Origin of the sequence: Lentzea roselyniae (assembly GCF_039537795.1) — a bacterium.
GTDB classification, from domain to species: Bacteria; Actinomycetota; Actinomycetes; order Mycobacteriales; family Pseudonocardiaceae; genus Lentzea; species Lentzea atacamensis.
On the sequence record NZ_BAABBE010000006.1, the window covers coordinates 54,154 to 110,583 of the forward strand.

General features: G+C 68.6%; 57 protein-coding genes and 1 pseudogene (2 of these 58 cut by a window edge). 41 read left to right on the forward strand and 17 right to left on the reverse strand.

Translation table 11 applies throughout. The annotated features are described in order from the left end of the window. Positions 1-516: the 5' portion of a hypothetical protein gene (locus ABFX45_RS12160; protein WP_109629448.1), read on the reverse strand. The gene continues 288 nt to the left of window position 1, outside the view; only the first 516 of its 804 coding nucleotides appear in the window; its start codon is at positions 514-516; its stop codon lies beyond the left edge, outside the window. Then, on the reverse strand, positions 513-1,391 hold the full coding sequence (locus ABFX45_RS12165) for an ABC transporter ATP-binding protein (protein ID WP_346129711.1): 879 nt from the start codon (positions 1,389-1,391) through the stop codon (positions 513-515). The genes ABFX45_RS12160 and ABFX45_RS12165 overlap by 4 nt, the downstream gene beginning before the upstream one ends. A 178-nt stretch (positions 1,392-1,569) precedes the next feature. Between ABFX45_RS12165 and ABFX45_RS12170 the strand changes: the two genes are divergently transcribed. The 9 genes from ABFX45_RS12170 (at position 1,570) to ABFX45_RS12210 (ending at position 8,363) form a co-directional block, all read left to right on the forward strand. Continuing rightward, positions 1,570-2,028, forward strand: a complete 459-nt coding sequence (locus tag ABFX45_RS12170; RefSeq protein ID WP_346129713.1) for a hypothetical protein — start codon at positions 1,570-1,572, stop codon at positions 2,026-2,028. After that, on the forward strand, positions 2,025-2,624 hold the full coding sequence (locus tag ABFX45_RS12175; RefSeq protein WP_346129715.1) for a DUF3558 domain-containing protein: 600 nt from the start codon (positions 2,025-2,027) through the stop codon (positions 2,622-2,624). Before ABFX45_RS12170 ends, ABFX45_RS12175 begins: the two co-directional genes overlap by 4 nt. A gap of 9 nt (positions 2,625-2,633) precedes the next feature. Next, positions 2,634-3,935, forward strand: a complete 1,302-nt coding sequence (locus ABFX45_RS12180) for a hypothetical protein (protein WP_346129717.1) — start codon at positions 2,634-2,636, stop codon at positions 3,933-3,935. A gap of 22 nt (positions 3,936-3,957) precedes the next feature. Next, positions 3,958-4,695, forward strand: coding sequence for an ESX secretion-associated protein EspG (locus tag ABFX45_RS12185; RefSeq protein ID WP_233439108.1), 738 nt, complete (start codon positions 3,958-3,960; stop codon positions 4,693-4,695). 104 nt (positions 4,696-4,799) lie between these two features. Next, the gene (locus ABFX45_RS12190; protein ID WP_346129720.1) at positions 4,800-5,099 is read left to right on the forward strand and encodes a hypothetical protein; all 300 of its coding nucleotides are present in this window, start codon (positions 4,800-4,802) and stop codon (positions 5,097-5,099) included. Positions 5,100-5,109: 10 nt separating this feature from the next. Beyond that, positions 5,110-6,246, forward strand: a complete 1,137-nt coding sequence (locus ABFX45_RS12195; protein ID WP_346130129.1) for a WXG100 family type VII secretion target — start codon at positions 5,110-5,112, stop codon at positions 6,244-6,246. Between the two features lie 16 nt (positions 6,247-6,262). Then, positions 6,263-7,393 carry a pyridoxal phosphate-dependent aminotransferase gene (locus tag ABFX45_RS12200; protein WP_346129722.1) on the forward strand — a complete coding sequence of 377 codons (1,131 nt, stop codon included), beginning with the start codon at positions 6,263-6,265 and terminating at the stop codon, positions 7,391-7,393. A gap of 55 nt (positions 7,394-7,448) precedes the next feature. Then, positions 7,449-7,598, forward strand: a complete 150-nt coding sequence (locus tag ABFX45_RS12205; protein WP_170154687.1) for a hypothetical protein — start codon at positions 7,449-7,451, stop codon at positions 7,596-7,598. A 39-nt stretch (positions 7,599-7,637) separates the two neighbouring features. Next, a complete protein-coding gene (locus ABFX45_RS12210; protein WP_346129725.1) occupies positions 7,638-8,363 on the forward strand; it encodes a potassium channel family protein in 726 nt (241 codons plus the stop codon). On the opposite strand, the gene ABFX45_RS12215 is transcribed toward ABFX45_RS12210, so the two are convergent. Further along, complete coding sequence (locus ABFX45_RS12215) at positions 8,307-8,903, reverse strand: HAD-IA family hydrolase (protein ID WP_109629423.1); 597 nt, start codon at positions 8,901-8,903, stop codon at positions 8,307-8,309. The two genes, ABFX45_RS12210 and ABFX45_RS12215, sit on opposite strands and share 57 nt — an antisense overlap. A 1-nt stretch (position 8,904) precedes the next feature. Beyond that, positions 8,905-9,906 carry a threonine aldolase family protein gene (locus tag ABFX45_RS12220; RefSeq protein WP_346130134.1) on the reverse strand — a complete coding sequence of 334 codons (1,002 nt, stop codon included), beginning with the start codon at positions 9,904-9,906 and terminating at the stop codon, positions 8,905-8,907. Positions 9,907-10,029: 123 nt separating this feature from the next. Here ABFX45_RS12220 and ABFX45_RS12225 point away from each other — a divergent pair, with 123 nt between their 5' ends. From ABFX45_RS12225 to ABFX45_RS12255, 7 genes are read left to right on the forward strand one after another with little or no spacing between them, the layout of a single operon-like run. Beyond that, positions 10,030-10,548: a SigE family RNA polymerase sigma factor gene (locus tag ABFX45_RS12225; protein ID WP_346129728.1), complete on the forward strand. Its 519-nt coding sequence runs from the start codon at positions 10,030-10,032 to the stop codon at positions 10,546-10,548. A gap of 20 nt (positions 10,549-10,568) precedes the next feature. Continuing rightward, positions 10,569-11,258, forward strand: coding sequence for a hypothetical protein (locus tag ABFX45_RS12230; protein ID WP_109629416.1), 690 nt, complete (start codon positions 10,569-10,571; stop codon positions 11,256-11,258). Positions 11,259-11,285: 27 nt separating this feature from the next. After that, positions 11,286-11,870, forward strand: a complete 585-nt coding sequence (locus tag ABFX45_RS12235; protein ID WP_109629412.1) for a TetR/AcrR family transcriptional regulator — start codon at positions 11,286-11,288, stop codon at positions 11,868-11,870. 57 nt (positions 11,871-11,927) lie between these two features. After that, the gene (locus ABFX45_RS12240) at positions 11,928-12,461 is read left to right on the forward strand and encodes a SigE family RNA polymerase sigma factor (RefSeq protein WP_109629410.1); all 534 of its coding nucleotides are present in this window, start codon (positions 11,928-11,930) and stop codon (positions 12,459-12,461) included. Beyond that, positions 12,458-13,210: a hypothetical protein gene (locus tag ABFX45_RS12245; RefSeq protein ID WP_346129731.1), complete on the forward strand. Its 753-nt coding sequence runs from the start codon at positions 12,458-12,460 to the stop codon at positions 13,208-13,210. The genes ABFX45_RS12240 and ABFX45_RS12245 overlap by 4 nt, the downstream gene beginning before the upstream one ends. Positions 13,211-13,235: 25 nt before the next feature. After that, entirely contained in the window at positions 13,236-14,654 is a 1,419-nt protein-coding gene (purB, locus tag ABFX45_RS12250; RefSeq protein WP_112226556.1) for an adenylosuccinate lyase, read from the forward strand. Continuing rightward, on the forward strand, positions 14,651-15,445 hold the full coding sequence (locus ABFX45_RS12255) for an MOSC domain-containing protein (RefSeq protein WP_109629401.1): 795 nt from the start codon (positions 14,651-14,653) through the stop codon (positions 15,443-15,445). The genes purB and ABFX45_RS12255 overlap by 4 nt, the downstream gene beginning before the upstream one ends. On the opposite strand, the gene ABFX45_RS12260 is transcribed toward ABFX45_RS12255, so the two are convergent. Continuing rightward, positions 15,442-15,879, reverse strand: coding sequence for a hypothetical protein (locus ABFX45_RS12260; RefSeq protein ID WP_346129734.1), 438 nt, complete (start codon positions 15,877-15,879; stop codon positions 15,442-15,444). The genes ABFX45_RS12255 and ABFX45_RS12260 overlap by 4 nt on opposite strands. 90 nt (positions 15,880-15,969) lie before the next feature. Between ABFX45_RS12260 and ABFX45_RS12265 the strand changes: the two genes are divergently transcribed. After that, positions 15,970-16,845, forward strand: coding sequence for a phosphoribosylaminoimidazolesuccinocarboxamide synthase (locus ABFX45_RS12265; RefSeq protein ID WP_109629396.1), 876 nt, complete (start codon positions 15,970-15,972; stop codon positions 16,843-16,845). A gap of 50 nt (positions 16,846-16,895) precedes the next feature. Further along, on the forward strand, positions 16,896-17,546 hold the full coding sequence (locus tag ABFX45_RS12270; RefSeq protein ID WP_346129736.1) for a DUF2334 domain-containing protein: 651 nt from the start codon (positions 16,896-16,898) through the stop codon (positions 17,544-17,546). Here the strand turns inward: ABFX45_RS12270 and ABFX45_RS12275 are convergent. Beyond that, positions 17,509-18,132 (reverse strand): MBL fold metallo-hydrolase, encoded by a 624-nt coding sequence (locus ABFX45_RS12275; protein ID WP_346129738.1) that lies wholly within the window; start codon positions 18,130-18,132, stop codon positions 17,509-17,511. The genes ABFX45_RS12270 and ABFX45_RS12275 overlap by 38 nt on opposite strands. Before the next feature lie 252 nt (positions 18,133-18,384). On the opposite strand from ABFX45_RS12275, the gene ABFX45_RS12280 reads away from it, so the two are divergent. Then, positions 18,385-19,338, forward strand: coding sequence for a trypsin-like serine peptidase (locus ABFX45_RS12280; RefSeq protein WP_346129740.1), 954 nt, complete (start codon positions 18,385-18,387; stop codon positions 19,336-19,338). Here the strand turns inward: ABFX45_RS12280 and ABFX45_RS12285 are convergent. Continuing rightward, the gene (locus ABFX45_RS12285; RefSeq protein WP_109632894.1) at positions 19,322-20,302 is read right to left on the reverse strand and encodes an NAD-dependent epimerase/dehydratase family protein; all 981 of its coding nucleotides are present in this window, start codon (positions 20,300-20,302) and stop codon (positions 19,322-19,324) included. The two genes, ABFX45_RS12280 and ABFX45_RS12285, sit on opposite strands and share 17 nt — an antisense overlap. A 170-nt stretch (positions 20,303-20,472) precedes the next feature. On the opposite strand from ABFX45_RS12285, the gene purS reads away from it, so the two are divergent. The 3 genes from purS to purL are packed head-to-tail and all read left to right on the forward strand — an operon-like array spanning position 20,473 to position 23,632. Beyond that, positions 20,473-20,712 (forward strand): phosphoribosylformylglycinamidine synthase subunit PurS, encoded by a 240-nt coding sequence (gene purS / locus ABFX45_RS12290; protein WP_030465889.1) that lies wholly within the window; start codon positions 20,473-20,475, stop codon positions 20,710-20,712. Then, positions 20,709-21,380, forward strand: a complete 672-nt coding sequence (purQ, locus tag ABFX45_RS12295) for a phosphoribosylformylglycinamidine synthase subunit PurQ (RefSeq protein ID WP_346129744.1) — start codon at positions 20,709-20,711, stop codon at positions 21,378-21,380. The genes purS and purQ overlap by 4 nt, the downstream gene beginning before the upstream one ends. Next, the gene (gene purL, locus ABFX45_RS12300; RefSeq protein WP_109629388.1) at positions 21,380-23,632 is read left to right on the forward strand and encodes a phosphoribosylformylglycinamidine synthase subunit PurL; all 2,253 of its coding nucleotides are present in this window, start codon (positions 21,380-21,382) and stop codon (positions 23,630-23,632) included. The genes purQ and purL overlap by 1 nt, the downstream gene beginning before the upstream one ends. A 57-nt stretch (positions 23,633-23,689) precedes the next feature. Here purL and ABFX45_RS12305 read toward each other — a convergent pair whose 3' ends face one another. Both ABFX45_RS12305 and ABFX45_RS12310 read right to left on the reverse strand, forming a co-directional pair. Next, positions 23,690-24,481, reverse strand: coding sequence for a lysozyme (locus ABFX45_RS12305; RefSeq protein WP_112226562.1), 792 nt, complete (start codon positions 24,479-24,481; stop codon positions 23,690-23,692). A gap of 42 nt (positions 24,482-24,523) precedes the next feature. Then, positions 24,524-25,363: an aldo/keto reductase gene (locus tag ABFX45_RS12310; RefSeq protein WP_109632891.1), complete on the reverse strand. Its 840-nt coding sequence runs from the start codon at positions 25,361-25,363 to the stop codon at positions 24,524-24,526. 78 nt (positions 25,364-25,441) lie between these two features. On the opposite strand from ABFX45_RS12310, the gene ABFX45_RS12315 reads away from it, so the two are divergent. After that, positions 25,442-26,335: a LysR family transcriptional regulator gene (locus tag ABFX45_RS12315; RefSeq protein WP_109629384.1), complete on the forward strand. Its 894-nt coding sequence runs from the start codon at positions 25,442-25,444 to the stop codon at positions 26,333-26,335. Positions 26,336-27,255: 920 nt separating this feature from the next. On the opposite strand, the gene ABFX45_RS12325 is transcribed toward ABFX45_RS12315, so the two are convergent. Then, a complete protein-coding gene (locus ABFX45_RS12325; protein ID WP_346129749.1) occupies positions 27,256-28,182 on the reverse strand; it encodes a pentapeptide repeat-containing protein in 927 nt (308 codons plus the stop codon). Positions 28,183-28,255: 73 nt separating this feature from the next. On the opposite strand from ABFX45_RS12325, the gene ABFX45_RS12330 reads away from it, so the two are divergent. The 3 genes from ABFX45_RS12330 to ABFX45_RS12340 are packed head-to-tail and all read left to right on the forward strand — an operon-like array spanning position 28,256 to position 33,114. Beyond that, positions 28,256-29,068 carry an SAM-dependent methyltransferase gene (locus ABFX45_RS12330; protein ID WP_109629382.1) on the forward strand — a complete coding sequence of 271 codons (813 nt, stop codon included), beginning with the start codon at positions 28,256-28,258 and terminating at the stop codon, positions 29,066-29,068. Between the two features lie 60 nt (positions 29,069-29,128). Continuing rightward, the gene (locus tag ABFX45_RS12335; RefSeq protein WP_211337108.1) at positions 29,129-31,294 is read left to right on the forward strand and encodes a putative bifunctional diguanylate cyclase/phosphodiesterase; all 2,166 of its coding nucleotides are present in this window, start codon (positions 29,129-29,131) and stop codon (positions 31,292-31,294) included. Between the two features lie 20 nt (positions 31,295-31,314). Further along, positions 31,315-33,114, forward strand: a complete 1,800-nt coding sequence (locus ABFX45_RS12340) for a glycoside hydrolase family 15 protein (protein WP_346129752.1) — start codon at positions 31,315-31,317, stop codon at positions 33,112-33,114. Here the strand turns inward: ABFX45_RS12340 and ABFX45_RS12345 are convergent. Continuing rightward, positions 33,107-35,752, reverse strand: a complete 2,646-nt coding sequence (locus tag ABFX45_RS12345) for a glycoside hydrolase family 2 protein (RefSeq protein WP_346129754.1) — start codon at positions 35,750-35,752, stop codon at positions 33,107-33,109. The two genes, ABFX45_RS12340 and ABFX45_RS12345, sit on opposite strands and share 8 nt — an antisense overlap. 150 nt (positions 35,753-35,902) lie before the next feature. Here ABFX45_RS12345 and ABFX45_RS12350 point away from each other — a divergent pair, with 150 nt between their 5' ends. The 5 genes from ABFX45_RS12350 to ABFX45_RS12370 all read left to right on the forward strand — a co-directional run bounded on the left by ABFX45_RS12350 (position 35,903) and on the right by ABFX45_RS12370 (position 40,747). Next, entirely contained in the window at positions 35,903-36,496 is a 594-nt protein-coding gene (locus tag ABFX45_RS12350) for a DUF3558 family protein (protein ID WP_109629375.1), read from the forward strand. Positions 36,497-36,619: 123 nt separating this feature from the next. Further along, positions 36,620-36,991 (forward strand): transcriptional regulator, encoded by a 372-nt coding sequence (locus ABFX45_RS12355; RefSeq protein ID WP_109629373.1) that lies wholly within the window; start codon positions 36,620-36,622, stop codon positions 36,989-36,991. 14 nt (positions 36,992-37,005) lie between these two features. Continuing rightward, on the forward strand, positions 37,006-38,241 hold the full coding sequence (locus ABFX45_RS12360; RefSeq protein ID WP_346129757.1) for a PPE domain-containing protein: 1,236 nt from the start codon (positions 37,006-37,008) through the stop codon (positions 38,239-38,241). Next, a complete protein-coding gene (locus ABFX45_RS12365) occupies positions 38,238-39,044 on the forward strand; it encodes an ESX secretion-associated protein EspG (protein ID WP_346129759.1) in 807 nt (268 codons plus the stop codon). The genes ABFX45_RS12360 and ABFX45_RS12365 overlap by 4 nt, the downstream gene beginning before the upstream one ends. Positions 39,045-39,163: 119 nt before the next feature. Further along, positions 39,164-40,747 carry a glycosyl hydrolase family 28-related protein gene (locus tag ABFX45_RS12370; protein WP_346129762.1) on the forward strand — a complete coding sequence of 528 codons (1,584 nt, stop codon included), beginning with the start codon at positions 39,164-39,166 and terminating at the stop codon, positions 40,745-40,747. Here the strand turns inward: ABFX45_RS12370 and ABFX45_RS12375 are convergent. After that, entirely contained in the window at positions 40,742-42,514 is a 1,773-nt protein-coding gene (locus ABFX45_RS12375; protein WP_346129764.1) for an FtsK/SpoIIIE domain-containing protein, read from the reverse strand. The two genes, ABFX45_RS12370 and ABFX45_RS12375, sit on opposite strands and share 6 nt — an antisense overlap. Further along, on the reverse strand, positions 42,511-44,070 hold the full coding sequence (locus tag ABFX45_RS12380) for a type VII secretion protein EccC (RefSeq protein WP_346129766.1): 1,560 nt from the start codon (positions 44,068-44,070) through the stop codon (positions 42,511-42,513). Before ABFX45_RS12380 ends, ABFX45_RS12375 begins: the two co-directional genes overlap by 4 nt. 88 nt (positions 44,071-44,158) lie before the next feature. Here ABFX45_RS12380 and ABFX45_RS12385 point away from each other — a divergent pair, with 88 nt between their 5' ends. Next, complete coding sequence (locus ABFX45_RS12385; protein ID WP_215732304.1) at positions 44,159-44,506, forward strand: sterol carrier family protein; 348 nt, start codon at positions 44,159-44,161, stop codon at positions 44,504-44,506. On the opposite strand, the gene ABFX45_RS12390 is transcribed toward ABFX45_RS12385, so the two are convergent. Continuing rightward, positions 44,503-46,506 (reverse strand): alpha/beta hydrolase, encoded by a 2,004-nt coding sequence (locus tag ABFX45_RS12390; protein WP_346129769.1) that lies wholly within the window; start codon positions 46,504-46,506, stop codon positions 44,503-44,505. The two genes, ABFX45_RS12385 and ABFX45_RS12390, sit on opposite strands and share 4 nt — an antisense overlap. Next, positions 46,503-46,826, reverse strand: coding sequence for a type VII secretion target (locus ABFX45_RS12395; protein ID WP_109632882.1), 324 nt, complete (start codon positions 46,824-46,826; stop codon positions 46,503-46,505). The genes ABFX45_RS12390 and ABFX45_RS12395 overlap by 4 nt, the downstream gene beginning before the upstream one ends. 96 nt (positions 46,827-46,922) lie before the next feature. Between ABFX45_RS12395 and ABFX45_RS12400 the strand changes: the two genes are divergently transcribed. From ABFX45_RS12400 to arfB, 6 genes and pseudogenes are all read left to right on the forward strand, one after another. Beyond that, complete coding sequence (locus ABFX45_RS12400; protein ID WP_346129771.1) at positions 46,923-47,669, forward strand: maleylpyruvate isomerase N-terminal domain-containing protein; 747 nt, start codon at positions 46,923-46,925, stop codon at positions 47,667-47,669. Further along, positions 47,669-48,010: a putative periplasmic lipoprotein gene (locus ABFX45_RS12405; RefSeq protein ID WP_346129773.1), complete on the forward strand. Its 342-nt coding sequence runs from the start codon at positions 47,669-47,671 to the stop codon at positions 48,008-48,010. The genes ABFX45_RS12400 and ABFX45_RS12405 overlap by 1 nt, the downstream gene beginning before the upstream one ends. A 147-nt stretch (positions 48,011-48,157) precedes the next feature. Continuing rightward, the gene (gene purF, locus ABFX45_RS12410; protein ID WP_346129775.1) at positions 48,158-49,663 is read left to right on the forward strand and encodes an amidophosphoribosyltransferase; all 1,506 of its coding nucleotides are present in this window, start codon (positions 48,158-48,160) and stop codon (positions 49,661-49,663) included. Positions 49,664-49,692: 29 nt separating this feature from the next. Further along, positions 49,693-50,754 carry a phosphoribosylformylglycinamidine cyclo-ligase gene (gene purM / locus ABFX45_RS12415; RefSeq protein WP_346129777.1) on the forward strand — a complete coding sequence of 354 codons (1,062 nt, stop codon included), beginning with the start codon at positions 49,693-49,695 and terminating at the stop codon, positions 50,752-50,754. 54 nt (positions 50,755-50,808) lie between these two features. Beyond that, positions 50,809-51,267 (forward strand): annotated as a pseudogene (locus tag ABFX45_RS46420) (SigE family RNA polymerase sigma factor); the annotation flags it as partial. A gap of 699 nt (positions 51,268-51,966) precedes the next feature. Then, positions 51,967-52,389, forward strand: a complete 423-nt coding sequence (gene arfB, locus ABFX45_RS12425) for an alternative ribosome rescue aminoacyl-tRNA hydrolase ArfB (protein WP_109629351.1) — start codon at positions 51,967-51,969, stop codon at positions 52,387-52,389. Here the strand turns inward: arfB and ABFX45_RS12430 are convergent. Both ABFX45_RS12430 and ABFX45_RS12435 read right to left on the reverse strand, forming a co-directional pair. Next, complete coding sequence (locus ABFX45_RS12430; protein WP_346129782.1) at positions 52,372-53,043, reverse strand: response regulator; 672 nt, start codon at positions 53,041-53,043, stop codon at positions 52,372-52,374. The genes arfB and ABFX45_RS12430 overlap by 18 nt on opposite strands. Next, the gene (locus ABFX45_RS12435; protein ID WP_109629349.1) at positions 53,040-54,575 is read right to left on the reverse strand and encodes a sensor histidine kinase; all 1,536 of its coding nucleotides are present in this window, start codon (positions 54,573-54,575) and stop codon (positions 53,040-53,042) included. The genes ABFX45_RS12430 and ABFX45_RS12435 overlap by 4 nt, the downstream gene beginning before the upstream one ends. Positions 54,576-54,705: 130 nt before the next feature. On the opposite strand from ABFX45_RS12435, the gene ABFX45_RS12440 reads away from it, so the two are divergent. The 3 genes in view from ABFX45_RS12440 to ABFX45_RS12450 are tightly spaced (each overlapping or abutting the next) and all read left to right on the forward strand, a layout consistent with a single transcriptional unit that may run on beyond the window. Next, on the forward strand, positions 54,706-55,674 hold the full coding sequence (locus tag ABFX45_RS12440) for a Bug family tripartite tricarboxylate transporter substrate binding protein (protein WP_233439236.1): 969 nt from the start codon (positions 54,706-54,708) through the stop codon (positions 55,672-55,674). Further along, a complete protein-coding gene (locus ABFX45_RS12445) occupies positions 55,671-56,174 on the forward strand; it encodes a tripartite tricarboxylate transporter TctB family protein (protein WP_109629345.1) in 504 nt (167 codons plus the stop codon). Before ABFX45_RS12440 ends, ABFX45_RS12445 begins: the two co-directional genes overlap by 4 nt. Continuing rightward, a protein-coding gene (locus tag ABFX45_RS12450) for a tripartite tricarboxylate transporter permease (protein ID WP_112226575.1) crosses the window boundary here: on the forward strand, positions 56,175-56,430 show its beginning. The gene runs 1,262 nt beyond the window's last position; 256 of the gene's 1,518 nt are visible here — the first part of the coding sequence; it begins with the start codon at positions 56,175-56,177; the stop codon falls past the right edge of the window.

Genomic DNA, 56,430 nt, shown 5'->3' on the forward strand with positions numbered 1-56,430 from the left:
GAGCACCCAGCCCGGCCGGTGACCGAGCAGGTAGTCGTGGTTGATCCCGTCCGCGGCCATCTCGATCAGAACCGGGTACAGGACGAACGTGAACAGCGTGCACACCAGCCACACGCCGAGGAGCACCGTGGCCTGCGCCACCAGATAGCGCATCCGGGAGGGCTGCACCAGCAGCGTCGGCTGCACGCTCTTGTACTGCCACTCGCCGGCGACGAGCTTGATCACGGTCGCGAAGACCAGCAGAAGACCCAGCTGGACCACGACGAGCATCGGCTGGAGCTGCCTCCCCGCGCTGGCCAGGTTCGACTGCGGAAGCGTGAAGAGCAGCATCACGCCGATCAGGAAGAGCGGGGCGAAGGCCATCACGATCTTGTCCGACCGCGAGCCGACGAGCTTGCGCGCCTCGACCGCGACCAGCCGCCAGAACGACGACGCCCGGCTCGCGCGGACGGCCCACGGAACGTTCGCCTGCGGCGCCTGGACGGCGGGATGTGCTGGCGGGTGTCCGATGGTCATACCCGGCCTCCACCGGTGAGGCGGAAGAAGAGGTCTTCCAGGCTCATCTGCTCCTCACGCAGCCCCAGCAGCGGAATGCCCGCGGAGAAGGTGACGCTGGAAACCTGCTCGACCGGCGCGTGCGCGGCGATGAAGCCGTCCGGCGCCGGCTGGATGGCGATGCCGCCCCGCTGCAGGGCCTCGGCCAGCCGGTTCATGTCCTTGGCACGCACCAGCGACCGGGACGACGTGGTCAGGCTGGCGAGCGGCCCATCGGCCACCACCCGGCCGTTGCCGATCACCAGCACCCTGTCGGCGGTCTGGTCCACTTCGGACAGCACGTGGCTGGACAGCAGCACGGTGCCACCTCTGGCGGCATGCCCCCGCAACAGGTTGCGCACGGCGCGGATTCCCTCCGGATCGAGCCCGTTGATGGGCTCGTCGAGCACCAGCAGCGGCGGATTGGTGAGCAACGCGTGTGCGATGCCCAATCGCTGACGCATGCCGAGGCTGTACTTGCCGATCTTGCGCGTGGCGGCGTCGGCCAGCCCCAGCATCTCCAGCACCTCGTCCGCGCGGCGGCCGGGCACGCCGGCCAGCGTCGCGGCCATGCGCAGGTGCCCGCGGCCGCTGCGTCCGGGATGGACAGCGGCCGCATCCAGGAGCACCCCGGCCACGTGCGAAGGGTTGGGCCACGCGGAGAACGGACGGCCCGCGATCGTCGCCTGCCCGCGGTCCGGCCGAGTCAGCCCAGTGATCATCCGCAGCGTCGTCGACTTGCCCGCGCCGTTGGGGCCGAGAAAGGCCGTCACGGTGCCGGGCTGGAGCTCGAAGCCCACCTGATCGACGACCGTGCGGCCTTCGTAGGCCTTGGTCAGCCCCCACACTGTCAGCACCAACTCACCGTAGCGATGGTCACCGTGCGTCGCGGGCTGAATCGCCCCACGTGTCGGATGAAAGGCGGCGGAACCAACGAGGGGTGGTCTTCGTCCAACCACAGGTACGTCTTACGCAGGCGTTGGTAGCCTGCGAAGGGGGACCGAACCGTTACCAACCGTACGGGGGTAGGACGTCGTGACACAGGAGAGCGCGGGGGCGGATGCCGCTCTCAGTGCCGTCGCGGGTGTGGCCGGTGGCGTGATCGGGGCCGCGGTCAGCGCGTTCCACACGGCATCGGCCTTTCTGGACGGCCTGACGTCAGGCCCGTCGACACAGAGCTTTCACGTCAACGAGGACAACGTCCTCAAGGCCGGCGCGGTCATCCAGGACCAGGCGGAAGTGCTGAAGCGGGCGCTGCTCTCGGCGCAGCGCAGACTCGAAGTGCACGTCAACGCTGCCACGGCTGGCGAGGTGAGCGCGAACATCGCAGGTTTGTGGAATCGCCGTCTCACGACCGATGAAGATTCATATGTGGGTCGAATCGCGCAGTACGTTGAAACTCTGGAAAACTTGGCGACGCAGCTGAAGGAGTCGGCCAAGCAGTACGGCTTCAGTGACGAAGAGATCGCTACTGTGTTCGGAAAGACGACGTGAGCAAAACCGTCTTCAAGATCATTGCCGCGGCGTCCGTGCTGGTGGCTGCCACTGCGTGTACGAGCAGCGGTGAGAAGGGCAAGCCAAGTCCTACATCGGGCGGCAGTCCCACTTCTGGCACGTCGGGTTCTGCCAAGGAACTGCCGAAACGGCCAACCGAGTTGAAGCTTGACGGCGTTGACGCGTGCAAGCTCCTCACCCAGGCGCAGATGGACCAGATCAAGGTCACGGAGGCGGTGCCGCAACAGATCGAGGTGTCCAACTTCGGAAAGGCGCCCGGCTGCTTCTACGAGAACGGGCTCAAGTACTCCTATACCGTTGTTTTGGTGACGAACAAGGGTGTGCCGTTCTGGCTCAGCGGTTCCGGAAATCTGGACGTGAAGGTTGTGGATGTGGCTGGATATGGCGCCGCGCAACTCACGCTCACCGGCACGAACAGTGTTAATTGCAATGTTACGGTCGACGTCGCCGAAGGTCAGCAGCTGCACATGTCTTATGACCCGGTGACGGAAAAGGGCGACTCGCAGGACCAGATGTGCAGCAAGGCGAACAAAGCCGCCGCGCTCGCGGTCGAGACTCTCAAGACCTTGAAGTGAGGGGGAGCTATGTCGGGTGGACAGCTCACTGACTGGTACTTCGAAGGCTGGTCCAACGAGAAGCTGGCAGACGAGGTTCAGAAGCTCACTACCGGTAGTGGTGAACTCGCCCGGCAGTTCGCATCGGCCTCTGATGTCCTCCGGGATCTCGCCGGCAGCTTGCAGGACGTCGACAAGGTGCTCCGGGAGCAGCTGAAGGCGTTGGGCATCGAATGGGGCGGCGCGGCCGGCGAGAAGGGTCAGGAGACGACCAAGGTCACCGCGGAGGGCTTCGACGACGCGGGCCAGGCAACCGTCGGGAACTCGGACGCGATGGCTCGGCAGGGCGAGAGCACCACCACAGCGCGGCACAACTCGCCCAACTCCGAGACTCTCCGCGGCGACACCGAGAAGAACCTTTTCGACAAGGGCGTGGGTCTGGTCGGTATCGAGACCGATCACGCGGCAGAGGTCGAGGCCACGAACCGGGCTCGCCAGCAGGCGATCGACAGCCTCAACGGCTACAAGGAGAACAGCCAGAGCGCGATCGACTCGTTCCGCACGCCGAACCAGCCGCCGGACATCGTCGTTGCCAGCGCCGCCGCGCCCACCGCGGTCGGCCCGGCAGTTCCAGGCACGGGCGGCGGCACCCCGGGCATCCACGGCGGACCCGGCTTCACCGGCACGGGCAGCCCGGGCTCCCCTGGTGTCCCGGTCGGCCCCACCCCGAGCATCCCCGGCAACACCACGGGCGTCATGCCCGGCACCACGACCAACCCCATCGCAGCCGGCACCGGCCTCCCCAAGCCGTTCCCGTCCGCCCTCCCGATCGGCATCGCCGCGGCAGGCGCAGCCGCAACAGGCCTGGCAGGCGCAGCCACGACGGCGCGCGGCGCCCAGGTGGTCGGCGGCGGACGCGGCCCCAGCCAGGCTCCGAAGACCTCGATCGCCCCCACGGGCCCGAAGGGTGCCCCGAGCACGATCGGCGCGGGCAAGGGCGGCCCCGGCGGCGGTCCTGGCGGTCCCGGCGGCCCTGGCACTCCAGGTGGCACCGGCGTTGCGGGCAAGGGCCCCGGCGGCGCGATGACGCCTGGCGGTGCGACGGGCGTTGGGCCCGAGGCGAACCGGCCCGGTGCCACCGCGGCCAAGGGTGGCGTTGCGGGTAAGGGCGGCGCTGGGTCGCTCATGTCGCCTGCGGCCGGTGCGGCCAAGGGTGAGGGCGAGGAGGACGGCGAGCACGTGCGCAAGTACGGCGTCGACTCCGACGACGTGTTCGGCGACGAGCGCATGGTGGTGCAGTCCGTCATCGGCGAAGACCCGAAGGACAAGTAAGGCATTGAGCTCACCAGGTTCCGTGGTTTTGTCCACAGTGGAGTTCGCCGTGGTCTGGGAGGCTCAGCGCCTCCCGGCCGCGCACGTCGCGTTGGACACGCGGATTCCCTCCATCACCCACACCGAGAAGGCCGAGGTGGTGAAGCGGGCCTGGGAGTCGTTGGAGGCGCGCGGCCTGGCCGGCAACGGCCGGGTCGTGCCCGAGTTGGCTGACGGGTTTGCCTTGCTGGCCAACGCGACCACGTCGATCGACCTGTGGATCTGGGCCGATCGGCAGATCAGCGGGCTCGCTGCGGCCATCGGGGACGAGGCGATCCTGGCGGTGCAGGATCGGGACGAGATGTGGTTGATCGAGGCCCGCGGGACCGCGCTCGCCGAGGCTGCGGTGTCGGTGGCCGGCGAGATGCCTGCCGGGTACGGGCGGTCGATCAGCCTGCCCTACGACGATCTCGTCGCCGCTGCCAAGGATGTCGGGCAGGACGCTCAGCGGTTGATCACCATGCTGGAGCGGCAGGGGATGCGGCTCGGTGACGCGCAGGAGCTTGCCGGGATGCTGGACGGGACGTCCACGCGTGGGCAGTTCGGGGTTCAGCGCAACGGGCAGCGTGCCAAGCGAGTGGTTTCCTTCCACGACACGCACAACGGGCGGTATCTGCGGCAGCTCAAGCCCAGCAGCGACGGGCGGCAGTGGTGCACGATCACGCCCGTGGACAACCATCGACTTGCCGGGGCCGTCTGGGAGCTTCTGCAAGAGGTCTGAGCGGAACGGCAAAGCCGAGCCCTGCGTCCCAACAATCACCCGACTGTGCGAAGCAATTCGTTCTAAGGTCGGTGAGGAGACTTAGGGGGTAGGTGCGCATGGCTGTGGCGAAGTTCAACATCGAAGCCATGGAACAGTGCCGCACGACCGTGAGCAGCCAGGCCGGGCAATTCGGCGCGATCGGTGACGGCTTTTCCAATCAGTACGGCAATCCGGACATTTTCGGGAAACTCGGTGCTTCCGGTGCGCTTTCGGGCGCGGTGACGGCAATGGACCAGGCCGGCTCGCAGGAGTTCGAGGCCGCGGAGAAGGTGCTGCGCAAGGTCGAGAGCGCGCTCGACGCGATCCAGACCACCGTCCAGGACACCGAAGAGGCCAACAAGAACTCGCTGAAGGCGGTGTGACGTGAGCGCGATGGACGAGGTCGCCGCACTGCCCGGTGGGGCTGAGCTGGCCGCGCTCGCTGACAAGATCGAAACCGTGCAACCGCAGGCGGTGCGCGACATCGCGAACCGCTGGAAGCAGGCGGCCGGCAAGTGCGGCGACCAGACCAACGGCATGCAGAAGTCGGTCGGCCAGCTCGACGGCGCCTGGGAGGGCAAGTCGGCCGACGCCTTCGTCGCCTACATGGGCAACGTCATGAAGGCCGGCACCTCGATGACGGACGCGCTCAACGGTGCCGCGGCCGACCTGGAGGCGGCCGCGAACGCGTTGGAAAGCGCGAAGTCCTCGATGACGAGCATCTGCGAGAACCTGCTGAGCCGCGCCCGGCAGACGCGCCAGCAGCTGCGCAACCAGCCGCAGGAAGACGTCGACAGCATCATCCGCGGCTACTGCGCGGAGGCCACGAGTGACGCCAAACCCGTGATCTCCCAGGCGGAGAACGCCGTGAACGCCGCCGCGGGCACCCTCAGGGGCCGTCCCGGCGCGTTGTCGCCGAAGTTCTCGTCCATTGAGGACCCGAACACGCAGTCGTTCACGCCCGCGCCGGGCAAGCCGATCCAGTGGGCACCGACCCCGCCGCCCGACGACGCGACCAAGCCGTCCTCTTCGGACCCGCAGCCGAAGCAGACCCCGGCCCAGCCCCAAGGCGGCGGCGGTGGCGACACTCCAAGCGGCAGCAGCGGTGGCGGTGGCGGCGGAGGCGGCGGTCTCGGCCCGAGCGGCGGCCCGCCGTCCGGCAGCCCGCCTCCCGGCAACGTCGAGCAGTGGATCCGCGAGGCCATCAAGATCCTGCAGGCCAACGGCATCCCGGTCACCGACGAGAACATCGACGAGATCTGGAAGATCATCGAGAAGGAGTCGAGCGGCAACCCGCACGCCATCAACCTCTGGGACTCGAACGCCCAGAAGGGCACGCCGTCCAAGGGTCTGATGCAGTGCATCGACTCGACGTTCAACGCCCACAAGCTGCCTGGCCACGACGACATCTGGAACCCGGTCGACAACATCATCGCCGGTGTCCGGTACACGTTCTCGCGCTACGGCGGGTTCGAGGGCCACCCCGGTCTCAAGGCGATGGCGCAGGGCGGCGGTTACCAGGGCTACTAGGGGTTAGCCTGACGGCATGCTGACCGTGGCTGCCCGTGCCGACGTACCGCCCTTCCACGTCATGGACGTGCTTTCCGCTGCCGCGCAACGGCAGCGGACGCACGGCGACGTGATCTCGCTGGCCGCCGGGCAGCCCTCCAGCCCGGCGCCGCGGCTGGTGCGGGATGCCGCCGCGCAGGCCCTGAGCCAGCACGCGCTGGGATACACCGAGCAGCTCGGGATTCCCGAGCTCCGGCAGGCCATCGCCGGGCACTACCGGCGCCAGTACGACCTCGACGTGACGGCCGACGACGTGGTGGTCACCACCGGGTCGTCGGGCGCGTTCACGCTCGCGTTCCTGGCCGCGTTCGACGCCGGCGACCGGGTCGCGCTGGCGCGGCCCGGCTACCCCGCCTACCGCAACATCCTGAAAGCACTGGGGTGTGAGGTCGTCGAACTGCCGTGCGGGCCGGACACGCGTTTCCAGCCCACGGTCGACATGCTCGACGAGGATCTCAAGGGCGTGATCGTCGCCAGCCCGGCCAACCCCACCGGCACCGTGGTGGACGTCGGCCCGATCGCCCGGTGGTGCGAGACCAACGGCGTGCAGCTGGTCAGCGACGAGATCTACCACGGCATCAGCTACGGCGAGCCGCTGCACTGCGCCTGGGAGACGTCCAGGGAGGCGATCGTCGTCAACTCGTTCTCCAAGGCGTTCGCGATGACGGGCTGGCGGCTCGGCTGGATGCTGCTGCCTGAACGACTCCGCAGGGCCGTGGACTGCCTGACCGGCAACTTCACGCTGTGCCCACCCGCTCTGGCCCAGTACGCCGCGGTCGAGGCGTTTCACCCCGACGCCTACGCCGAAACGGCACAGCACCTGCAGCGGTACAAGACCAACCGGGACCTCCTCCTGGAAGGCCTGACGAACCTCGGGATCGACAAGCTCGCACCGGCCGACGGCGCGTTCTACGTCTACGCGGACATCCGGCACCTGACGGACGACTCGATGGCGTTCTGCCGCCGGTTCCTGGGCGACACCGGCGTGGCGATCGTGCCCGGCATCGACTTCGACCCGGTCGACGGGCACCACTTCGTGCGGATGTCGTTCGCGGGTGCCACCCAGGACATCGAGGAGGCTCTGCGCCGCCTCAAAGCCTGGCTGTAGATCGCAACAAAGCGGGCTCGCCGGACGTTCACAGGACGGAGAAGGGGAGGAATCCATGTGGGCGATCATCGGGTGGCTGGTGGCGATCTGGATCGTGCTGGCCGTCGTCGGAGCCGTCGTGAAGGGCCTTTTCTGGCTCGCTGTGATCGGAGTGCTACTCCTCGCAGGCACCGCGGCTTACGGTGCGGTCAAATCCAGGCGATGACCCCTGGTCTAAACGGGGCACACCACTCACCATGAAGCGGTGTTGCAGTCCAACGAGGCTCGCCTCGAGCGGTGGGAGAAAAAGGTCGAGTGGCCGCTGACGGCCCTCGCCGTGCTGTTCCTCGTCGTCTACGCGTGGCAGGTGTTCGACGACCACGGGGTCATGCACTTTCCGTTGGAGATCGCGTTGTGGCTGGTCTGGGCCGTGTTCGCGGCCGACTACGTCACCAGGCTGACCCTCGCGCAGAACAAGGTCCAATTCCTCAAGACGCACCTCTTCGATCTTGCCGCGGTCGTGCTGCCGATGGTGCGGCAATTGCGCGTCTTCAGGTTGATCACGGTCCTCACGCTGCTGAACAAGAAGTTCGAGGACAAGATCCGACAACGCGTGAGCATTTATGTCGGCGGAGTGACGGTTCTCGTCGTGTTCTGCGCGAGCCTCGCGGTGCTCGACGCGGAAAGGCACGTGGAAGGCGCCAGCATCACCACGTTCGGCGACGCGCTGTGGTGGACGCTCACCACCATGTCGACGGTCGGGTACGGCGACCGCTACCCCGTCACGGTGGAAGGACGGCTGGTCGCGGGCCTGCTCATGGTCGGCGGCATCGCGCTGCTCGGTGTCATCACCGGCACGATCGCCAGCTGGCTCGTGGAGAAGCTGCGCGGGGTCGAGGAAGCCGAGCTGGAGACCGCGAAGGAACTGCGGAACCTACGCGCCGAGATCGCCGAGCTCCGCGCGGAGCTCAAGACGCGCAGCAGCAGCTGACGTCCACAACCGCGCGTCGATCCCCGCGGCCAGCGCGCCGTCGACGTTGGTCTGGCGGTCGTCGTAGAAGACCAGGTCGGAGCTGCCGACGACGTCCTTGAGGTGCTGCCAGATCGCGGCATCCGGCTTCGCGTACCCGAGGTCGCCGGAGAAGATCAGGTGGCGGAACCGCTTGGCCCACGGCAGCTTCTCGGCCAGCCGCGCGAAGGTCACCGGCGCGTTCGACAGCAGTGCCAGCGGCACGCCCGACGAGGCCAGATCATCAATCAGCGCGACGGTTTCCGCCACCGGATCGTCCAGCCAGCCCGCGTTGTCCATCGCGGTCATCTCACGCACGGCGGATTCGTCGAGCGACAGCCCGAGCGACGACCCGATCAGCGACCAGTACTCCGCGTCCGACCCGCCGCGGTCGTAGGCGTCGCGGTCCCAGTACACGGCCTCGAAGCGCTCCAGCGACACCCCGAGCCGCTCGGCCATGAACGGCACCGCCGGGTTCCGCCTGCTGATGACCTCACCGAAGTCGAACACGATCCAGCGCATCTCAGGTGTCCTCTCGCAGCCGGCGCAGCACCTCGGCGATGTCGGACGAGTCCACGTCGCCGTGTGTCACGAACCGAACCTTGCCGGACATCGGACTGGCGAAAACCCCGACATCGCGCAACGACGTCAGCGTCTTGTCCAGGTCCGGCACCGACGCCAGGACGATGTTCGTGGCGGGCTCGGGCACGTCCCACCCCAGCGAGCGCAGCCCAGCGGCCAGTGCGGAAGCGTTCGCGTGATCGTCGGCCAGCCGGGAGATCCGGTCCAGTGCGACCAGACCGGCTGCAGCCAGAACGCCACCCTGCCGGACCCCGCCGCCGAGCATCTTCCGCACACGACGGGCCTCGACCACGAAGGAGGACGACCCGGCCACCAGAGACCCGACCGGTGCCCCGAGCCCCTTCGACAGACACACCTGCACGGTGTCCGCTCCGACCGTCAGCGCGGCGGGTGGCACGCCGAGAGCCACCGACGCGTTCCACAGCCGAGCCCCGTCCAGGTGCACCGCCAGCCCGACGGACCGCGCCGCGGACACCAGCAGCGCGTGCTCGTCCGGCGCGGTCAACGTGCCGCCGGACGCGTTGTGCGTGTTCTCCAGGCACAACAACGTCGTCCGCAGCCCGTAATAAGGAGACTCACCACCACCGGCGGCGAAGATCGCCTCCGGGGAGAGAACGGGAAGCCCGTGCGGCATCCCGCCCGCCAGCCACGCGGCGGTCCCGAGCTCGGCGTCCAGCACGTGCGCGCCGAGCGGGGCCAGGAACCGGTCCCCGCGCTGAAGGTGCAGGAACAGCGCGATCAGGTTGCCCATCGATCCGGAGGGAACCCAGAGAGCCGCCTCGACGCCGAGCAGCTCGGCGACCCGCTCCTCCAGCGCCGCCATGGTCGGGTCGTGGTCCAGCACGTCGTCGCCGACCTCTGCCGACGCCATCGCGCGGCGCATCTCCTCATCCGGCTGGGTGACGGTGTCCGAGCGCAGGTCGATGGGGGTCACGAGGGCGATCACATCACATCCGGTGAACGACCGAGGGGGTGATGTAGCTCTCGCTGGAGGTTCGTGCAACCGTTGTTGCCTCAGATTCCGTCCGGTAGGTGCAACTCGAGGAACGAGCGGAGAGCAGTCCGCGTGGATCAGCGCGACGAGCAGGAGTTCGCGGAGTACTTCGTGGCTCGCCGTGAGGCCGTGCGCCGAACGGCATACCTGCTGTGCGGCGACTGGCACCGCGCTGACGACTTCGCGCAGACAGCGTTCGTGGCGGTGCACAGGAGGTGGCGGAAGATCCGGGACAAGCAGGCTCTCGACGCCTACGTCCGGCGCACGCTCGTGCGCGCGGTGATCGACGAGTCGCGCCGTCCGTGGCGGCGCGAGAAGTTCACCGACGAGCTGCCGGAGTCACCGACGCCCGATCATGAGGTCGGCGACACGGTGGCGACGCGTGAGGCGTTGATGAAGGGCCTGCGCAGAGTCCCGCCGCGGCAACGGGCCGTGCTGGTGCTGCGGTTCCTCGAAGGCCTCGATGTAACGGCCACGGCCGAAGTGCTTAAGTGCTCGGAAGGAACTGTGAAGAGTCAGACCGCCCGCGGGCTGACGGCGTTGCGGGAAGCTCTCGGCGACGCCATCGACGACCTGCGACCGGCGTCGTGAACAGCGAGAGGAGGACGTAGATGGACGAGCAGAAGCTCGCGGACCTGTTCCGCGACGCGGCACACGACGCGCCACCGGCGTCCTTCGACGCGAGCGACGTCCGTACCGCTTCGCGCCGCGCCACGCTGCGCAGGCGCAACTCGATCGCCGCCGGCACCACGCTGGCCGTGGTGCTCGGTTTCGGTGGTGTCGTGGCGGGTACCAACTGGATCGACCAGGACAGGGGTGCTTCGAGCACCTTGGGTTCTGGGCAGGAGCGGGACAACGGGGCACAATCTCCCGAGACCGGACCGATGACCGAGCTGGAGGCCCAGCCTCCGGCCCAGAAGAACTTCCCTGGCGACCCGTCCACGCAGGGGGACGGGGCCACGCCGGGAAGCACTGGTCTTTTGACCAGTGAACGCGCAGTGCAGGGCTGCGCGGGTGTGGACCGAGAGCTCGCCGACGCCCTCGCCGGAGAGCTTTCGGTCTCACCGGACCTCGCGCAACCGCCGGCCGTGACGTGCCCGCCGGACTCCCGCGCGGCCGCGTTCAAGATCGATGGACTCACCATCACCGCGATCATCACGCCGCAGCCGTTCGAGGCACCCGCGGGCGCGCAGAAGGTCACGACCACCAAGGGCCAGGAGCTCTACGTGTTCACGCAGGGCGACGGCGAGCTGAAAGGCCAGGCCAAGCGCTTCGCGGACGCACTGGCGCCGAGGTTCTGATCAGCCGCCCAGTACTCTGGCTCGACTATGACGGCAGCAACCCCGAAGGGTGAGCGCAGGCGGCAGGCGCTCGTCGAGGCCGCGTCCGGACTGCTCGTGGAGGGCGGCTTCGACGCGGTCAGGCACCGCGCGGTCGCCGAACGCGCAGGTCTGCCGCTCGCGTCGACCACGTACTACTTCGACTCGCTCGACGAGCTGATCACCGCCGCGGTCGAGTTCCACGGCAGGGCGGAGCTCGCGAGCTGTCGGGAGCGGCTGGCCGGTCTGTCGGAGCAGCTGTCCGACGACGACGTGCTGATCGAGCTGATCCTCGACCTCCTGGTCGGCCAGGACGTGACCGACACCGAGACGATGCTGCTGCGCTACGAACGCCTCGTCGCGACCGGCCGCCGTCCGTACCTGCGGCCGTTGATGCGCGTGCTGTCCACGGAGCTGCACGAGCTGATCGCCGACATCTTCACCCGCTCCGGCCGTGACATCGCGCCGGACCGGGTCGAGGAGCTGATCGCGCTGGTGGACGGCGCGATGGTGAACGCGTTCATCGAGCTGAAGCCGGATCCACGCGGTGTCGCGGCCAGGATGCTCCGAACGGCCCTTTCGCGTCACGAGTGATGCAACCTCGCGTTCTCCTGATGCGTTCCCCTGGTTGAGGACGCGAGAGGGGATCGCATGCGCAAGGCCGATGAGCAGGGCTTTCGCGAATTCGCGGCAGCCAATGCCGCGTCTTTGCGACGCACCGCCTATCTGTTCTGTGGTGACTGGCACACGGCTGAAGACCTGATGCAGTCGAGCCTGATGAAGATGTACATGGCCTGGAAGCGCATCAAGGACCTCGACAACCTGATCGCGTACGCCCGCAAGGTGCTGCTGCGCACGTGGCTGGACGAGAAGCGCAGGCCGTGGCGCAGAGCCGAGCAGCGCGACGGGGAGCTGCCGGACACCGCCGACGCGACAGTCGATCCCGACAACACCAGCGCGAAGCTGTGGGCGCGTGAGCTGGTGCACACCGCGTTGCTGCAGGTGCCGCCGAGGCAACGGGCGGTGCTCGTGCTGCGTTATTTCGAAGACCTGTCGGTCGCCGAGGTGGCGGTGGCCATGGGTTGTACCGAGGGAACGGTCAAAAGCCAGACGGCGCGTGGTCTCGCGACACTGCGCACCATCGTGGAGAAGCTCGACAACAGTTCGGGGAGGGTCGCGTCGTGAGTGAGCAGGAGATCCGCGAGGGAATGCTGCTGGCCGTCTGGGACGAGCCGCCGCTCGACTTCGACCCGGACGCCCTGATCAGGCGGGTGGAGCAGAAAAAAAGTCGACGGCGAGCGCTGGTCGGTGTGGGCGTGGCTACGGCGGTGATCGCCGTGGCGTCGTTCGCGCTGCCCGGACTGCTGCCGCGCGACCGGGACAGCCAGCTCGGCTCCGAGACCCCGGCGAGCTCCTCGGCGCCCCCGAGCGAGTCCGCGGAGAAGAAGGCCCAGCGCATCGGCGAGAGGCTGGCCGAGACGCTCGGGGTGAGGATGACGAACTTCAAGGAGGTCTACTCGGACTTCCGCACTGTCTCGACGATCTCGAGCCCCAACTCGCCGTCCGGCCAGCGCAACGCGGCCGACGACCCCGATCTGCACGGCTACGTGCACCTGACCGACGGCATCGGGCCGACCGCACTGCGGGTCACCGGCGGCAAACTGCCGTACGAACTGGACCTCTGCTCCGGCGCGGTCTACTGCCAGAGCTCGACGCGCAGCGACGGGTCTGTCGTCACCGAGGCCGAGTACGCCGAGGGCGCACAGGAAATCACCAGGTCGGTGTCGGTGCGCAAGTTCAAGAGCGGGTACGTCGCGCAGATCCAGAGCTTCAACTACAACCCCGCGTCGGGCAGCGGTCTGCGTCAGACCGTGCCGGTGCGCGTGGGGGTGCTCACAGAGCTGGTGACGGACTCGAGCATCAACTGGGAGTGAGTCCGACGTGCACTAATCTGGCGGTGTGAGCAAGCCGCGCATCGCCAACGTCCTCGCAGGTCGCTACGCCTCCACGTCGCTCGCGACGCTCTGGTCGGCCGAGCACAAGATCGTGCTGGAGCGCCAGCTGTGGCTCGCGGTGCTGCAGGCCCAGGCGGCCGCGGGCATCGACGTGCCGGCTGCCGCGATCGCCGACTACGAGCGCGTGCTGGAGCAGGTCGACCTGGAGTCGATCGCCGCGCGTGAGCGGGTGACGCGGCACGACGTGAAGGCGCGCATCGAGGAGTTCAACGCGCTCGCGGGCCACGAGCAGGTCCACAAGGGCATGACCTCGCGCGACCTGACCGAGAACGTCGAGCAGCTGCAGGTCCTGCGCTCGCTGGAGCTCATCCGCAGCAAGGTCGCGGCGGTCCTCGGCCGCCTCGCGCGGCTCGCGGCAGAGCACACCGACCTCGTGATGGCCGGCCGCTCGCACAACGTGGCCGCCCAGGCCACGACGCTCGGCAAGCGGTTCGCGACCTCGGCGGACGAGCTGCTGGTCGCGTTCGGGCGGCTGGACGAGCTGATCGCGCGGTACCCGTTGCGCGGCATCAAGGGCCCGGTCGGCACCGCCCAGGACATGCTCGACCTGCTCGGCACGCCGGAGAAGCTGGAGGAGCTGGAGCGCACGGTCGCGGGTCACCTCGGCTTCGAGCGCGTGCTGACGTCGGTCGGCCAGGTGTACCCGCGCTCGCTCGACTTCGACGTGGTGTCGACGCTCGTGCAGCTCGCGGCGGCGCCGTCGTCGCTGGCGAAGACCATCCGCCTGATGGCGGGCCACGAGCTGGTGACCGAGGGCTTCAAGCCCGGCCAGGTCGGCTCCAGCGCCATGCCGCACAAGATGAACACCCGCTCGTGCGAGCGCGTGAACGGCTTCGCGGTGATCCTGCGCGGCTACCTGTCGATGGTCGGCGAGCTCGCGGGCGACCAGTGGAACGAGGGCGACGTGTCGTGCTCGGTGGTCCGCCGGGTCGCGCTGCCCGACGCCTTCTTCGCGTTCGACGGGCTGCTGGAGACGTTCCTGACGGTGCTGGACGAGTTCGGTGCCTACCCCGCCGTGGTCGCGCGTGAACTGGACCGCTACCTGCCGTTCCTCGGTACGACCAAGGTGCTGATGGCGGCCGTGCGCGCGGGTGTCGGCCGGGAGACCGCGCACGAGGCCATCAAGGAGAACGCGGTGGCCGTCGCGCTGGCGATGCGCGAGCAGGGCCTCGCGCAGAACGACCTGCTGGACCGGCTGGCCGCGGACGACCGCCTGCCGCTGGACCGCGCCGCGCTCGACGCGTTGCTGGCCGACCGCCTGTCGTTCACCGGCGTGGCGTCGGCGCAGGTCGCGTCCGTCGTCGAGCAGGTCGCCGCGGTCGTCGACAAGTACCCGGCCTACGAGCCGGAGCCGATTCTGTGATCGTTTCCGGCCTGCACGTCTATCCGATCAAGGGCTGCGGCGGGTGCTCCGTCGCGTCCTCGGCCGTCGACCTCACGGGGTTGCGGGACGACCGGATGATGATGCTGGTCGACGACGAGGGTGTCTTCCTGTCGCAGCGCAAGGTGCCGCAGATGGCCGCGCTGCGCCCGTCGCTCGCGGACTCCTCGCTGGTGATCGGCGGGGAGTCGTTCCCCGTTGTCGCCGACGGGCCGCGGGTTCCGGTCGTCGTCCACACCTGGCACGGCTTCGGGGTGGACCAGGGCGACGCCGCGGCCGCGTACTTCTCCGACGCGCTCGGCATGCCGGTGCGGCTCGTGCGGACGCCGCCGGACCTGCGCCGGGAGACGACCGGGGAGACCACCGGCCTGGTCGGCTACGCCGACGGCAACGCGTTGCTGATGCTCTCGCTGTCCTCCTTGGACGGACTGAACGAGCGGATCCTGGAACGCGGCGGGGAACCGGTGCCGATGAACCGGTTCCGTCCCAACGTGGTCGTGTCCGGCTGGGCGGAGCCGCACACCGAGGACCGGGTGCGGCGCGCGGCGATCGGCGACGTGGAACTGGCCTACGCCAAGGACTGTGTGCGTTGCGCGGTGCCGATGGTCGATCAGGAGACCGGGATCAAGGCCGGTCCCGAGCCGATCCGTTCGCTGGCGGCCTACCGGCGCACCGTGGACGGCGGCGTGACCTTCGGGATGAAGGCCCAGGTCGTGCGCACCGGCACGATCGCGGTCGGCGACAAGATCGACGTCCTGGAGTGGCGCTCCTAGGCCTTCTGCCAGCGCAGGCGGTCGTTGCGGCCACCGTCGTTGCGGCAGATCAGCGGCTCGCCCCGAGGGCTGAGACCGATTGCGCCCTCCGGCCGGCAGGACGCGCCCTCGCGGACGAAGAGACCCTGTTGCGGCGGCTCAGTGGTCGTCGTGGTCCGGGCGGGCGGCGGTGCCTGCACAGGCGGCGGCTTCGGCTGCGTCGTCGTGGTGGTGGTCGTGGTCGTAGTCGTCGTCGACGTCGTGGTCTTGACCGTGATCTCGGCAACGTCCGGGGTCGGCACGACGCTGACCGACTGGGTCGTGCTGGTGGGCTGCGAGCCTGGCGACGGGGACGAGACGGGGCTGGAGTCGATGCTCCACCCGGCCACGCCCAGCACGATGAGCAGTCCCAGGCTGGCCAATGCCGGGATCCACAGCGCCTTTCGGGTGAGCACGGGGTGCACCTTAAGGCTCTTCGTCCTTGATCTGTAGGGGTGAAGGGGTGTACGTCGGTTCCCGGTTCCCGTGCACGTACGCTGACCAGCGTGCCTACGCTCGCTGACTACCAGCACGTCGCCCGCGGCAAGGTTCGCGATCTGTACGACGTCGACGACGAGTTGTTGCTGTTCGTCGCGTCCGATCGCATCTCGGCCTACGACCACATCCTGAGCAGCGAGATCCCGGACAAGGGCCGGGTGCTCACCGCGATGAGCGTGTTCTGGTTCGAGCGGCTCACTCCGAACCACCTGGTCGCGTTCGACGACCCGCGCATTCCCGCCGAGGTCCGAGGCAGGGCGCTGCTGGTGCGCAAGCTGCAGATGGTCGACGTCGAGTGCGTGGCGCGCGGGTACCTGACGGGCTCCGGCATGGCCGACTACCAGGCGACCGGGGCGGTGTGCGGCATCGAGCTGCCGGTCGGGCTGGTCGAGGCGTCCGAACTGGACCCGCCGATCTTCACGCCCGCGTCGAAGGCCGAGATCGGCGCGCACGACGAGAACGTGTCGTTCGACGTCATCGCCGCGAAGCACGGTGAGGAACTGGCGTCGAAGCTGCGTGACCGCACGATCGAGCTGTACAGCGAGGCGCGCGCGTACGCGTTGACCCGCGGCCTGATCCTGGCGGACACGAAGTTCGAGTTCGGCCTGGACGCCTCGGGCGAACTGGTCCTGGCCGACGAGGTGTTCACGCCGGACTCGTCGCGGTACTGGCCGGCCGAGGGCTACGAGCCTGGTCGCGTGCAGCCGTCGTTCGACAAGCAGTACGTGCGCGACTGGCTGACGTCCGACGCCTCCGGCTGGGACCGGAAGTCGGACACGCCGCCGCCTCCGCTGCCCGCCGATGTCGTCGAGGCCACCCGGAACCGGTACGTCGAGGCGTACGAGCGCCTTACTGGCCGGTCTTTCGCTGACTGGCTCGCGTGAGTTAGCTCTGGTTTCACGCGGATGTCACCACGGCGTGGCGCACTCAGAACGTGCACTCACAGCTCGTGGTCTCACTGTCCGGCATCGGTCCGCAGACACTCGACCGATGCGCTGATCTCTCCGCGGCCCTCGACGCGCGGAAGGTGCCGTTGTCGCTGCTCGTGGTACCCCGCGAGCTCGGCGTGGCGCAGGAATGGGTGCGGCAACGTGCCGCGCTCGGCGACGCCGTCGTGCTGCACGGTCTCGGCCAGCGGCGGCTGCCCGCCTACGAGGCAGGCCTGCTGCTCACGGGCGCGCGTGTGCAGATGGAAGCCATCGGGCTCAACGCCGACACGTTCGCGCCGCGGCGTTGTGTGGCGTCGCCCGGGACGTTGATCGCGCTGGCCCAGCACCGGTTCAACCGCTGCGCCGACGCCCACGCCGTCCGCGACCTCGGCACCGGGCTCGCGACCATCGGCCGGTTGCACGCGCTGACCGAACGCAGCAGCTTCGGTGAGCTGCGGTCGCTGGCGCTGGTCTACGCGACGGCACGGTCCGCGCGGCGCGGTGGGCTGACCCGGATCACCGTGGACGCCCGCGACCTCCACCGGCCCGGCGCGCGGCAGGCCGTGCTCGACGCCGTGGACATCGCGCTCGCGCACGACGCCGCGCCGACCACGTACGTCAGACTGCCGTCTCCTCGCCGCGAGGCAGCGGCCTGACCTCGGTTCCCGCCGGCTTGAGGTTCTCGAAGTGCCGGTAGGCCATCTCCGGCATCGCGAGGACCGCCTCGTGGATCGGCACGGCCACGCGCGGCTTGATCGCGCGCATGAAGTCGACCGCCTCGCCGGTGCGCATCCACGGCGCGCCGGAGGGCAGGCCCAGCACGTCGACGTCCTCGTCGGGCACGAAGAGCGCGTCGCCGGGGTGGTAGAACGCGCCGTCGCCGATCACGTAACCGGTGTTCGGCACGATCGGGATGTCCTCGTGGATCACGGCGTGCTGACCGCCGACGACCTTGACCGTCGTGTCGCCGACCTTCAGCACGTCACCCGGCCGGGCGACCATCGGATTTTCGACGCTGGGCGCCGACCCCTCGTCGACGATCAGCTGCGCGTGCGGGTTGGCCCTGAGCAGCGCGGGCAGCTTCTCGGTGTCCAGGTGATCGAAGTGCTGGTGCGTGATCAGCACCGCGGCCAGGTCTTTCACGTCCTCGAACCCGGCGGAGAACGTGCCGGGGTCGATCAGGATGCGCGTCGACCCGGTGTCCAGCAACACACAGGCATGACCGAAGTGGACAACTCGCATGGATTCCTCCATTACCGACGTTCGGCGGGCTGACACGGTCAGGTGACGTCGGAAGTATCAAAGAGCATGAGGAAAACCCTGCAGCTCCTCACGGCACTGGCGCTCGCCCTGCCGATGACGTCCTTTGTCCCTGCAACCACCACCTCTACACCTGCTCAGGCTCTGGCGCCCCAATCGCAGGCGCCTCAGTCGCAGGAGATCGGCACCGAGGAGTCGCTCTCGGTCCGCGTGGGCGGAAAATCCCGTTCAACCATGATCGAACGGCCTGGATCCGGTTACGTCAAGATCCACTTCACCGACGTGAGAATCCTGCCGGGCGACGTGCTCACGGTGTCGAACCCTGACGGCACCGAGAAGTACACGTACACGCGGGATCTGAAGGCCTCCCTGACCGCCACGATCGACAGGTCCGGCTTCTGGGCCATGTCGATCACCGGCGACAAGGCCGTGGTGTCGGTGAACAACCCGCTCAGCCGGGTGCGGATCGACAAGATCACGCGCGGCTACACCGAGGCCGAGATGTCCTCGCAGCCGTCCGTGCAGAGCATCTGCGGCACGAACGACTACAAGGACGCGGTCTGCTACCAGTCCAGCAACCCGACCGAGTTCGGCAAGACCGCGTCGGTCGCGAAGCTGCTGCGCAACGGCAGCTCGCTGTGCACTGGGTGGCGAGTCGGCCCGAAGAACCACATGCTCACCAACAACCACTGCTTCACCAGCACGAACGGCATCGAGGTCTGGTTCAACTACCAGTGCCCGACCTGCGGCGGCACCACTTCGGCCACCGTTACCAAGGTGATGGCGGACCGCGTGCTGAAGACCAACGCCGGCCTCGACTACACGCTCTTCAGCGTGAGGAACTTCGAGACCATCACCTCGTTCGGTTACCTCGAACTGGACGCGCGCGTTCCGGCCGTGGGTGAAGAGATGTACATCATCGGTCACCCGGCGGGGAAGCTGAAGAAGTTGTCGTTGCGCGACAACAACAACGGCGGCGGCTACTGCGTCGTGCGCGCGGTGCGCGTGAACGGCAGCTCGTCGCAGTCCGACATCAGCTACATGTGCGACACCGAAGGCGGCTCGTCCGGCTCGCCGGTGCTGTCGAGGCGCACGCACAAGGTGATCGGGCTCCACCACTTCGGCGGCTGCCCGAACCAGGGCGTGCGCATCGACCTCGTCGCCGCGCAGATCAACCCACTGCTGTAAGGATTTCCTCCTCCTCGGCCGTCGTCAGCCCGGCCTTGCGAGGCCGATCCAGCCCGAGGCCGCGCTCGTACTCCAGCGAGTCGAGCGCGGTCTCGGCCAGCGGCCTGGTCCTGAGCCCGTTCGCCAGCGCGTTGCTGACATCGCGGCCGGTCATCCTGGCCCATTCCCGCGGCAGCCACAGCGGAATGGACCGCGGGCCCGACCACGGGTTGATCCGCAGCTCCTCCAGCACGCTCTCCGGCACCGGAACGAGCTGGGTACCGGGAGGCGCGGTGGCCCCCGCGATCTCCCCGATCGCCATCTGGAACGGCATCACCGGCCCGGTCGAGTCGTACGTGCCCGTCACCCGCTCCTCGGCCGCGAAGACGATCCACTGCGCCAGATCCCGCACGTCGATGTGCTGGACCCCCAGATCGGGACTGTCCGGCACAGCCACCCGCCCGCCCTTGCTGAGCCGCGCGGGCCAGTACCCGAACCTGTCGCTGGGGTCGCCCGGCCCGGTGATCAGTCCGGCCCTGACGATGAACTCGCGGCCTCGCACGGCCTCCTTGACCGCGTTCTCACTCGCCACCTTGACGCTGCCGTACCGCTCCGCCGTGAACTCGGCCGCCGGGTCGTCCTCGAGGGGCGGGAGGAGCTCGTCGCTGCCCGTCGAGTGATCGGCGTAGACCGAGATGCTCGACACGAAGGTCCAGTGCGGCGTCGTCGGCCCGAACGCCTCCAACGCGTCCCGAACCCAGTTCACCGAGTACTTGGCCACGTCGATCACCGAGTCGAACTGCTCCCCGGCGAGCTGGTCGAACGCACCGGGTTTGTTTCTGTCGACCGAGACCAGGCGTGCCCCTTCCGGCACAGCGCCAGAGGCACCGCGGGCCGCGCACACGACGTCGTGGCCGCGGCGGACGGCCTCCGCCGTGATCGCCTTGCTGAGGAACACGGTTCCGCCGAGCACCAGGATCTTCATGATCTCCAGCATCCGTGGGTGGCGGCGGAATGGCCACCGGTCTCGCTGTCAGCGAACCGGGTGGCGAGCACCCGAAGGTGTGCCGCCGAACACGTGTCGAGTTGATGAACACGCAGGTCAGGTAGGCTCCCGAAGTACCGCCAGCCCCTCGAACACGGGAGCAGTCTGTCGTGGCCCGAGTCGTCGTCGACGTCATGCCGAAGCCCGAAATTCTCGATCCCCAAGGACAGGCGGTGGCGAACGCGCTGCCGCGCCTCGGGTTTGACGGCATCACCGCCGTCCGCCAGGGCAAGCACTTCGAGCTGGAGGTTGCCGACGACGTCGACGACGCCACGCTCGCCAAGATCGCGGAGACCTTCCTCGCCAACCCGGTGATCGAGGACTGGACCGTGCGCAGGGTCGAGGCATGAAGGTCGGTGTCATCACCTTCCCCGGCACGCTCGACGACGTCGACGCGCAGAGGGCCGTGAAGTACGCCGACGGGGAGGCTGTGCCGCTGTGGCACGGTGACCACGACCTCAAGGGCGTCGACGCGGTGGTTGTGCCCGGTGGCTTCTCGTACGGCGACTACCTGCGGTGCGGTGCCATCGCGCGGTTCGCGCCGGTCATGCAGGAAGTGATCGAGGCCGCGAACAAGGGGATGCCGGTGCTCGGCATCTGCAACGGCTTCCAGATCCTCGCCGAGGCCCACCTGCTGCCGGGTGCGCTGGTCCGCAACCACAAGCTGCACTTCGTCTGCCGCGACCAGTGGCTCAGCGTCGAGAACAACACGACCGCCTGGACGACCCGCTACGACGAAAAGGCCGAGATCCTCGTGCCGCTGAAGTCCGGCGAGGGCGGTTACCAGGCCGGTCAGAAGACCCTCGACGAGCTCGAGGACAACGGCAGGGTCGTCTTCCGGTACGTCGGCGAGAACCCGAACGGCAGCCGCAACAACATCGCGGGCATCACCAACGCCAAGGGCAACGTCGTCGGCCTCATGCCGCACCCCGAGCACGCCATCGACGCGCTCACCGGCCCGACCGACGACGGGCTGGGCATGTTCCTGTCCCTGCTCGACACGGTGGTGAAGGCCTGATGATCGACACCGTCAAGAACGCGGAGAACACGCCCGACCAGGAGCAGCCCTACAGGGAGCTGGGCCTGAAGGACGACGAGTACGCGCGCATCAGGGAGATCCTCCAGCGCCGCCCGACGGACGCCGAGCTCGCGATGTACTCGGTCATGTGGAGTGAGCACTGCTCCTACAAGTCGTCCAAGGTGCACCTGAAGTACTTCGGCGAGACCACGACCGACGAGATGCGCAGCAAGATGCTCGCGGGCATCGGCGAGAACGCCGGCGTCGTCGACGTCGGTGACGGCTGGGCGGTCACGTTCAAGGTCGAGAGCCACAACCATCCGTCGTACGTCGAGCCCTACCAGGGCGCGGCCACGGGGGTCGGCGGCATCGTGCGCGACATCCTCGCCATGGGTGCGCGTCCGCTCGCGGTCATGGACCCGCTGCGGTTCGGCAGGCCCGACGCGGCGGACACCAGGCGCGTGCTGCCCGGCATCGTCGCGGGTGTCGGCGGTTACGGGAACTGCCTCGGTCTGCCGAACATCGGCGGCGAGGTCGTCTTCGACGAGTCGTACCAGGGCAACCCGCTGGTCAACGCCCTGTGCGTGGGTGCGATGCGCGTGGAGGACCTGCACCTCGCGCACGCGTCGGGCACCGGCAACAAGGTCATCCTCTACGGCGCGCGCACCGGCCTCGACGGCATCGGTGGCGTGAGTGTCCTGGCGAGCGAGACGTTCGACGACAGCGCCGGCAAGCGCAAGAAGCTGCCGAGCGTCCAGGTGGGCGACCCGTTCACGGAGAAGGTGCTGATCGAGTGCTCGCTGGAGCTCTTCGAGAAGGGCATCGTCGTCGGCATCCAGGACCTCGGCGGCGCGGGACTGTCCTGCGCGACGAGTGAGCTGGCGTCCGCCGGTGACGGTGGCATGCACGTCTACCTGGAACGCGTCCCGCTGCGGGCCACCGGCATGACCCCCGCGGAGATCCTCTCCAGCGAGTCCCAGGAACGCATGTGCGCGGTCGTCGAGCCGGGCAACGTCGAGGCGTTCATGGAGGTCTGCCGGAAGTGGGACGTCATCGCCACCGAGATCGGTGAGGTGACCGACGGCGACCGCCTGGTGATCACGTACCACGGCGAGGTCGTCGTGGACGTGCCGCCGCGCACCGTCGCCCACGAGGGCCCGGTCTACCACCGGCCGATCCAGCGCCCGGCCGACCAGGACGAGCTGCAGGCCAACACGCCGGACAGCCTGCCGAGGCCGGAGAACCTGCTGGAGCTCGTCAAGACCATGGCGGCCAGCCCCAACCTGGCCTCCAAGAAGTGGGTCACGCAGCAGTACGACCGGTACGTGCGGGGCAACACGGTCCTCGCGCAGCCCAGCGACGGCGGCATGATCCGGATCGACGAGGAGACGCACCGCGGCGTCGCCCTCTCGACGGACTGCAACGGCCGCTACACCAAGCTCGACCCGTACGAGGGCGCCAAACTCGCGCTCGCCGAGGCCTACCGCAACGTCGCGGCCACCGGTGCCACGCCGGTCGCCGTCACCAACTGCCTCAACTTCGGCTCGCCGGAGGACCCCGGTGTCATGTGGCAGTTCGAGCAGGCCGTGAAGGGCCTCGCGGACGGCTGCGCGGAGCTGGGCATCCCGGTGACCGGCGGCAACGTCAGCTTCTACAACCAGACCGGTTCCACGGCGATCCTGCCGACGCCGGTCGTGGGCGTGCTGGGCGTGATCGACGACGTGCGGCGCCGCATCCCCACCGGGATCGGGGCAGAGGCCGGCGAGACGCTGCTGCTGCTCGGCGAGACGCGTGAGGAGTTCGGCGGGTCGGAGTGGGCGCACCACGTCCACGGCCACCTCGGCGGTCTGCCGCCGAAGGTCGACCTGCAACGCGAGAAGCTGCTCGGCCAGGTCCTCGTCGCGGGTTCCCGTGACGGCATGGTCTCGGCCGCGCACGACCTCTCGGAGGGCGGTCTGGCCCAGGCGCTGGTCGAGACGTGCCTGATCGGCGAGACGGGTGCGCGGGTCTTCCTCGAGGGCGACCTGTTCACCGCGCTGTTCAGCGAGTCCGCCGGCCGCGTGCTGGTCGCCGTGCCGCGGACCGAGGAGCAGCGCTTCACCGACATGTGCACCGCGCGCGCTCTGCCGTGGCGCAAGGTCGGCGTCGTCGACCCGGAGTCGAACGCCCTGGAGATCCAGGGCCTCGGTGAGCTCCCGCTCGACGAGCTCCGCGAGGCCTGGGAGGGCACCCTCCCGGCACTGTTCGACTAGCTGTTTGAGCGTCTGCAAGTACCACCAACCGCGGGCTGGTGGTACTTGCAGGCGCGGTCAGCTCGCGGCGATCCGCTGCAGCTGCTCGAACTTGCCGTTGAACAGGTTCTGGTCGCCGGGGAAGAGCCCGGCGGCCTGCCACTGCCAGATCGTGTGGAACTCGAAGCCCATCGGCAACGGCCCGAGCTTCGAGTTGTAGTGCGCGACCCACAACGGGTTGTTGTCGCCGAACTTCACCGAGCCGCCGACGCACTTGTTCCACCAGCTCGTGGACGTGTAGATCATCGGATGCCGCTTGGTGCGCGCGAAGACCGTGTCGCTGAACGCCTTCACCCAGGCGGTCATCGCCTCCTGGCTCATCTTGTAGCAGGTGTCGCCGTACGGGTTGTACTCCATGTCCAACGCCGGCGGCAGCGTCCTGCCGTCCGGTGACCAGCCACCGCCGTTGTCCACGAAGAAGTTCGCCTGCTTGGCCCCGTCGGACCGGTCCGGCAGCGCGAAGTGGTACGCGCCGCGGATCATGCCGACGTCGTAGGAACCGTTGTACTGCTGGGTGAACTTCGGGTTCCGGTAGTGGGTGCCCTCGGTCGCCTTGACGTAGGCGAACCGGGCTCCTTTGCCCCACGAGGACTTCCAGTCGACGTCACCCTGGTGGCTGCTGACGTCCATGCCGGGCACTTTGCCGTCTGTCGGTGGCGACTCCGCTGTTCGCAGATCGCCTGCACCTTCGTGTTTGAGTATCTGAGAACCCGCGAAGTGGTCCGCGGAGCCCTCTGGCAAGGGCGCCGCGGACGCGGGAGCCGGCGTGATGCCGGCGACGATCGCCACGATGCTGATCAAGGTCCGCATGGAGTAGATGGTCCGACCATCTGGACCAATCGGCCACCGGCATCACCCGTCCAGGCGGGCCAGCTCCTCCGCGGTCAACTCCAGGTGGGTGGCCGCTGCGGAATCGCGGATGCTCGCCGGTCGCGAAGCACCCGGAATGGGGACTACCACTTCTGACTTCGCCAGCATCCACGCGAGGCAGGCCTGGTGCGCGCTCACGCCGTGCGCGTCGCCGACCTCCTTGAACGGACCGCTCAACGCGCCCGCCTTGCTGATGCCACCGAACGGGCTCCACGGCAGGAACGCGATGCCGAGCTTGTCGCACAGCTCCAGCTCCGGCTCGCTCGACCGGAACGACGGCGAGAACTGGTTCTGCACGGCCGCGAGCCGCCCGCCCAGGATGTCGTTGGCCAGCACGATCTCGTCGGGGTTGAAGTTGGAGACACCCGCGTACCGGATCTTGCCGTTGTCCAGCAGCTCCTTCAGCGCGCCGACGGACTCGGCGATCGGCACCTTCGGGTCCGGCCGGTGGAACTGGTACAGGAAGATCTGGTCGACGCCGAGCCGCCGCAACGACCCGTCAACGGCCTTGCGCAGGTACTCGGGCCGCCCGTCGAGGCCCCAGCCACCGCCCGGCTCGCGGGTGTGACCGCCCTTCGTCGCGACGAACACCTCCTCCGGCCTGCCGCGCAACGCCTCGGCGATCAGCTCCTCGTTGTGGCCGAAGTCGCTGTCGTCGAGCGAGTAGGCGTCGGCGGTGTCGATGAACGTCACGCCCGCGTCGAGCGCGGCGTGAATGGTCTCGATCGCCTGCGCGCGGTCCGGCCTCCCCTGGATGGAGACGGGCATGCCGCCCAGGCCGATGGCGCTGACTTCCACTTCTCCGATACGACGCTTCTGCATGAACTCCACTCTGGACCACCTCGATTAAGCTGTCCAACGCAGAGAAGTGATCCCATTGAGCACTGTGGGTGATGAATCATGGAACTCAGACAGCTGGAGCACTTCCTCGCGGTCGCCGACGAGTGCCACTTCACCAGGGCCGCCCGCCGGATGCACGTCTCGCAGTCGGGCCTCTCGGCGTCGATCCGCGCGCTGGAGGTCGAGCTCGGCGCGCCGCTGTTCCTGCGCACCACCCGCCAGGTCGAGCTGACCCAGGCCGGACGGGCCCTGCTGCCGGAGGCCCGGCGTGCGCTCGGCAGCGTCGAGTCGGCCAAGGACGCGGTCGCCGCGGTGCAGGGGCTGCTGCGCGGCACGTTGTCCGTCGGCAGCCTGCAGTGCCTGCACGTGGTGCACCTGCCCGCGGTGCTGGCGCGGTTCCACGAGATCCACCCCGGCGTGGAGCTCAGGATGCGCCAGTCCGGCAACGCCGAGCTGGTCGAGGAGGTCCGCGCGGGACGGCTCGACCTCGCGTTCGTCACGCGTCAGCCGAAGATGGCCGACGACCTGCGGGTGTCCACTTTGGCCAGTGAACCGCTCGTGCTCGCGTGTGCGCCGGAAAGTCCGTTCGCCACCAGGGATTCCATCGAGCTGTCCGAACTGGACGGTCAGCCGTTCGTCGACTTCAACGCCGACTGGGGCACGCGGGACGAGGTCGATCGCACGCTCACCGCGGCAGGCGTGGAGCGGCACGTCGCCGTCGAGGTCAACGACGTGCACTCACTGCTCGACTTCGTGGGGTTCGGGCTCGGTGTCGCGCTAGTCCCGCAGTCCTTCGCCGTCAAGTCCACCCGTGCGCACTTCGTCGGCCTTCGCGGGGACGCGCCCGTTGCCGAGACCGTGGTCGTCACCGGCAACACCGTCAGCGCCGCCGCGAGCGTCCTGCTCGACATGGTCGCGGAGGCCAAGTCCGGCCGCCTCCGTGCTGCCGGTTAGCTGCCAACCCGTTGCGGGCAGGCGGAACTCCGTCGTCGGACGGATCTTCAGCTCACCGGTCTGGTGTGCGGGCGGCTGGTTGGACGGGTGGAAGAAGACGCCGAGCTCGGCAGTGCCGAGCTTCGGGGCGCTCAGCTCGACCTCACCGCCGAAGGTGACCTCCTGGAACGAGACCCCGCGGTCGAACTTCGAGTTGGACAGCTGCAACCTGCCGTGGAAGGCGCCTCCGGAGAACAGCGTGACGCTCTGCACGTGCATGTTCCGCAGGTTCGTGATGCCGTAGAACTGCGCCCGCCGGGCGACGAACCGGTTGACGTGCCTGCCGTCCAGCGAGAAGTACTCGAGGCTCGCGCCGGTCAGGTCCAGGTCGAGGTGGTCGTGGTCGTCCTTGTCGCCCCACGACAGCGTGTCCTTGATCAACCGCTGGGCGGTGCGTCGGACCTGCTGCTCCTGTTGCACCTCCGTGCTCGGCGCCTCCTCCAGGAACACCGTGTCGGGATCTGCTTCGTTTGCGTCCCACGACGGGTGGTGGAAGGGCCGGCGCAGGTAAGCGCACAGGACGTCGAGCACGGTCTGCCGGTAGCGAGGGGTCGACCTCGCCAGCCACGCCAACGCGTGCATTGCACCCACGCGCACCTGGTCGGCATCGTTGCCCAGCAGCTCGACCGAACGCGCGAACCGTTCGTCGGCGACCTTCTCGCTCTCCAGGCTGTGCCGTGCCTCCTCCACGCGGCGGCGCCGGTCGTTGAGCCACAACGCGTACAGCGCGACGATCGCGCCGCCCGCCACCCCGGCCGTCTTCACGATCTCGATCGCCGGCGTCTTCGCGAGCCTCAGCGCCACGCCGGTGCCCGCGGTGACGACCAGTGCCATCACGACGGCCGTCAGCCAGGGATTGCGCTCCCAGAACCTCTTCACGCTCAGTTCCTCCACGCCTCTGGCAGCTCGGCCTCCACCGCGAACGTACAGCCGTCGGCCTTCACGTCCGCCCACTCCGAGTCCTTGAACTTGGTCTCGCCCAGGAACTTCGTGTCGGTGAACACCGCGAGCCCGCGCGCCCTGAACCGGCTGAACCAGGCCTTGCGGCGGCACTCGGTGTGGTGCATGTAGAACCGGCCGTTCACCTCGGCCTCGGTGAAGTACACGTTGCCGTGGATCACCATGTGGTGGAACGCGTTGGACTCGTTCAGGTGCGCGACTCGCAGCACCAGGTCGCCGACCTGCCGGTACGACAGGTCCATGTAGCGCAGGTGCGCCTTGGTGAGGTTGAGGTCGTAGTGGACCGGGTCCTTCTCATCGACGCGCGGCAGCAGGTCCTCGATCAGCCGCTGCGAGGTCAGCCTGACCTCCAGCTCGATCTCGTTCTGCTCCTCGTCGTAGGGGTCCTCGTCATCGTCGTTGCGCTTGAACGGCCGGCGCAGGTAGGCGCAGAGGATGTCCAGCACGGTCTGCGTGTACTCCGTCCGGGACTTGGCGAGGCCGGCGAGCGCGTGCATCGCGCCCACGCGGACCTGTGCCGCGTCGTGTCCCAGCAGCTCCACAGCGCGCGCGAACCGTTCGTCGGCCACACGGGACCTGTCGTGGTCGATGCGCTGGCTCTCGAGGTCCTGCCGGGCCTCCTCGACCCGCCGTCGCCGGTCGTTGAGCCACAACGCGTAGAGCGCCACGATCGCGCCGCCCGCGAGCCCACCGGTCTTGATGGCCTCGTGTTTCGGCGCGCCGGGATCGACGAGCAGCAGCAGGCCTCCGACCAGCGCAAACGCTCCAAGCGACCCGAGAACGGTCGGTAGCAGCAAATTTTTCTGTCGGCGGTGCTTGCGTTCGCCGTTGCCCCACAGGAACCTCACGAGGTCGGCATTCTGCCAAGCAGGCCGTGCATGATGGGCTGGAACGGGTCCGAACGCGAACTGAGGTGAGCAGGTGGAGCGGCCGAACTGGGCGCCGGGAGACATCGACCTGGAACGGCCGAGCGTCGCACGGGTGTACGACTACTGGCTGGGCGGCGCGCACAACTTCGCCGCCGACCGCGCGGTGGGGCAGAAGGCTCTGGAGTTCATGCCGGAACTGCGCAACGTCATCCTGAACCACCGCTCTTTCCTCCGCCGGAGCGTCCGGTACCTGCTCGGCCAGGGTGTCCGGCAGTTCCTCGACCTCGGCTCCGGCATTCCGACCGTGGGGAACGTGCACGAGATCGCCCAGGCCGCCGACCCGGCCACGAAGATCGTCTACGTCGACATCGACCCGGTCGCCGTCGCGCACAGCCGGTCGCTGCTCACCGGCAACGATCGGGTGAACGTGTTGCAGGCGGACGTGCGCGACCCCGCGGCGGTGCTCGCCTCGCCCGAGGTGAACGGCCTGCTCGACTTCGACGAGCCGATCGCGGTGCTGATGATCGCCCTGCTGCACTTCGTCTCGGATGAGGAGAAGCCGGCGGTCATCATCGGCGGCTACCGCGACCGGCTCGCTCCCGGCAGCTTCATCGCCGTCTCGCACGCTGGCTACGAGGCCGACGAGGAGACGGGTTCCTACCGGGCGGCGCGAGCGATGTACGACCGCAGCGTCACCCAGATGACGTACCGCAACAAGGCCGAGTTCAGCCGTCTGCTCGACGGCTTCGAACTGGTCGAGCCCGGAGTGGTGCGCTTACCCGCCTGGCACCCTGAGTCACCGGACGACCTCGATGAGTTCGAGAGGCCGTTTCCCGCCTTCGGGGCGGTAGGCCGGAAGGTGTAGAGGTGACTCCATACGGCGACCGCCCGTATGCTGCGCGTTCGTGGCGTTAGGGCCGAACAGATGACCGAACGGGTTGACCACCGGGTGCGTGACGACCGCTCTCCTTTGGACCCGGCCGTTTTGGCCGGTGCCGAGTCGTTCGCGCGTAGCTGGGCCACGGCCGTGATCGGTTCGAGTTACGTGCCGATGACCCGTGCCGAGGTCGCGCAGCACCTCCAGGACCTCACCGAGATGCTCGTCGAGGCGCTGTTCGCGAGCCCGTTCCGCACGGCACCCGGTTACGAGATCGGCTCGCGTCTGGTCGACGCGCACTTCACCGGCACCGACACGCTGGGCCGCACGATCCAGCTGCTCGGCGACGACCTGCTGGCCGAGCTGGGCTCCGCGGGTGACGACCGCCTGCAGTCCCGTCTCGCCGCCCTGCAGGGCGCGCTGGCCGCCGGCTACGCCCGCGCGCTGCGGGAACGCACGCTCGCCGAGCAGGAGGCGATCAGGGCGGCCGTCCTGGACGCCCGTGACCAGGCGGAGGCGATGCTGCGGGCGTCGGAGGCCCGGTTCCGCGCGATGTTCACCGAGGCCGCGATCGGCATCGGCATCGCCGACATCGAGGGCCGGATACTGGACGTCAACCAGGCCCTGCAGGACATGCTCGGGTTCAGCGTCGAGGAGATGCGCCAGTACAACGTGCGCGACCTCATGCACCCCGAGGACGCGGGCAGCGTGTGGCGGCTCTACGACCAGCTCATCGCGGGCGAGTGCGACCACTACCGCGCCGAGAAGCGCTTTCACCGCGCTGACGGCGAGCAGGTGTGGACGCACCTGACGCTGTCGCTGGTCCGCGACGACCACGGCGAGCCGCAGTACCAGGTCGCGATGATCGAGGACGTCACCGATCGCCACCTGCTGCAGAACCGTCTGCGCTACCAGGCGCTGCACGACCCGCTGACCGGGCTGCCGAACCGGGCGCTGTTCCTCGAACGGCTCGGGCGCGTCTTCAACAACCGCGCCAAGCACGTCCGCGCCGGCCTCTGCTACCTCGACCTGGACGGCTTCAAGGTCATCAACGACTCGCTCGGTCACGACACGGGAGACCAGCTGCTGGTCGAGGTCGGCCGTCGGCTCGACCACTCGGTGTCCGGCGAGGGCAAGCTGGTCGCGCGCATGGGCGGCGACGAGTTCGTGATCCTGGTCGAGGGCTCGGCCGGTGAGCAGGACATCGTCGACGTGGCGGACCGGGTGCTGACCGAGCTGGAGGCACCGATCCGCATCGCCGGCCACGAGCTGTCGGTCTCGGCGTCGATCGGCATCGTCGAGCGCCAGCTGTCCGGCACGACGTCGGCTGACCTGATGCGCGACGCGGACATCACGCTGTACTGGGCGAAGGCGGACGGCAAGGCGCGCTGGGCGTTGTACGACCCGGAGCGCAACGCCCGCGAGGTCGCCAGGTTCACGCTGTCCGCGACGATGCCGCGGGCCCTGGAACGCGGCGAGTTCTACGTCGAGTACCAGCCGCTGGTGCGGCTGGAGGACTCGACGGTCGTCGGCGTCGAGGCGCTGGTGCGCTGGCAGCACCCGGAGTTCGGGCGGCTCGCGCCGGACCGGTTCATCGAGCTGGCGGAGGAGACCGGCCTCATCGTCCCCTTAGGACGGTGGGTGCTGCGCAAGGCCTGCGAGGAGGCGCGGCGCTGGCTGGAGGAGTTCGGCGACGCGGCGCCGTTCGTGTCGGTGAACCTCGCCGTGCGCCAGTCCCGCGACCCCGAGCTGGTCCGCGACGTCAAGCGGATCCTCGACGAGTGCGCGCTGCCGCCGCACCACCTGCAGCTGGAGCTGACCGAGTCGGCGATCATGGGTACCGCCGACGAGCCGCTCGAGGCGCTGCGGGCGTTGTGCGACATGGGTGTGCGCATCGCGATCGACGACTTCGGCACCGGTTACTCGAACCTGGCCTACCTGAAGCACCTGCCCGTGCACGAGCTGAAGATCGCCGGCTCGTTCATGGAAGGGCTGCGGGCCGAGACCGAGGAAGACCCGGTCGACTCGCAGATCGTCGCCACGCTGGTGCAGCTGGCGCACGCGCTGTCGTTGGGCGTCACGGCGGAGGGTGTCGAGACGCCGGCCCAGGCCGCGCGGCTGCTGAGGCTGGGTTGCGACACCGGTCAGGGCTGGTTCTTCGCCCGGCCAGGACCGCCGGAGGACATCGACAGCCTCCTGCGTGGTGATCTCTAGGTCAGGGAACTCCCAAGGCCATGAAGTCATTGGCCTTGGTCGTGCTCCTGCTCGTCGTGATGACACCGGTCGTCCGCGCTGCCGCCGACGTCGTTCCCCTGCCCGCCGACAAACAGGCTTTCGGCACCGCCAGATCCGCGGCGAGCCCGGTCTGGTTCACGCTGGGCCACCAGGGCCTGTCGGAGATCTTCCACCCCGACCTGAGCACGCCGGCGACCCGTGAGACGCGGCTGCTGGTCGACGGCAAACCCGGTCAGGCCCGCACCGAGCCCGCCGACGACCGGTCGTTGACCTTCCGGCAGCGGCTGCGCGGAGACGGGTGGCAGGCGGAGATCACCTACGTCACCGATCCGCAGCGCGCCGCCGTGCTCGCGGACGTGCGGGTCACGGCGCAGCGACCGGTCCGGCTGTCGGTCGAGCACGTGCCGATGAAGGGTGCCGGCACGATCGTCAGCACGTTGCCCACCGAACCGGTGCGGCGTGCTCACGGGATGTTCGCGGTCGGGTTCGGCGAGGGCGTCGCCCAGGCCGCGCTGGATCGTGGATTCGGCGTGGTGAAACGTGAGTACGCGCAGGGCTGGCGCGCGTACCTGGCCGGGCTGAAGCGGCCGAAGTCCGCGGACCGGCGGCTCTACGACATGTCCGTGATGGTGCTGGCGGCGACCGAGGACAAGGCGAACCCCGGTGCCTCGATCGCGTCACCGAGCTTCCCGTGGGCCTTCGGGTTCGACCGCGAACTGGCACCGGAGCTCGGACCGTACGCGCTGGTGTGGCCGCGCGACCTGTACCACGTGTCGACGGCCATGATCGCCGCGGGAGATCGCGGCTTCGCCGAGCGCTCACTGGACTTCATGCTGCGTGAGCAGCAGCGGCCGGACGGCCATCTGCCGCAGAACACGCGAGTCGACGGCACGCCGGTGTGGACCAGCGTTCAGCTCGACGAGACCGCTGCACCGCTGTTGCTCGCCTGGCACCTGGACCGGCGGGACAAGTCCACTGTGGACTCTCTCCGCAGGGCGGCCGACTACCTGCTGAGCTACCCGAACGCTCCGTTCAGCGAGCAGGAGCGGTGGGAGAACCAGAGCGGCTACTCGCCCGCCACGATCGCCTCGGTCGTCGCCGGGCTCGTCTGCTTCGCGGACCTGTTGCAGCGCAACGGGGAGAACGCCGAGAGGTATCTCGCCGCCGCCGACGAGTGGCAGCGGAAGGTGGAGGGCTGGACCGTGACGCGCACCGGCCCGTACGAGCCCAAGCCGTACTACCTGCGGCTCACCAAGGACGGCAAGCCGGACGAGGGCACCAGGTACAACCTCGGCGACAACAACCCGGACGACATCGACCAGCGCGCGGTCGTCGACCCGAGCTTCCTCGAACTGGTGCGGCTCGGCCTCAAGCGCGCCGGCGACCCGGTCATCCGCAACACCGTGCGGGTCGTGGACCGGCAGCTGAAGGAACAGGGCTACTGGCACCGGTTCACGCAGGACGGGTACGGCGAGACCGCGGACGGCAGGCCGTGGAACATCAACTGGCCGACACCCACGCGCACCTACGGGCGGCTGTGGCCGTTGCTGTCAGGTGAACGCGGCGAGTACGAGCTGCTCAACGGTGACAAGGTCAGTGCCGCCAAGCGTTTGCGGGAGATCGCGGCGACCGCCAACAGCGGCCTCATGCTGCCGGAACAGGTGTGGGGTGGCCGCGGCACCACCTCGGCCACCCCACTCGCCTGGACACACGCGCAGTACGTGCGGTTGGCGTGGTCGCTCGACCGGGGTGAACCGGTCGAGCGGCCGTCCGTCGTCGTGCAGCGCTACCTCAGCTGAAGGACTTCTTCGCCACGTTGTGGCCGGAGATCTCCACGACGGGCTGGGCGGATCCGAGCGACGAAGACCGGTACTCGGCCTTCAGCGTGAGGGTCTCGCCCGGCCACAGCGTCACGTAGTTGTCGCTCCACTGCGTCGGCAGCACCTCGGCACCGCCCTGGCCCTTGCGCAGCGACGCCCGCACGAAGAACGCCACGGTGCTGCCGGTGTTCTTCAGCGTCACCGTGGTGACCTGCTTGTCGTCACCGGCGGGCGCGGTCGACACGGTGGAGGACACCGTGCCGGGCTTCAACGTGTTGAGGCCCTTCAGGTCCGCGTAACCGGACTGTGGAGTGTGGTACCAGGTGGAGCTGCCGTAGTTCAGCGTGTCGGCCTTGGTGGACAGCCAGTAGACGTTGCGGTCGACCACGTTGCCGGCCGCGTCCTTGAGCAGCAGGCGCACGAAGTACGTCGTGGACAGCCCGGACGGCTGCGGCAGCGAGCCCACCTTGGTCGGGCCGTTGGCCGCGGCGTTCACGTTGCGCGTCTCGTCGGCCTTCTGCGTGCCGTCGAGGTTGAACAGCGTGATCTGCAGCTTGTGGTTGTTCGCCTGCTGCAGGCCGGTGTTCATCACGGCGAGCGACTTGTCGTCGTAGGAGTACTGGGCGTGCAACGGCCGCATGCCGGTCTTGGCACCGAAGTACGAGCCCGCCGTGGCGAGGTAGTAGTCGTACAGGTGCCAGTACAACGTCGGCCACGCGTTGTTGAGCATCCAGTAGATGACACCCGTGGACGGGTTGCTGGCGTCGTTGAAGTTGTCGCCGAACGCCTCGAACTGCGCGCGGTTCGTCTCGTAGTTCGCGAGCTGCGCCTTGCGGACGAGGTCCTCGACGTTCGACGGCTTGCCGTAGCGGTTGTCGAGAGCCGTGCCCCAGAAGGTCAGCTTGTTGAACGTCGACGACGGCGACAGGTGGTACTGCGTCGCGTTGTAGTTCGTCAGCTTGTCGATCTCGCCCTGGGACAGGAACTTCTTCAGCTCGTCCATCTCGGGGATGGTCGGGCCGGGGCCGATCTCGGAGGCGAAGCCGGCCGCGCCGCCCTTCTGCTTGTTGAACCAGTAGACCGGCGGCTCCCACCAGTACGGGCCGTCCATCTTCATGCCGGGGTTGCCGAGCTGCGGCGAGCTGAGGTTCTTCGCCGACGAGATGACCGGCAGGTTCCACTCGGCCCGCTTGAGCGCGTCGAGGTAGATCTTCTCCAGGCCGGCGCCGGGTGCGGCGTCGGAGCCGATCATGAAGCCGATCATGCTCGGGTGGTTGCGGATGCGCTTGGCCTCGCTCTCCGCGGACTGACCGGCGACGCGGTTGTCCTCGGCGTCGAACGAGTCGTACTTCTCCCACTTGGAGCAGCACTCCCAGCCGGTGAGCAGCATGATGCCCTTGCGGTCGGCCATGTCGTAGAGCTCGTCGTTCTCGGGCTTGCCCTCCAGGCGGATGGTGTTCATGCCCATCGCCTTGACGAGGTCGAGCTGGTCCTCGATGTAGCGGAGATCGGTGCGCAGGAACAGGTCGGACGCCCAGCCACCGCCGCGGACGAGGAACGGCTTGCCGTTGATCGTGAACTGCCTGCCGCTGCCGCGGATGCTCGACGTGACCTCGCGGACGCCGAAGGTCGTCTTCGCGGTGTCGGACTCGGCGGTGCCGACGTTCGCGGCGAGCGTGGCCAGGTAGAGCGGCTGCGCGCCCATCTGGAACGGCCACCACACCTGCGGGTTCTGCAGGTCCTGGGTGAACGTGACGGTCTTGGTCTGGTTCGCGTTCAGCTGCACCTGCTGCTTGAACACCTGGCCCGCGACGGTGGCGGTGACCTCGGCGTTCACCGGCTGCCCCGTGTTGTTGCGCGCGTCGACCTTCGTGGTGATCTTCGCGCTGCTCAGGCTCGGCAGCGGCAGGTCGGAGTCGACCCGCGGGTTGCGCAACGAGACCGGGCCGCTCTGGGCGAACTGGACGTCGCGGAAGATGCCCTGGTTGCGGTCGGGCGGCAGCTGCGCCCAGTCGATGAAGTGGATCAGCAGGTCGTTCTGCGGGTCGGAGGACGACGCCTTGATCGCGATGGCGTTGTCGCCCTTGCGCAGCAACGAGGTCACGTTGAACTCGTGCGTCGGGTAGGCGCCGACGACCTGGTCGGTGCCCGCGACCTTCGTGCCGTTCAACCAGATCTCGCCGCGCGAGATGATGCCGCCGTTGAGCTTGAGGAACGTGTTGACCCCCGGCTGCGGATCGGCGGTGAACACCTTGCGGTACCACCAGGGGACCTTGAAGTCGTTGGCGTTGACCTGCTTGAGGTTCTCCGAGTAGCGGACGTCCGGGTACTTGTTGTTGGCGATCAGACCGGCCATCACGGTGGAGCGCGCGGGCACCGTCATCCACCCGGTGTCCGAATAGGCCGGAGCGGAGATCACGTCACCGGCCTGCGTCGCCTTCGCGCTGCTCTGCAGGCGCCAGTCGGGGACGGTGGAGGTCGTTGCGGGGCTGGCGGCGACGTTCAGCGCCGCTCCTGTGCCGGGCACGGGCCCCGCGTTGGCTGAGGTGCCTGGCACGAGCAGGGCCAGGCCCACCGCGGCCACGACCAGTGTCGGCAGCGGTCGGTTGCGCAGCATGTCGCTCCTCGACGCATCGGGGCGGCGGCGCTTCGGGGTATCGTAAAGAAGGTTTCCTTTTTGTGAGGTCAGCGGCAATGCGCCTTACGGGTGACGCGGGACACACCGTTCGCGACACTCCGTGCGCACCGATCCGATACGTTGGCCTTCATGCTTCGACTTGCCGTCCCGTTCGTGCTGGCAGCGGTCCTGACCGGGTGTTCTTCGAAGGAACCCGGCACGCCTTCCGCCGGGAACCAGACCGGTGGCACGCCGACGACCGGAACTTCGGCCGGAACTGCCCCGGTGAACAGGCCGAAGGCCGTCGACCTCAAGACCCTCGACCCGTGCTCGCTGATCACGCCGGCGGCCAAGACCTCGCTGGGCCTGGGCGTTGTAGAGCCGGGGAACCCGCTGCCGGAGTACGGCGACGGCAGCAAGAGGTGCAACGAGACCTATGCGGACCACAAGTACATCGCCAATATCCACACGCTCGTCAACGGCGGTGTGGACAGGCTGAAGAAGACGACCGGTGAGGCGAAGCTCACCCCTCTGCAGGTCGCCGGCTACCCCGCCTATCTCACCAAGACCGAGTCGCCGGGCTCGGCAGGTGCGTGCGAGATCTACATCGACGCACACGACGAGCAGTTGTTGCTGGTGACCGGGGTTGCGGGCTTCGGAGACAAGAGCGCCACTGTGGACGGTGCGTGTGAGCGGGCCAAGGCGCTCGCCGAGGCGGCCGGTGCGGTGCTCGCGACCAAGTGAGAGTTGAGTAGAACTACTCCGCTTTTACCGGGAACCGGTCAACTGCGTAATGCATCAGAGCTAAAGTCGTCCCAAAAGCACACGCGGCCCGTCCCCTGTGGGCCGTACTGAGGAGGGTGTGCCGTGCATCTCGCGGATGGTGGAGGTAGCTCGTCGCTGCCGCCCGAGTTCGGTCAGCGCAAGCTGAGGGTCGAACCACATGCCATTCCAGAGGCGAGGAAGGCGTTCGAGCACGCGCTGTCGGAGTTCGACAACAAGATCCAGCAGGCCGTGCACGATCTTCCCACGAAGCCTTGGGCGCACGACCCGATCAGCAGTGAGACCTCCAAGGCGTTCAACGAACAGACCACGGAGAAGGCGCTGGCCGCGCTGCAGTTCTACAAGCAGCAGCTCGTCGGCGTGATCGATCAGCTGAAGATGCTCGAGGAGCAGTACCGCCAGGTCGAGGGCGACAACACGGCCATGTGGGGCAAGCACCAGCGGGACCTGGGCTGAGAGGGGGCTGACCGATGACTGAGCACCGTTACCAGGGCTACAGCCACCCCGAGCTGTACAAGATGATCAACTCCGGTCCCGGCGTCGCCGCCTCGATCCCGGTGGAACAGGGCTGGAAGACCATCGCGGACACGCTCGCCCAGATCGACGAGGATCTCCACACCTCGCTGACCAAGATGGGCGTGGACTGGGAGTCCGACGCGTCCGAGGCCGCTCAGGGCGCCCTGTCGCCACTCGCCCAGTGGGCCGGCTACGCGAACTCCGGCGCGACCACGATGGAGAGTTCAGCGCGGCTGCAGGGCGAGTTCATCGCCGACGCGCGCAAGAAGATGCCCGAGGTCGTCCCGGTCACGACCGAGAAGCCCGGCTTCCTCGACATCGCCGGTGGCGTGCTCACCGGGCCGGTCGGCATGGCGCACGTCGTCGGCCAGCAGATGGACCACGAGCGGCAGGAAGCCGCCGCGGACAACGCCGCTGCCCAGGCCGTCAAGGTCATGGAGGACTACCAGTCCGACAGCCGCTGGAACGCCTCGACGCTCGGCGAGTTCCCGCAGCCGCCGCAGGTCGTGATCGACACGCCGCCTCCCGGCGAGTCCGGCACCGCCAACACGCGCGTCGGCTACACCTCGACCGGCCCGTACTCGCCGTCCGGCACCACCGGTACCAACACCACGCCGGCGTGGACGCCTCCGGCGACCCAGCAGCACGTGGCACAGCCGTGGACTCCTCCCGGTGACGGCACCACGCACACGTCGTGGACGCAGCCTCCGACGACGACGCCCCCGGTGCAGACGACTCCGCCGCCGCACCTGCCGCAGCCGACGCCGGCTCCCACGCAGCAGCCTCCTGTGACGACCGGCCCGGTGTTCACCCGGCCGACCACGGGCGTGCCCGGCGGTGGTTCCGGTGGCCTTCGCGGTGGTCAGCTCGGTGGCGGCAAGGCGTTCGGGCCGATGTCCGGCTCGCTCGGTGCGTCCGGCCAGGGCTCGATGAAGCCCGGCGGCATGATGCCCGGCATGGGTGCCGGTCCCGACGCGATGCGCGGCGGTGCCATGGGTGCCGGCGCCGGGGCCGCGGGCAAGGGCGGTGCCGCGGGTGCGGGCATGGGCGCTGGTGGCGCGCACGGCCAGAAGGGCGAGGGCGAGGAAGACCTCGAGCACAAGTCGGCCGACTACCTGGTCGAGACCGACGACGTGTTCGGCGACGAGCGCATGGTCGCGCCGCCGGTCATCGGCGGCATCTCGGAGTGAGCCTGTTCGGCGGTCCGGAGGAGAGGGAGCCGATCACTCTCTCCGCCGAGGAGTTCGACGTGGTGTGGGAACGGATGAACGTCGGACCGATGCCGCTCGTGCTGAAGGTTCCCTCACCCGGTAAGACGCGCGACGAGCGGATCAAGCTCGAGAACCGCGTCTACCAGCAGTTGGACCACCGCCGCCTGGGCAACTCGCGCGGTCTTTCGTCCGAACTGGACGGACTGCTGCGCATGTTCGTCAAGCCGGAGCGGGAGGCGGACGGCCGCCTCTGGATCGGCCACAGCCTGCGCGTTCTCGCCGTCGCGAACGGCGACTGGGGCGCGCTCGCGACGCTGAGGGACGACCAGCTGACGTTCCAGCCGTGGGCGGGCTCCGGGCTCGCCTCTGCGGTGCTGTCCGTGCTGCCCTCGCACCCGGCCGGAACCGGTCTTTCGGTGACGTTGCCCAGCGAGGACATCGAGAAGGCGATCTCCCAGACCGACGGGTCGCCCAAGTCGATGGAGGCCGCGTTCCGCGGCGTCGGCCTGCGCGAGGCCGACGCCAAGGCGCTGGTGCAGATGTTCACCGGCCTGGTGCACACCGGGAACTTCGGCGCGGCCGCCAGGGACAAGTACGGCAAGCGCTGGCGGCCCGAGCGCGTGGTCGCGTTCTTCGACACCGAAGAAGGCCGCTACCTGCAGCAACGCCGTTCGTCGAACGGTCAGCCGCCGTGGAGCACGTTCACGCCGACCGACGCCCGCCGGCTGATGCACCAGGTGGACGAGCTGATCTCGGAAGCGGTTCGTTCCGCGAGCGCCTGATGTCTGGTTTGATCTGACCACCGCCGCCGTGGCCAAGACCCCTTGGAGACGGCGAAATGAGCATCGACAGACGGCAATTCCTGCTGGCTACAGGTGTTGCGTTGGTCGGAACGTCAGCGATGACGGGGACGGCAGCCGCCGCGTCCTCCGCTTCGTTGTGGCAAGAGTTCGTGGCGAACCCGTACAACCACCCGCAGATCCCGAACATCGCCTACGCCGGCTACCGGACCGGTGAGCGGCCTCCTCGCCGGCCGGTGCTGGCGAACGTGCTGTTCTTCGGAGCCCGCCGCGACGGCTCGGCGGACGCGTCGGCCGCGATCAACAAGGCGATCGAGTTCGTCGGCAAACTGGGTGGCGGCACCGTCTTCGTGCCGCCCGGCCGCTACCGGATCGACGACATCATCCACATCGGCTACGACAACGTGGTGCTGCGCGGCGCGGGCAGTGCGAAGACGACGTTCTGCGCGACCCGGTCGCTGGAGGAGATCGTCGGCATCAACCGCAGCCGCTACGGCTCGGAGAACTCGGCGTGGAGCTGGTCGGGCGGTCTGGTGTGGGTCTGCCACCGCGACCGGTACAAGGCGCTGGTCGACGCGATCAAGGCGCGCAGGTGGCCGTTCGAGGGCTGGACGGGCAACGAGCTGGAGCTCGGCGAGAACCTGGCGGCGATCACCGGCTCTGCAGCTCGTGGTTCGTTCGTCGTGACCGTCGAGAATGGACGCAGGCTGCGCGCCGGGGAGCGCGTGCTGCTGCGGCTGGACGACGACAAGTACTCACTGCCCAAGCACATGTGCGGCGACGTCCCCGGCACCGCCACGTACAAGTGGGACGACAAGGACAAGCTCCTGTCGTACTTCCCGTTCCTGTGGCCGGTGCGCGTGGAGTGGGTGCGTGGCAACAGGGTCAAGCTCGCCCAGCCGTTGCCGCTGGAGATCCGGCCCGAGTGGAAGCCGCGCCTGACCACCATGGCTCCGGTCATCACCGGCGCGGGCGTCGAAGGCATCAAGATCGAGATGTTCAAGGTCCCGACGCCGAAGCACCTGCAGGACAAGGGTTACAACGGTCTGGCGTTCCAGTGCGCGTGGGACTGCTGGGCTGACGACGTGCACGTCCAGGACGTCGACAACGGGTTCCTCCTGGTGTCCTCAAAGGGAATCTCGCTGCTGAACACGCGTGTGTCCGGCCGCGGTCACCATCACGCCTACGCGACCCGCGAGCAGTCGCACGACAACCTGACCGACGGGTTCGCCATCGAGGCGCCTTCCGAGCCTTCGCAGGCGGGCGCGGGCAACCACGGCCTGAACGTCGAGGGCCTGTCCTGCGGCAACGTCTGGACGCGCGGGCGCATGGACCACGACGTCTTCGACACCCACCGCGGTCTGCCGTTCGCCAATGTCCGCACCGAGATCACCATCAACAACGTCGGTGCCCACGGCGGCAGTGCCAACGCGGGACCGTTGTACGGCGCCCGTTTCACGCACTGGAACGTGACGGTCACGAACCAGCGCGCGGGCAACGTGCGCATCGACCAGGTCGCGCCGTGCAGTGCCACCGTCGCGATCTCCGAGGTCCGCGACTTCGGCCAGATCGACAAGCCGGACTTCACCGGCCCGTTGAACTCCCGGCTGGAGCTCTACGGCACCACCGACGTGACGCCTCGCAACCTCTACGACGCGCAGAGGCGGTTGCGCCGCCGGTCATGAGGTAGCCCGCATCGCCTGCGGCAGCGACCACGCCACCGAGTCGAGATCGGTGGGGAGTGTGAAGCTCTCCACCGATCTGCCGATTCGTCGTGCCCAGCCGTTGCCGGTGAGCTCCAGGCGGTACGACATGAAGTCGTTGCCCTGCAGGTCACTGGGCGGTGTGGCGTCGGACAGCAGCAGGTGCTGGCCGTAGCTGCGCCCGGTGCGTCCGAGGGTCTGCAGGACCTGCAGGAAGTCCGGGCGTGCCTCGACCAGGCCGTGCACGCCGTCCACGCAGACGAGCAGCTCCGGCAGCGGGCCGAGCTGTGCGCCGTTGGACCGTGCTGTGCGGTAGTCCCAGGTGGTTCGGTAGTTGCCGCTGTCCACCAACATCCTGATGCGCCGCTCGTGGTCGTCCATCAGCGCTTCCGCGAGCGCGGGCTGCACGTGCGGTGCGCTGTCGAGACCCGCGAACACCGCGGTGCCGTGGAAGTCGATGAGCACGACCTGGAGCTCGTCCGGTGAGTGCCGCAGCATTTGGCCGAGGATCAGCGCGCGGAGGCCTTCCGCACGTCGTTCCGGCGGCGCCACGATCTCGCCGTGCGGCCCCATTCCGTCCTGCAGGGTGCCCGACTTGAGGTCGATCTCGACCGGCTGGCCGTGCTCGTCGGTGCCGACCGCGACCCGGTACTGCATCTTGACCGGCCGCGGGCGCCACGCGTGCGACCGGTCGAACCTGTTCGGCACCTCGTGCAGGTCGAAGAAGCCGGGCGCGGGCTCGGCCTGGCACATCAGCTGTGGCAACGACTTCGTCGCCTCGTCGAGATTCGCGGGCACGGTGCAGTCGTCGATCTGCCGCGTCACCACGTCGTGCGGGCTGTCGAGCAGCAGCTGCACACCGGACTTGCCGACGTCATGGGCGATGGTGGCGAGGGTCGTCGCGAACTCCGGTTCCGCCGCGACGATGGCGTCGAGACCGTGGACGCAGACCAGAAGCTGCGGCAGCACCTGGTCGAAGCCGCGGTGGTGGAAGATCGTCCAGGTGTTGCCCACGACTTCGAGCCGGCGTTCCGACTCGGCCAGCAGTGCGTCGGCGACGTGCCGGATCAACGCGGGATCCCTTGCCACGCCACGATGATGCGCCTGCACGTGCGGGGCCTGGTCCAACCCGGCGAACACGTCCGAGTCGTGCGCGTCGACGAAGACCGCTTGGAACAGCTTGGGCGAGTGTGTCGTCACCAGCCCCAGCACCAGGCTCCGCAAGGTCTCCGGTGCTGTGACGCCGAGGTGCGATCCCGTCCTCCACTTGCCGTCGGCGAGGTGGGTGAGCTCGGCGACCACCGGCCTGCCGTGGGCGTCGGTGCCTACCGGAACCTTCCACCACCGGCCTTTCCACGCGAGGGCCTTGGTGAAGGTGCTCAGGCCGTGCAGCGCGAGGAAGTCCAGCACCTCGACGCGCAGCCGCACGCGCTCAGGGAGGTGATCGAGCGACCGGGCCGTGATGATCACTCGGGCCGGTGTCGCGACGGTGATCCACCGGATCGACTCGGCGAGCCCTGGATCGCTTTCCGCGCACAGCTTCCAGTCGTCGACCAGCAGCGTCGCGCCGGGTTCGCCGCCGCGTTCGAACCACGTCAGCAGGTTCTCGCAGCGCCGCCGGTCGGAGGGCTCGAAGCTGACGGCGACCGGAGTGGGCGGGGTGCCCTGGCCGATGCGGTAGATGCCCGGCGCCGCAGGGATTCGCGGTGCGGTGAGGTGCGGTGGGCCGACGAGGGCGAGATGGGTCACGGAAGCGCGATCTGGGCGTGGAGGCGGTGGGGAACGGACAGGCAGAAGCCCGGCCTGTCCGGCACGCGCGCGGCCTGGCGGGCGTCGACGAGTGAGGTTGCCGGGTCGTCGAGCCGGAACTCGATGCCGAACGCCAGGCTGTTCCTGATGAACGGCGGCACCTGGTCCCACGAGCGGGCCGTGACGACGATGTGGCGTTGCGGGACGAGCGGTTCACCGGGGCCGTCGAGGAGCTGGCAGCGCGCCAGGTCGTCGCCGAGGACGGTCGCCAGGGTGCGCAGCGTCGTGCTCTTGCCGGTGCCGGGTTTGCCGACGATGGCGCCGTGCCGGAGCTCCTCGGTGAAGCCGGGGACGAGGACGTCGCGGCGTTGCTCGAACGGCTTGTCCACGAGGCCGAGGGCGCCGGGAGGCAGCATCTCCAGCGTGAGGTCGGCGTAGCTCTTGTGCAGCGGTGGCAACACGATCTGGTGGGCGGGTGGTGCGGAACCTGCCAGCGCGTGCGGCAGCATTTCCGCCCATTCTGCGAAGTCGTACGGCGGTGTCGCCGACGGCCACTCGGGGATCTTGAACGGCAGCTGCGCCGGGAACGCGTCGCCGGAGTACAGCAGGTGGATGCCGAGAACGCGGCCTGCTCGGGTGAGCGCCTCCAGGACGTTCTGGAAGCCGGGGTGCCGTTCTATCAGCACCTCGGCGCTGTCCACGCAGATCAGCAGGGCTGCCAGCGGGTCGAGGTCGTCGCCGGCGTCGAGCCTCTCCTGGTAGTCGGTGAAGTTCCGGCACCGGCCCTTGGTGTGCACGAGCTGCTGACGCCGGTCGAGCTCGCCGGCCAGGCCCTCCTGGAACCGCTCGAACAACTCGTCCTCGTCCTCGCTCTTCAGCGCGAACGAGACGTGCGGCGCGGCGCTCAGGCCGTCGAAGATCCCGGTGCTCCTCATGTCGAAGAAGCCGAAGTTCAGGTCCTCCGGCGAATGCGTGACCATCAGTCCCAGCAACGCACTGAGCAGCTTCTGGCCACGGTGTGGCCCCAGATAGGTACCCGTCAGCCCGTCGCCGTCCACGCTGATGTCCAGGTACACCGGCCATCCGCGCTCGTCGACACCGACCGCGGCCTTCAGATCGTGACGCTGGTACTTGTTGCCGAGATCGGTGTCGACACCATGCAGCGCGAGGAAGTCCGTCGCCTCGCCGTGCAGCTGCCGCCGCAACCGGTCCGGCAGGTCATTCCAGTCCCGAGCCGTGACGACGACCTGCACGCCCCGCGACGGCCCGAACGCCGCTATCCACTCGACCACCCGGTCGAGCCCGGGGTCCTGCTCGAAGCACAGCCTCCAGTCGTCCACCAGCAACACCGCACCGGACGGTGCACCGCGCTCGAACCAGTCCAGCAGACTCCGGCACCCCGGCTGGTCGGACGGGTCGAAGGTCGCCGACACCGGCAACGGGTCGGCACCACGCCCGATCCGGTAGACGGCCATGTCCGGCGCGGCCGCGAGAGCCGCCGTCAACCGGTCCCTGGCCGCCTGCCAGGGACCGACGACGGCGAAGTTCCTGATCACCGTCCAGATATACCAACAGCCGGGGGAACGCCGCTGCCCCTTCGCTAATGTGGGCGACGTGCCAGCCAAAGCCGTCGACCCCGCCGAAATGCGAGCCGCGGTGCAGGCGGTTCTACCCTGGTTGCGCGGCGAGGCCGACCAGCCGGAACGCCCGGTGCTGGCCAGCGCGGTCCGCCTGAGCCTGCGCGCCCTGGAACAGATCGCGCCGGGCCGCAGCGTCGAGGTCCGCGTCCCGCCGTTCGCCGCCGTGCAGTGCGTCGAGGGCCCGCGCCACACCCGAGGCACGCCCCCGAACGTGATCGAGACCGACCCCCGCACGTGGCTGGAGCTGGCGACCGGAGCGCTGGCGTGGGACGAAGCCCTGGACGGTGCTCGGGTCACCGCGTCGGGGACCCGAGCCGATCTCTCCCACCTGCTGCCGGTCGTGAAGTTCTAGAAAATCCGGCCGATCGTGTTGTCGTAGGCCGACTTCGCGCCGTCCACGATCGCGCCACCAGCGGCCTTGCCGCCCTCGTAGACGTCACGCCCGAGCTCGGTGGCCTTGCCGACGGTGTCCACGGTGGCGTCCAGAGCGTCGCTGCCGACCTCCTTCGCGGTGTCCCAGGCGTGGCCGCCCGCCGCGCCCCAGTCGCCGCGGCTGATGTCGCCGACCACCTGCTTGCCGCCCTGGTAGGCGTCGCCCGCCAGGTCGACGCCCTCCTTGACGACACCGCTGCCCCAGTCGAGCACCGGGCCGACCACCGGGAGGTCGGAGCCGGGCAGGTTCGGCGAGGTCGGGCGGTCGTACCACGGATCGCTGCTGACCTCGTTGCCGCGACCGGTCGCGATCTTGGCGAGGTTGTCGAGCGACTCGCTGTTCTCGTCGTAGTAGGCGGAGTGGGCTTCGGCGATGCCCTTCGACGACGTGGTGCCGAAGTGCGTGCCGCCGAACTCCTTGTCGTACGGGCCGGTGGACGAGCCGTCCTCGGTGAACCAGTTCGAGCTGGTGCCCTGCACGACCGGGTCGTGTTCGGTGCCACCGACGTACACGTGGCCGGGGCCGGCCGAGAGCTGGTTGACGTTCGACGCGCCGACGCCGGGCGAACCGACGAACGCGATGTCGTCCGCCTTCAGGCCGTTCATGCCCGCGTAGCCGACGGTGGCGCTGCCGTAGCTGTGGCCGATCACGGTCAGGTGCTGGCCGTCGGGACCGGCGGCGCGGTAGCCGTCGACGTCCTTCACCAGGTTCTGGCCGCCTTCACGGGCCTGAGCCGGGTTGTCCACCTCGCCGGGAGACCAGCCGGGCGCGTCGTAGCCGAGCCACTGGATGGTGGCGTTGTCCTTGCCACCGCCCATTTCCTCACGCAGGTTGGCCGCCTGGTTCCAGCTGAAAGCACCCACGTCGGAGCCGGTGCCCGGCACACACACCGCGAGGTTCTTCGCGGTGTCCGGATTGCCGAACGCCACCGCGATCTGCGCGTCGCCGCGGGGGCCGGTGGGGTCCCACGCCATGACACGGGCGTTTTCGCCGTTGAACTTGTCCCGCGACGTCTCGTCGGCCTCGATCAGGCTGTTCTTGGCCTTCTCGCAGTTTTCCTTGACGTTCGTGGCAGCGAGCCGTTCGTCCAGCAGCTTCGCCAGCTGCGGATCGTTGCTGTTGCGCAGCGCGGCTTCGTTGTTCGGGTCGAGCCCGAGCTGAGCGGCCCGCTCGTTGATCGCCTTCGTGGACTGGTCGATCGTGGCGTTGGCCTTGCTGAGGTCGTCGTTGATGCGCCTGCGGTTGGCCGTGTCGAGCACGTCCGACGGAAGACCGCGCAGCTTGCCGAGCTCCTGGAACCGGTCGCGCAGCAACGCCTGCTGCTGTTCCGGCGTCAGCGACTTCCACCACTCGGCGACGGCCTTCGGATCCGTGTTCGGGCCCGGAATCTGCGGTCCGGTGGCTCCACCCGATGCGGCGCGGCCCCAGCCGCAGTCGGTGCGGGCGGACTCCTCGAAGCCCGGCGGGATCTTGGTGAGCGCGCCCGCGTAGGAACGCAGAACGTTCTCGTAACCCGACTTGACCTTGCTCAGCGAGTCGTTGACCTGGTTGGCGAGCGTGCGGGTCTGCTCCTCGTCCAGGCCGGGCGGACGGCTGCGCCACACGCCGATCGCCTGGTCGGCGGCGGTGCGCATCTGGCCGTAGGCCTGGGACGCGGCTCGGACGATCTCGGCACCCGCACCGAGCCGTTCACCGGCGGCCTTGGCGGCGGTCGCGGAGAGGTCGGCGCGTGCGGTGAACTTCGTCGCGGTTTCGCCGCTCCAGCTGCTGACCGCCGTCTTGCCGCCCTTGGCGACCAGCTCGCCCGCCCTGCCGACCGCACTGATCGCACCGGTGATGGGGTCGGCGGCCGCGGCGATCCGGCCGGCGTGCCCGGCCGCGAGCTTGCCGTACAGGCTCTCCGGATCCGTGTAGCTCACTTGCCGCCCCCGAGTCCCTGCATGAGCTTCGTCAGCGCGGTCGCGTGGTCGTCGTCCGTGCGCTGGTAGGCCTCGGCGTTCGACACGAGACCCTCCGCCGCGTCGGTGATCCAGGCGGAACCGCGCTGGAGGTCCTGCGCGTGCGTGCCGACGAACTTCGACAGGGCGTCCGCGAACTCCGCAGCCGCGTCGACCTCGCCGAGCGCACCCGCGTCGAGCTTGAGCATCGAGATCATCTCCGCCGCCTCGCGCACCGCGTCGGAGCCGTTGCCGAACTCCTTGGACGCGTTGCGCAGCTGCTCCGGCTCAACGCGGAACATCGCCACCCCCACTGTCTGGTTCTTGATCCTGCGACGCAGTCACATCATGGACGGTTCCACCCGCACTCGTGATCCGTTTCGGGCACGATGTCGCGCATGGTGCAGACAGGATGGACCGCGCAGCGCTGGACCGCGGTGTTCGCGGAGCAGGCCGACATGTTCCGCAAGGCGGTCGGTGACGCCGACCTGACCACGGCCGTGTCGACCCGTGTCGGCTGGACGCTGCAGGACCTCGTCGTGCACGTCGCCCGGTTCCTGGAGACCGCGACGGGCTACCTGCGCACCGGCAGCCGCGTTCAGATGGGACCGCCTCCCGTCCCCGGCAGCCTGTCCCCGTTGGAATACCTCGATCTTCAGCTCACCGCGGCGAACGAGATCATGCCCGCCGTGCCGGGCAACCGGCCCGTGTGGACGTTCTCGCCCGCCGCACCGGACCTCGCGCGGGTGTGGCACCGGCGGATCGCGCACGAGATGACGCTGCGCCGGTTCGACGTCCAGGCGACGCTGCGCCAGCTCGTCCCGACCAGTCCGGACCTCGCGGCCGACGGCATCGACGAGGTGCTCACCACGATCGTCGCGGCGAAGCTCGACAGCGACGTGCCCAACACGGCTTCTGGTGTGGCCGTCGTGCGGCCGGCCGATGTGCCCGAGTCGTGGCACGTCGCCTTCAGTCCTGGCGAGGTGCCCGAGGTGCGTGCCGCCGCGCCCGGTGAGGAGGGCGACGCCTCCGTCAGCGGTGAGGCCGAGCTGCTCTACTACTGGCTGTGGAACCGGATGACGATCAACACCGCGTCCGGCGATCCCCAGTTGCTGCAGGTGCTCCAGGTCGGAAAGGGCCACTGATGCGCAGGATCACAGCTGCTCTGCTCGGCTGCCTTGTGCTGGCCGGCTGCGCCTCCAGCTGGCAGGCCGACCTGAAGTTCAAGGTCACCGAGATCTACGACTACCAGTTCTCGCAGGACAGCCCGGTCGAGAAGAAGGCGCGTCTCGAGCTGGTCGGTTCGATCCCTGATGACGCGCTGAGCAAGGAGAACTGGGACGGCTTCGGCGTGGCTCTGGCCGAGGTCTCGGGCGGCGAGGTCGAGGTCGGTGATGAGCTCACCTGCACCGCCCGGCAGGAGAAGGACGGGCCGATCCAGACGGGAACCATGCAGACCAGGCTCAGCGGGTGCAAGAAGGCCTGACACGCCAACTCGATCTCCACCGAAGCTGTTTCGGTGCCGGAAGGCATGAGTTTGGTCACCTCACCGGGGGTGCGAAGGGGGTAGTTGGCCCCCTGCTCCACTTACACTCGGGTTGCAGCCAGCCCCACTCGTGAGGGAGCCAACTCGGTGGTCGCCGACCATTCCCAGCCCGAACAGGAACCCCGTGAGGAGTGCGGCGTCTTCGGCGTCTGGGCTCCCGGTGAGGACGTCTCGAAGCTGACCTACTACGGGCTCTACGCCCTGCAGCACCGCGGCCAGGAGGCCGCCGGCATCTCGGTCGGGGACGGGGCGCAGGTCGTCGTCTTCAAGGACCTCGGTCTCGTCAGCCAGGTCTTCGACGAGCAGGTGCTGCAGTCGCTCAAGGGCCACGTGGCCGTCGGGCACTGCCGTTACTCCACCACCGGGTCCACGACCTGGGAGAACGCGCAGCCGACGTTCCGCACCACCGCTGCCGGATCGGGCCTGAGCCTCGGCCACAACGGCAACCTGGTGAACACCGCCGAGCTGCTCGACAAGGCCAAGGAGCTCGGCATCGTCGAGCGCAACGGCGCGACCACCGACTCGGACATCCTCTGCGGCCTGCTCGCCCACGCGGCGGCCGACAAGGGCATCGAACAGGCTGCGCTGGAGCTCCTGCCCACCGTGAAAGGCGCCTACTGCCTGACGTTCTCCGACGAGTCCACGCTCTACGCGGCACGTGACCCGCACGGTGTGCGTCCGCTGGTGCTCGGCCGGCTGGAGCGCGGCTGGGTCGTGGCGAGCGAGACCGCGGCGCTCGACATCGTCGGCGCGAGCTTCGTGCGCGAGGTCGAGCCGGGTGAGCTCATCGCGATCGACGGCGACGGGCTGCGGTCCAGCCGGTTCGCGACGCCTGAGCCCAAGGGCTGCATCTTCGAGTACGTCTACCTGGCGCGGCCGGACACGACGATCTCCGGACGGTCCGTCCACGCCACCCGCGTCGAGATCGGCCGCCGCCTGGCCAAGGAGCACCCGGTCGAGGCCGACCTGGTGATCCCGGTGCCGGAGTCCGGCACCCCGGCCGCGATCGGCTACGCCCAGGCCAGCGGTATCCCGTACGGGTCGGGCCTGGTCAAGAACGCCTACGTCGGCCGGACGTTCATCCAGCCGTCGCAGACCATCCGCCAGCTGGGCATCCGGCTGAAGCTCAACCCGCTGCGCGACGTCATCCGCGGCAAGCGGCTGGTCGTCGTGGACGACTCGATCGTGCGCGGCAACACCCAGCGCGCGCTCGTGCGCATGCTCCGCGAGGCCGGTGCGCTCGAGGTGCACGTGCGGATCGCGTCGCCGCCGGTCAAGTGGCCGTGCTTCTACGGCATCGACTTCGCCTCGCGGGCGGAGCTCATCGCGAACGGGCTGGACGACGACGGCATCCGCCGCTCGGTCGGCGCCGACTCGCTCGGCTACGTGTCGCTCGAACAGCTCGTCGCCGCGACCGAGCAGCCCAAGACGCGGCTGTGCTCGGCGTGCTTCGACGGCGAGTACCCGATCGAGCTGCCTCCGGACGCGCTCATCGGCAAGCACCTGCTCGAGGGACTCAAGGGCGTGTCGGGCTCGGCCGCTCCTGTTCTGCCGAACGGCTATGGTGCCGAAGACGCCTTGCGTCGTCCCTGAGCTGACAGATCCAAGTGGAAGAAGTTGACGTGACCGACAGCGCCAAGGCCACCTACGCCGCCGCCGGAGTCAGTATCGCCGCAGGTGACGAGGCGGTGGAGAAGCTCAAGCCGTGGGCGGCCAAGGCGCACCGGCCAGAGGTGCTCGGTGGCATCGGTGGCTTCGCCGGCCTGTTCCAGCTCAAGCTCGACCGCTGGAAGGAGCCGGTCCTCGCGTCGTCGACGGACGGCGTCGGCACCAAGATCGCGATCGCGCAGGCGCTGGACAAGCACGACACGATCGGCATCGACCTGGTCGCCATGATCGTCGACGACCTGGTCGTCTGCGGTGCCGAGCCGCTGTTCGTGCAGGACTACATCGCGGTCGGCAAGGTCGTGCCGGACAAGATCGCGGCGCTGGTCAAGGGCATCGCCGAGGGCTGTGTCCAGGCCGGTTGCGCGCTGCTCGGCGGCGAGACGGCCGAGCACCCCGGCCTGATGGGCGACGACGACTACGACATCTCCGGCACCGGCGTCGGCGTGGTCGAGCAGTCCAAGCTGCTCGGCCCGGACCGGGTCCGCGACGGCGACGTCGTGATCGCCATGGGCTCGTCCGGCCTGCACTCCAACGGCTACTCGCTCGCCAGGCACGTGCTGCTGGAGATCGCGCGGATGCCGCTCGAGGGCCACGTCGAGGAGTTCGGCCGCACCCTCGGCGAGGAGATGCTGGAGCCGACCAAGATCTACGCCAAGGACTGCCTCGCGCTGATCGCCGAGACGGAGGTCCGCGGGTTCTCGCACGTCACCGGTGGTGGCCTGGCCGCGAACCTCGCCCGTGTGCTGCCGCAGGGCATGCACGCGAAGCTCGACCGGGGCACCTGGACGCCGCCCGCGGTGTTCCAGCTGATCGCCCAGCGCGGCCGGGTGGAGCGCGAGGAGATGGAGAAGGCGTTCAACATGGGCGTCGGCATGGTCGCCGTCGTCGCGCCCGAGGACGTCGACCGCGCGCTGGCCGTGCTCACCGCTCGCCACGTCCCGGCGTGGGTGCTCGGCGAGGTCACCAAGTCCGAGGTGGGCGGCGCCGAAGTCGTCGGCGACCATCCTCGGTTCTGAGGCAACCCCCTACGGTCGTCGTCGCGTACTAAGCGGCGACCGAGGAGGGGGCACTTGGATCGCGACCGCGAGTTCGGGGAGTTCGTCGACGCACGCGCTCTCGTCATGCGCCGCACGGCGTACCTGCTGTGCGGCGACTGGCACCGCGCCGAGGACATCGTCCAGACCGCGCTGATCAAGCTCTACGTGGCCTGGTCACGCGTGCGCAAGGACAGCGTCGACGCCTACGCGCGCAAGGTGCTGGTGCGCACCGCCGTCGACGAGTCCAGGCGCGGATTCTTCCAGCGTGAACGCACGGTTGACGCCGTGCCGGAGCCCGCGGTGACAGACAACTCGGCGGACTTCGACCTGCGCCTGGCGCTGGACGCCCTGCCGCCGGGCCAGCGCGCCGTCGTCGTGCTGCGGTACTGGGAGGACTTGAGCATCACCGAGACCGCCCGCATCCTCGGCAGGACGGAGGGCACGGTGAAGAGTCAGGCGGCCAAGGGGCTCGCCGCGTTGCGCGACCTGCTGGAGGACGAGCCGCAGCTGCGGATCTACCGCTCGGAGGTCATCCGCAAGGGCAAGGCCAAGCTCACCCGCAGGCGCACGGCCATCGCGGGCGCGCTGTCGATGGTCTTGCTGGTCGGCCTGGGCTCGACAGGCTATGTGCTGCAGTCGCAGGTGACGATGAAGGACGAGGGGGTGTCGGCGGCGTCCGGAGCCGTCGACCGCAACGTGGTGCTCACCCAGATCCTGCGCACCGCCGACGTCATCCCGACCGGTTTCGCGGTGGAGGACGTCGCGGAGATCCGGGCGACGGCGTTCGAGTTCCGCGACCGCGACAGCAAGCGCTGGGCCGTGGCACGGCTGCGAGACGCGCAGGGTGTCGGTGGCGTCACGATCTGGCTCGACCGGGAACCCCGGCTCAGCACCGGCGACTGCAACGACACCATCAACGAATGTCACGTGTACGAGCGCAACGGCATCAAGGTCACCATCGCGCTGATGACCCTGCCCGGGATGACGAACCAGAAGGTGCTGCTGGCTGAGGCGTGGCGCCCGGACGGCACGCACATCCAGGTCACCAGCGACAACGTCGGCAGGTTCGACTCCAGGTTCTGGGGGAAGGCCGACCTGCTCGGTGCCGCGCAGCGGCCGGAACCGGTGCTGGACCGCGAGGAGCTGATAAAGATCGCGACTCTGCCGGGCCTCACCCATTAGCCTGGAGGCATGAACGACGTGACCGTGACTCGGACGCTGGTGATCCCGGCGTCTGAGTTGCGCGAACGTTTTTCCAGGTCAGGTGGGCCGGGCGGGCAGGGAGTGAACACTGCGGACAGCCGCGTGGAGCTCTCGTTCGACCTGGCTGCCTCGCCGTCGGTCCCCGAGCACCTCAAGGGCCGGATGCTCGATCGCCTGGAGAACAGGTTGGTCGACGGCGTGCTCACGATCGCCGCGTCCGAGCACCGTGCGCAGCTGCAGAACCGCGCAGCCGCACGGGAACGCCTCGCCGCGATCCTCAGGGCGGCGGCCGCTCCGCCGCCGCCGATGCGCAAGCCGACCAAGCCCAGCAAGGGCTCGAAGGAACGCCGCATCGCCGGCAAGAAGCGGCGCGCGGAGACCAAACGCGGCCGCTCAGGCTCCTGGGACTAGCCCGTAGATCCGTTCCGGCCGACCGGTTCCGCCGTACCGCAACCGAACCTCGGCCCGTCCAGTGCTCACGAAGTGCTCCAGATACCGGCGCGCGCTCACCCGTGCGACGCCGGTCGACGACGCGCACTCCGACGCCGACAGCCCGTCCGGGTGCGAGCGCAGGGCGTTCTCCACGAGCCGCGCTGTCTCCGGTGTCAAACCCTTGGGCAGCAACGGTTTCGAGGTGGGTCGTGCCCCGAACACCTGGTCCACGTCCGCCTGTCCCGCCGTGTCCAGCCGGTGCAGCTTGTCCCGCAAAGACGCGAAGTGCGCGAGCTGGTCGCGCAGTGCCGAGTAGTCGAACGGCTTGATCAGGTAGTGCAGCACGCCACCGCGCATCGCACTGCGCACGGTGTCCACGTCGGTCGCGGCGGTGATCACGATGACGTCCACGTCCTCGTTGGCGCGCAACGACTTCAGCACTTCCAGGCCGCTCTGGTCCGGCAGGTAGATGTCGAGCAGCACCAGATCCGGCTTCAACGATGCCACCAGCTGCAACGCGTCCCCGCCGGTGTGCGCGACCCCGGCCACCTCGAAACCCTCGGTGCGCGCGACGTAGCCGCTGTGCACCTTGGCCACCATGAAGTCGTCGTCGACGACGAGCACCCGGATCACCAGGGCAGCCTTGCGGTGAAGACCGAGCCCGACACGTTCACCGAGCCACCGCGCCGCAGGCACGCCCGTCTGATCAACGCGAGGCCGATGCCGCGCTCGCCGTGCGATGCCGCCTTGGTCGTGAACCCGTGCCGGAACACCTCTTCCGCCAGTTCCGGCGCCACACCGGGGCCGGAGTCGCGCACGACGACCTGGACCTCGTCGTCCAACTGCATCACACCCACCTCGATCCACTTCTGAGCTCCGTTGGCGCTCAGCGAACTCAGTGCATCCAACGCGTTGTCGACGAGATTTCCCAGCACCATCACCAGATCCGCCGACAACGCCTCGTCCACGCGCCCCAGCACGCTGTCCGGTTCCATCCGCAGCGCCGTGCCGCGCTCGGCGGCCAGCGAGGCCTTGGCGATCAGCAACGCGGCCACGGCCGGGTCGCCGATGCACGCGCTGACCTCGGCCCTCCACTGGTCCTGGGCCGAGCTGATCTGGTGAATGTAGTTGGTGACCTCGTCGTACTCCTTCAGCGCGATCAGGCCGGCGATCGTGTGCAGCCGGTTCGCGAACTCGTGCGCCTGCGCCCGCAACGTGTCCGTCGCGTGCTGCGACGCGTCCAGTTCGTGTTGCAGCGCAAGCAGTTCCGTGCGATCTCGCAACGTCACGACCGCGCCGGCGCCCTCGATCGGCATGCGGTTCAGCGTGAGCACGACGCCCTGCCGCAGCACCAGCTGGTCGACACCGGTCGCGCGGCCGGTCAGGACGTCGCGCAGCCGGTCGTTGAGCTCCAGTTCCTCGACAGAGCGGCCGAGCGCGTCGTCCGGCAGTGCCAGCAGGTCGCTCGCGTGGTCGTTGACGAGCGTGATCCGGTTCTGGGCGTCGAGGCCGACGACGCCCTCCCTGATGCCGTGCAGCAACGCCTCGCGGTTCTCCACCAGCGCGGTGATCTCGTGCGGCTCCAGCCCGAGCGTCTGGTTCTTCACGCGGCGGGCCAGCAGCAGCGACCCGGTCACGCCGATGACCAGCGCGATCGCCAGGTAGCGCAGCACGTCGACCGGCTGGGACAGCGCACCCGCGAAGATCCCCGGTTCCTCGGCGCCCGCGATCACCATGCCGTTGACCTTGCGGCTGACCGGATCGAACACCGGCACGTGCGCCTCGATCGAGTCGCCGACCGTCCCCGTCCACGACCTGCCTTCCAGCGCGGTGGTCCTGGTGTCCAGAGTGGACCCGATCTGGGCCGGGTCCGGCGAGGCGATCACGAGCCGCCGGTCGTCGAGGATCAGCACGTAGGAGGCGCCGGACAGGCTGCGGGCCGTCTCGGCGGGCGCGGACAGCAGGCGCCAGTTGCCCATCTGCTCCTGGACCAGCGAGTTGGCCGCCACCGTCTCCGCGACGGACAGCATCCGGCGTTCCTCGTTGGAGCGAAAGTTGCTGCCCGTCTGGACGACCGTCAGCGCGCCGACCGCGCACAGTAGCAACGTGACGACGACGAGTTGCCACACTAGGAGCTGGCTGGCCAGGGAACGGCGGCGGCGCATGAAACCTCCCGTGACCAGAAAGACCGAAAGAAACCTTAGAAGCGCAAGAGCGACATCAAGGTTTACACCAGAGCAACATGTCGAACCACGCAGACGAGAGGCGGGGATCACAGTGTCGGTGAAGGTGTGGGTGGCGGTGGCGACGGCGTTGCTCGCCGTCCTGCTGGTGCCACCGCTGCTGACGCCGGGTGCGGACAGCGGCGAGACCAGCCAGGTGCGGTCACTGCGCGTGCTGGTGCCGAACCAGCCGGGTGGCGGTTACGACATCACGGCCCGCACCGCGGCGAAGGCCATGGAGGACGCTGACCTGCTGCGCAACGCCGAGGTGTTCAACCTCCCCGGCGCTGGCGGCACGGTCGGACTCGGGCGCACGGTCGGTGAGCGCGGCAACGGCAAGCTGATCATGTCGATGGGCCTGGGTGTCGTGGGCGCGGTGTACACGAACAAGTCGCCGAACTCGCTGCTCGACACCACCCCGATCGCGAGGCTGATCGAGGAACCGGACATCGTTGTGGTCTCGAAGGACTCGCCGTACACATCGCTGCAACAACTCGTGGACGCGTGGAAGGCCAACCCCGGCACCGTCACGGTCGGCGGCGGTTCGGCACCGGGCGGACCCGACCACCTGGCCCCGATGCTGATGGCCAAGGGCGTCGGGCTGGCGCCCAAGAGCGTCAACTACATCCCGTTCGACGGCGGTGGCGAGCTGCTGGCGTCGGTGCTCGGCGGCAAGGTCGCGTTCGGCGTCTCCGGCATCGGCGAGTACCGCGACCAGATCCAGGCCGGCACCCTGCGGGTGCTCGCAGTGACGAGCGCGAAGCGCATCAGCGGCATCGACGCGCCGACGCTCAAGGAAGCCGGTGTGGACGTCGAGTTCACCAACTGGCGCGGCATCGTGGCGCCGCCCGGCATCACGCAGACCGACCGCGACAAGCTGGTCGACGTGTTCGCGCGGCTGCAGAAGACGCCGCAGTGGACAGAGGCCTTGCAGCGCAACGGCTGGACCGACGCGTTCGCACCGGGAGACCAGTTCAAGACCTTCCTGGAAAACGAGAACAAGCGGGTGGCAACGGTGCTGAAGGACTTGGGGCTGGCATGACAGCGACTAAGAGTTGGTTGCGAGAACGCTCTGAGCTGGGCATCTGCGCCCTGCTGGTCGTGCTCGGCGTGCTGGTGCTGACCGACGCGCTGCGCATCCCCACCGACTTCGCCCAGCGCGGCCCGGTCGGCCCGAAGGCGGTGCCGATCCTCGTCGGCTCGTTGCTCCTGCTCGTCGCGGCGCTGCTTGCCCGTGACGTGCTGCGCGGCGGTCGTGGCGAGGCGGAGGCCGGCGAGGACGTCGACCTGTCCGCACCCGCCGACTGGCGCACGGTTCTGCTGCTGTGCGGTGCCTTCCTCGCGAACGCCGCGCTGATCGGCGTGGTCGGCTTCCCGATCTCCGGCGCGATCCTGTTCTGGGGCGCGGCCTACGCGCTCGGCAGCAGGGCGTACGTGCGGGACCCGCTGATCGCAGCCGGTCTCTCGATCCTCACGTTCGTGATCTTCAACAACCTGCTCGGCGTCCCGCTCCCCGGTGGCCCGTTGATGGAGGTGTTCTAGGTGGAACAACTGCTCGACGGCTTCGCGACCGCGCTGACGCCGACACACCTGCTGCTCGCCGCCATCGGCGTGCTGCTGGGCACCGCGATCGGTGTCCTCCCCGGCATCGGCCCGGCGATGGCGGTGGCCCTGCTGCTGCCCGTCACCTACGGCATGGAGCCGACCGGCGCGTTCATCATGTTCGCCGGCATCTACTACGGCGGCATGTTCGGCGGCTCGACGACGTCGATCCTGCTGAACACACCGGGTGAGAGCG

Coding starts and splice junctions, on each gene's coding strand:
- ABFX45_RS12310 (WP_109632891.1), bottom strand. CDS start 25,363: ATGCAGAAGCGTCGTATCGGAGAAGTGGAAGTCAGCGCCATCGGCCTG.
- ABFX45_RS12180 (WP_346129717.1), top strand. CDS start 2,634: ATGTCGGGTGGACAGCTCACTGACTGGTACTTCGAAGGCTGGTCCAAC.
- ABFX45_RS12360 (WP_346129757.1), top strand. CDS start 37,006: ATGACTGAGCACCGTTACCAGGGCTACAGCCACCCCGAGCTGTACAAG.
- ABFX45_RS12385 (WP_215732304.1), top strand. CDS start 44,159: ATGCGAGCCGCGGTGCAGGCGGTTCTACCCTGGTTGCGCGGCGAGGCC.
- ABFX45_RS12335 (WP_211337108.1), top strand. CDS start 29,129: ATGACCGAACGGGTTGACCACCGGGTGCGTGACGACCGCTCTCCTTTG.
- ABFX45_RS12280 (WP_346129740.1), top strand. CDS start 18,385: ATGATCGAACGGCCTGGATCCGGTTACGTCAAGATCCACTTCACCGAC.
- ABFX45_RS12230 (WP_109629416.1), top strand. CDS start 10,569: ATGGACGAGCAGAAGCTCGCGGACCTGTTCCGCGACGCGGCACACGAC.
- purQ (WP_346129744.1), top strand. CDS start 20,709: ATGAAGGTCGGTGTCATCACCTTCCCCGGCACGCTCGACGACGTCGAC.
- ABFX45_RS12405 (WP_346129773.1), top strand. CDS start 47,669: ATGCGCAGGATCACAGCTGCTCTGCTCGGCTGCCTTGTGCTGGCCGGC.
- ABFX45_RS12285 (WP_109632894.1), bottom strand. CDS start 20,302: ATGAAGATCCTGGTGCTCGGCGGAACCGTGTTCCTCAGCAAGGCGATC.
- ABFX45_RS12305 (WP_112226562.1), bottom strand. CDS start 24,481: ATGCGGACCTTGATCAGCATCGTGGCGATCGTCGCCGGCATCACGCCG.
- ABFX45_RS12435 (WP_109629349.1), bottom strand. CDS start 54,575: ATGCGCCGCCGCCGTTCCCTGGCCAGCCAGCTCCTAGTGTGGCAACTC.
- ABFX45_RS12205 (WP_170154687.1), top strand. CDS start 7,449: ATGTGGGCGATCATCGGGTGGCTGGTGGCGATCTGGATCGTGCTGGCC.
- ABFX45_RS12235 (WP_109629412.1), top strand. CDS start 11,286: ATGACGGCAGCAACCCCGAAGGGTGAGCGCAGGCGGCAGGCGCTCGTC.
- ABFX45_RS12350 (WP_109629375.1), top strand. CDS start 35,903: ATGCTTCGACTTGCCGTCCCGTTCGTGCTGGCAGCGGTCCTGACCGGG.
- ABFX45_RS12445 (WP_109629345.1), top strand. CDS start 55,671: ATGACAGCGACTAAGAGTTGGTTGCGAGAACGCTCTGAGCTGGGCATC.
- ABFX45_RS12345 (WP_346129754.1), bottom strand. CDS start 35,752: ATGCTGCGCAACCGACCGCTGCCGACACTGGTCGTGGCCGCGGTGGGC.
- ABFX45_RS12400 (WP_346129771.1), top strand. CDS start 46,923: ATGGTGCAGACAGGATGGACCGCGCAGCGCTGGACCGCGGTGTTCGCG.
- ABFX45_RS12240 (WP_109629410.1), top strand. CDS start 11,928: ATGCGCAAGGCCGATGAGCAGGGCTTTCGCGAATTCGCGGCAGCCAAT.
- ABFX45_RS12315 (WP_109629384.1), top strand. CDS start 25,442: ATGGAACTCAGACAGCTGGAGCACTTCCTCGCGGTCGCCGACGAGTGC.
- arfB (WP_109629351.1), top strand. CDS start 51,967: ATGAACGACGTGACCGTGACTCGGACGCTGGTGATCCCGGCGTCTGAG.
- ABFX45_RS12370 (WP_346129762.1), top strand. CDS start 39,164: ATGACGGGGACGGCAGCCGCCGCGTCCTCCGCTTCGTTGTGGCAAGAG.
- purL (WP_109629388.1), top strand. CDS start 21,380: ATGATCGACACCGTCAAGAACGCGGAGAACACGCCCGACCAGGAGCAG.
- ABFX45_RS12195 (WP_346130129.1), top strand. CDS start 5,110: ATGGACGAGGTCGCCGCACTGCCCGGTGGGGCTGAGCTGGCCGCGCTC.
- ABFX45_RS12340 (WP_346129752.1), top strand. CDS start 31,315: ATGAAGTCATTGGCCTTGGTCGTGCTCCTGCTCGTCGTGATGACACCG.
- ABFX45_RS12215 (WP_109629423.1), bottom strand. CDS start 8,903: ATGCGCTGGATCGTGTTCGACTTCGGTGAGGTCATCAGCAGGCGGAAC.
- ABFX45_RS12275 (WP_346129738.1), bottom strand. CDS start 18,132: ATGCGAGTTGTCCACTTCGGTCATGCCTGTGTGTTGCTGGACACCGGG.
- ABFX45_RS12200 (WP_346129722.1), top strand. CDS start 6,263: ATGCTGACCGTGGCTGCCCGTGCCGACGTACCGCCCTTCCACGTCATG.
- ABFX45_RS12395 (WP_109632882.1), bottom strand. CDS start 46,826: ATGTTCCGCGTTGAGCCGGAGCAGCTGCGCAACGCGTCCAAGGAGTTC.